The sequence below is a fragment of the Pseudotabrizicola sediminis genome (genome assembly GCF_004745575.1).
Classification (GTDB): Bacteria; Pseudomonadota; Alphaproteobacteria; order Rhodobacterales; family Rhodobacteraceae; genus Pseudotabrizicola; species Pseudotabrizicola sediminis.
In genome coordinates this window covers 112,999-169,140 of the sequence record NZ_RPEM01000008.1, presented here as the reverse complement: position 1 = coordinate 169,140, position 56,142 = coordinate 112,999, and the positions used below count along the sequence as shown (strand labels likewise).

Sequence of the window (56,142 nt, the reverse complement as noted above, 5' to 3'; positions counted from 1 at the left end):
GCTGGAGCGGATGAGCGCGCTGCGCGCGGCCTACCGTGACGAGAATGTGCTGGTGGTCGAGGCCGGGATGATCCTGGCCGATGTGCAGGCGGCGGCAGACGGGATCGGTCGGATCTTCCCGCTGTCACTGGCGTCGGAAGGCTCGGCCCGGATCGGTGGCAATCTGGCGGCGAATGCGGGCGGGGTGAATGTGCTGCGCTACGGCAACACGCGCGATCTGTGTCTGGGGCTGGAGGCGGTGCTGCCCGATGGCAGCATTTTCAACGGGCTAAAGCGGCTGCGCAAGGACAACACCGGCTATGACCTGCGCCATCTGCTGATCGGGTCCGAAGGCACGTTGGGCGTGATCACAGCCGCCAGCCTGCGGCTGTTCCCCAAACCCGCCGCCACGGTGGTGGCGCTGCTGGCGGTGCCTGACCCGCGCGCGGCGCTGGACCTGCTGGCGCTGGCCGAAGGAGAGCTGTCCGGGCTGATCTCGGCCTTTGAGCTGATCCACCGGATGGGCTATGACTTTCTGGCGCAGACCATGCCAGAGGTGGCGGTGCCGCTGCACCCCATCCCCGACTGGTCGGTGCTGATCGAACTGGGGCTGCCGCAGGGCGTGGCCCCGGAAGAGGCGATGGCCGGGCTTTATGCGCAGGCGGCAGAGGTCGGGTTGGTGCTCGACGGGGTGATCGCCACATCGGCGGCGCAGGCAGCAGGGCTGTGGCGCATCCGCGAAAGCATTCCCGAAGGCAACCGCCGCATTGGTGCTGTGTCGAGCCATGACATCAGCCTGCCCCTGTCGGAAATCCCCGGTTTCATACCGCGCGCGGGGGCTGCGCTGGCGGCCTTGGGCGACTGGCGGATCAACTGTTTTGGCCATCTGGGCGACGGCAACCTGCATTTCAACGTTTTCCCGGTGCCGGGCCGCAGCCGTAAGGCCCATGACCACCAGCGCGACGCGATCAAGGCCTGCGTGCATGACATCGTGCATGATCTGGGTGGCTCGGTCAGCGCCGAGCATGGCATCGGGCGGCTGAAGGTCGCTGATCTGGAACGCTACGGCGATCCGGCCAAGCTGGCGGCGATGCGCGCGATCAAAGCTGCCCTTGACCCGCTGGGCATCATGAATCCCGGCGCGGTGCTGCGCGGCTGAGGGGGGCAGCCCCCCACACCGCTCAGCAGTTGGGCACGTTCACCGCCAACCCGCCAAGCGAGGTTTCCTTGTATTTCTCGTGCATATCCCGCCCTGTCTGGCGCATCGTCTCGATACACGCATCCAGACTGACCAGATGCTGCCCGTCGCCGCGCATGGACAGCGAGGCGGCAGAGACTGCCTTGATCGCGCCAAGGCCGTTACGTTCGATGCAGGGCACCTGCACCAGCCCTCTGACCGGGTCGCAGGTCATGCCAAGGTGGTGTTCCAGCGCGATTTCTGCTGCGTTTTCCACCTGTTCCGGGCTGCCGCCCAGCACCGCGCACAGGCCCGCGGCGCCCATTGCGGCGGCGCTGCCCACTTCGGCCTGACAGCCGCATTCCGCGCCCGAGATGCTGGCATTGTGTTTGCACAACCCGCCGATGGCGGCGGCGGTCAGCAGGAAATCGGCGATGCGCGACGGCGCTGCCCCCGGCACATGGTCCAGCCAGTAGCGGATCACCGCAGGCACAACGCCTGCCGCGCCATTGGTGGGCGCGGTCACCACTTGGCCCCCGGCGGCGTTTTCCTCATTCACCGCCATGGCATACAGGCTCATCCAGTCGTTGATCGTGTGCGGGGCCTGCATGTTCAGCCCGCGTTCGGCCAGCAGCTGATCGTGAATGCCCTTGGCGCGGCGCCGCACTTTCAGCCCGCCGGGCAAGATGCCGCTGCCTTCCATGCCCCGGTCGATGCAGGCGCCCATCACCTCCCACAGCCGGGCGATGCCGCGATCCAGCTCGGCGGCGGTGCGAAAGCGCAGCTCATTGGCGCGTTTCATTGCGGCGATCGACAGGCCGCTGTCTTTGGCCATGGCCAGCATTTCGGCGGCGGTCTCAAAAGGGTAGGGCACATCGGCGCGGGTTTTTCCCTTGGCACCGGAGGTTTCCGCCAGTTCTTCTGCTGTCAGGACAAAGCCGCCGCCGATAGAGTAATAGGTTTCCTCCAGGATCACATCGCCCTGCGCATCGGTGGCACGCAGGATCATGCCGTTGGCATGGCCGGGCAGGGCGGGGCCGTAATCGAAGGCCAGATCCTTGCCGGGGTCGAAGTGTAGCGCCCTCAATCCGGGCGGGGTGATCTGGTGGGTCTGCTTGATCTCGTCCAACGCCGCATCGGCGCGCTCTGCGTCATAGCTTTCCGGCACAAATCCGGCGAGGCCGAGGATGGTGGCGCGGTCGGTCGCATGGCCCACGCCGGTAAAGGCAAGGCTGCCGTGCAGCGATGCCCGCAGCCCATGCGCCTGGAACGGCGAGGCGCGCAACAGGTCCAAAAACCGGGCGGCTGCCACCATCGGCCCCATGGTGTGGCTGGAGGACGGGCCGATCCCCACCTTGAACATATCAAAGACCGACAAGAACATGCGGCATCCCTTTGTATTGATGCCGCAGTGTGCGCCGGATTGACTGTGCTTCACCAGACGAAAGCGACATTGCACGGGCACCAGCGGCATCACTGTCCGGCAGGCATTTGGGCGGCTTGCGCCGGGTGTGCGGCAGTGTGGCGGTCAATTCACCCTCGCACGTGCGGGCCGCATTCCCTATAACGCGGGCAGTTGCACCGCATCATTCACGGGGAATCGCTCATGGCTGCCGACCTCTCGCCCATCGACAAGGCCAAATTTCTGGCCGCCAAGCGTGCGATCGACTTTGTCGAGGGCGGGATGAAGCTGGGTCTTGGCACCGGGTCCACCGCCGCCTGGATGGTGCGCTGTCTGGCCGAGCGTATCCGCGAAGAGGGTTTGCGGGTGGTCGGCGTGCCGACATCAAGCCGGACGGCGCAGCTGGCCACACAGCTGGGCGTGCCGATCACCACGCTGGACGAGGCGAAGTGGCTGGATCTGACCATTGACGGCGCAGATGAGTTTGACGGCAATCTGAACCTGATCAAGGGCGGCGGAGCCGCGCTGTTGCAGGAAAAGATCGTGGCCACCGCGTCGGACCAGATGATCGTCATCGCCGATGCCGCCAAGGATGTGACCCAGCTTGGCGCCTTTCCCCTGCCCGTCGAGGTGATCCCCTTTGGCTGGCAGACCACCAAGGCGCTGGTCGAAGAGACGTTGGTTTCCCTTGATGTGCTCAACCGCGATGTGACGTTGCGGATGAACGGGGCGGCGCCGCTGGTGACGGACGAGTCGAACTATATCCTTGATCTGCATTTGAAACGCATCGGCAACCCGCGCCAGCTGGCGCTGGTGCTGAACCAGATCCCGGGTGTGGTTGAAAACGGGCTGTTCATCGACATCTGCGACATCGTTGTGATCGGCCATGCCGATGGCCGGGTGACGGTGCGCGACATCAACTCGGGCGAGACCGAGGAAGATCGGGTGGAGTTCGTGCCGACATCCAACATATTCGCGGATCTGGACTGATGGGTTTTGATGTAGACTTGTTTGTCATCGGCGGCGGCTCGGGCGGGGTTCGGGCGGCGCGGATGGCAGCGGCCACCGGGGCCACGGTGGCACTGGCCGAAGACAGCCGGTTGGGTGGCACCTGTGTCATCCGGGGCTGCGTGCCGAAAAAGCTGATGGTCTTTGCCTCCGGGTTCCGTGAGATGCCGGCCGAGGCGCGGGCCTATGGCTGGGATATTGCAGACGGCACCTTTGACTGGGCCGCGTTCCGCACCACCCTGCATGCGGAACTGGACCGGCTGGAAGGCGTCTATCGCCGGTTGCTCGAAGGGTCGGGCGTGCGCGTGCATGACGCGCGGGCGCGCTTGTGTGACGCGCATACGGTGGTTTTGTCCAGCGGGGAAACGGTGACCGCAAAGCACATTCTGGTGGCGACAGGCGGCTGGCCGGAACGCCCCGATCTGCCGAATGCCCACCTTGGGCTGGTGTCGGATGACATATTCGAGCTCGACGCGCTGCCGAAATCCATGCTGATCGTGGGCGGCGGGTTCATCGCCTGCGAGATGGCCTGCATTCTGGCCGGCCTGGGCGTAAAGGTCACGCAATTCTATCGCGGGGCGCAGATCCTGCGCGGCTTTGACGATGAAGCGCGCGGGCTGATTGCCGAGTCGATGACGGCGCAGGGGATCGATCTGCATCTGGGAACCAACGTGGTCGAAATGGCCGAGGCCGCCGCGATGGTTGGAGGGGACGGCAACATGGGCGCGGGCGTGGACTCGGCGACGGATCTCTTGCCACAAACCGGAAAGCGCGGCTGCCCGGTCTGGGTCAAGGCCACGAACGGCATGGAACAGACCTTCGAGTCGGTGCTGTTTGCCACTGGCCGCCGTCCGAGCACGCAAGGCATCGGACTTGAAGACCTTGGCGTAAGCCTCGGGCGGCGCGGCGAAATCGTGGTGGACGACTACAGCCAGACCGCCGTGCCGTCGATCTACGCCATCGGCGATGTGACCAACCGCGTCAACCTGACCCCGGTGGCGATCCGCGAAGGCATGGCCTTTGTCCGCACCGTGTTCGAGGGGGAGCCGACGGCAGTCGACCATGACCTGATCCCCAGTGCGGTGTTCACCCAGCCGGAACTGGGCACGGTCGGGCTGACCGAAGAAGCCGCGCGCGAGAGCGAACCGATCGAGGTCTATTGCAGCAGCTTTCGCCCGATGCGCAGTGCCTTTGCCGGCAGCGATGCGCGGGTCTTGATGAAACTGATCGTCAGTCAGGCGAGCCGCAAAGTGCTGGGATGTCACATCGTCGCACCTGACGCTGGCGAAATGATCCAGCTTGCGGCGATTGCCGTCAAAATGGGGGCCACAAAGGAAGATTTTGACCGTACAGTGGCGGTTCACCCGACAATGGCCGAAGAATTGGTCACGATGCGAACAGCGACACGCAAGGCATGACCGGAATTGCTTGATTTTCGCGTCGGAATGACCAGTTAAAAGACACAAGCGAACAAGAAGGGTTTCAGCGAATGGCAAGTGGAGGTCCCTGGGGGGGCGGCGGCGGCTCGGGCGGCGATGATCGTGGCAATGGACGTGATGACGAACGCAAGACGCCAGGCCGCAGGCCGGAAAACGCGGGTCCGCAAATTCCCGAGATCGACGAGATCGTCAAGAAGGGCCAGGAACAGCTGCGCGTCCTGATGGGCGGGCGTGGCAAGGGCGGCAGCAATGGCGGCGGTGGCGGCGGGCGTGGACCGTCTTCGCCACGCATCACCAAACAGGGCATCGCGCTGGGGGCTTTGGCCGCTGTGGCGCTGTGGGGTTTTGTGTCTTTCTACACCGTTCGCCCGGAAGAACGCTCGGTCGAGCTGTTCCTGGGCGAGTTTTCCACCATCGGCAATCCGGGCCTGAACTTTGCGCCCTGGCCACTGGTCACGGCGGAAATTGTGCAGGTGACCAACGAACGGACCACCGATGTCGGCGTGGGTCGTACCGGTGAGGACGCCAGCCTGATGCTGACGCGCGATCAGAACATCGTGGACATCGGTTTTCAGGTGGTCTGGAACATCGAAGATCCGTCGAAGTTCTTGTTCAACCTTGCCGACCCGGCGGACACCATCCGTGCAGTATCGGAATCGGCGATGCGCGACATCATTGCCCGGTCGGAACTGTCGCCGATTTTGAACCGCGACCGGGGGGCGATTGCCACCGATCTGCGGGCGGCGGTGCAGGGCACGCTGGATACCTATGATGCGGGCCTGAACGTCATCCGCGTCAACTTCGAAAAAGCCGACCCGCCGCGTGAGGTGATTGATGCCTTCCGCGCCGTGCAGGCAGCACAGCAGGAACGCGACCGGCTGGAAAAAGAAGCCGATGCCTATGCCAACCGCGTCACCGCCGGGGCCCGCGGTGAAGCCGCGCGTCTGGTCGAGGAGGCCGAAGCCTACCGCGCGCAGGTCGTCAACGACGCCTCGGGTGAGGCGAGCCGGTTCCTGTCGGTCTATGAGGAATATGTGAAAGCGCCCGAAGTGACGCGCAAACGCATGTATCTTGAAACGATGGAACGGGTGCTGGGCAGCATGAACAAGGTCATTCTGGATGGCGTTCAGGGTGGCGAAAACGGTCAGGGTGTCGTGCCCTTCCTGCCGTTGAATGATCTGGGTCGTCAGACACCTGTTGCAGCCCCGGCTGCGGCATCGACCGGAGGAAACAACTGATGAAAGCTCAACTTATTCTGCCTGTCGTGGCAGTTATTGCCGTGGCAGCCTTCTCGTCGATCTTTATTGTGGACGAACGGGAAAAGGCGCTGGTCCTGCAATTCGGTCAGGTCAAGCAGGTCAAGGAAACGCCCGGACTGGGTTTCAAGATCCCGCTGATCCAAGAAGTTGTCACCTATGATGACCGGATTCTGGGCCTGCCGACGCAACCGCTGGAAGTGACCCCGCTGGATGACCGCCGGTTGATCGTCGATGCCTTTGCCCGTTGGCGGATTAGCAATTTGATCGAGTTCCGCGAAGCCGTGGGCGCGGGTGGGGTCGATTCCGCCCAGACCCGTCTGGACCGGATTCTGAACGCGGCAATCCGTGAAGTGCTGGGTTCGGTGCCGTCGGGTCGGGTGCTGTCGGAAGACCGGACCGCGCTGATGAACCAGATCCGCGACCGCGCGCGGGTTGAATCGGGGGCTTTGGGCATCGAGGTGATCGACGTGCGCCTGACCCGTACCGATCTGCCCGAACAGAACCTTGCCGCGACCTTTGCCCGGATGCGGGCCGAACGGGAACGCGAGGCGGCGGATGAAATCGCGCGCGGTGGTGAAGCTGCCCAGCGGGTGCGGGCGACCGCAGACCGGACCGTGGTGGAACTGACCTCCGACGCGCGCCGCATGGCCGAAGTCGCCCGCGGTGAGGCGGATGCCGAACGGAACGGCATCTATGCCGAAGCCTTTGGCCGCGACCCCGAATTCTTTGCCTTCACGCGCTCGCTGACGTCATACGAGCGGTCGTTGCAATCAGGGAATTCGTCGATCGTGATGCAGCCGGACTCTGAGTTCTTCACCTATCTGCGCAGCGATCTGGCTCCGTCTGACCGGGCGACCGTGCCAGAGGCCGTACAGGGGACAACGGCAGCGACGACGCCGTGATCTGGGTTCTGCTGGCCATCGGGCTGGTGGCTGTTGTCGAGGGGCTGGTGCTTGCACTGGCCCCTTCGCGTCTGGAACAGGTGCTGGCCATGATGGCCAGCCTGTCGATCGACAACCGGCGGCTGGTCGGGCTGGTTTCGGTGGCGGTGGGGGCAACGCTGATTGCGCTGGCCCGCTGGATCGGATTTTAGGGGCAGATCGAAAGGTCGGGTCCCTGCGCGGGCCAGGGGCCACTGTCGCGCGCCAGCACGCCGTCTGGGCCAAGCGTCACCGTCATCATCCGTGACCAGTCGGCCGAGGCGACAACCACCGCATCGCGCCCCTGACACCGGACGGTGCCACCGGCGATGCTGCTATCGCCGATCCGGTGATTGGTGAACCCGGGCGCGCGGGCGAGTTCGACAAGCCTGTCGCCCTCCAGCCGCACAAACACCAGCTCCCGCGCCAGATGCGGGCGGTCGACATAGGCGATCTCGACCCTGCCGTCGCCGTCAAAATCGCCCCATCCCGCAGGGGACAGCCAGCGGTTCGGCTGCCCGATGTAGGGCGTGGCCGCACGCCTGCCATCTGCGTCATAGATGGCGAGCGCGGCCCCTTGGGTGACCGAGGTTTCAACCACCAACACCTCTGGCCGGCCATCATCGTCAAAATCGGCCAGCCGGGCGGTGGTGTCTTCGAATACGTGGCTGTCTGGAAGGGTAAAGCGCAACCGCCTCGCATCTGACAGGGTCAGCTCCAGACCGCCCCATTCCAGCGCATCGCCCAGCACCGCATGCGCATAGCGGTCGGTCGGCGCAATCAGTCTGGCAGAGGCGATGTCCTGCGCCATGGCTGGGCCCGTCAGCCCCATCAGCACCGCAAGACCCAGACGCATCAGATCTGCTTTTCCGGCATCTGCACAACCAGACCGTCCAGCGCGTCAGAGACCTTGATCTGGCAGGTCAGGCGGGACCGGGCAGGATCTGGCTGATAGGCGAAATCGAGCATGTCTGCTTCCATGCTGTCTTTTTTGGGCAGGCGATCGACCCATTCGGGGGCGACATAGACATGGCAGGTCGAACAGGCGCAGGCCCCACCGCAATCGGCTTCGATTCCCGGAATGCCGTTGTCGCGGGCACCTTCCATCACGGTCAGGCCATTGGCCACATCCACGATATGTTCTTTGCCGCCGTGTTCCACATATTTGATTTTGGCCATCGTCTGTCCCGGTCCCTTTTCGCAAGCTGGTGCCATTGCTTGGACATAGGCCACAATCAGGGTCTTTGCCAGAGGCGGCGGTGGTCGAAATCCGCGTGATGGCGGGTTGCGGGTCGGGGTTGCCGGGCTGCAACGCCGCGCGCATCATCGCAGCCAGGCGGCTAGGCCGGGGCCTGGGGCTGTGCTAGGGTTTGGCCAACAGCCGGACCAACCGGCACAGGCAGGATAGTTCACGCGGATGATGCGCACTGCGCCTTTGGCTCTGTTCGGGGCCGTTTTCTGGCTTGCGGCCTGCCAGCCGGCCGGCACACCGCAGGCCCCCGGCCGCGCCGATCTGTCGATGGAGCTGGTGCGCCTGACCGTGCCCGGCCCGCCCGACAGCGCGCAAGGGGCGTGCTGGGCGTCGGACGTGACGCCGATGGTGATCGAGACTGTCACCGACCAAATCATGGTCGCGGACGAGCGGCGCGACAAGGCGGGCAAGCGGGTATCCCCCGCCGTGTTCCTGTCCGAGACCCGGCAAAAGATCGTGCAGGATCGCGAACAGGTCTGGTTCCGCAGTCCCTGCCCGCAAGAGATGACGGTTGAGTTCATTGCCAGCCTGCAACGTGCGCTGAAAGCGCGGGGGCTGTATGTCCTGCCGCTGACCGGCCAGATGGATGCGCCAACCCGCGCCGCCCTGCGCCGGTTTCAAGCCGAACGCGGGCTGGAAAGCGACCGGCTGTCGCTGGGCGCCGCGCGCGAACTGGGGCTGGTGACCACCGATCAGGGCAGAAGATGACCGATCTTGCACCAGCTGCCCGGGCGGAGCTGATCCGGCTGTGGGACGGCGCGCAGGATGCGGCGCATGATTTGGGCCATATCGACCGGGTTTGGGCCAATGCGAAAGCAATCATGAGCGATGAGCCGCGTGTGGATGCGCAGGCGTTGCAGATGGCGGTGATCTTTCACGATGCGGTCAACCTGGCCAAAGATGCACCGGACCGCGCCATGGCCTCCACCCTGTCGGCCCGCGCGGCGGGGGATTGGCTGGCGGGGCAGGGCTGGGGGGCGGACCGGATTGCGCTGGTGGTTCATGCCATCGAGGCGCACAGTTTTTCCGCCGCCATTGCCCCCCGCACCGCCGAAGCGCGTGTGCTGCAGGATGCCGACCGGCTGGAGGCTTTGGGGGCCATCGGACTGGCCCGCATGTTTGCTGTGACCGGGGCGATGGGGGGGACGCTGTTCCACGCGACGGACCCGCTGGGGCAGCACCGCCCGCTGGATGACCGCGCCTTTGCGCTGGATCATCTGGAGGTCAAGCTGTTCGGTCTGGCCCAGACCATGCAGACGCCTACGGGCCGCGCAATGGCCGAAGAACGCAGCGAATGGATGTTCAGCTTTCGCGCGCGGTTGCTGCGTGAAATCGGCGGGGCCACGACGTTTTTCTGATCTTTTCGGACCCTTGACGGGCACAAGCCCTGGACGGGCGTGTGGTGGCCTCCACCCCGGCCCTGCGCCACGCGGAGGAGAAATGCGCTTTTCCTGCCCGGGTCAGGTGCAAGTGTGCACGGTGGTCAAGGCGGCAAGCCGCGGGTGGTGGCGTGGCCATCCCGGGGTCCACCGGCCGAAACGCAAAACGCGCGACAGTCGGGCTGCCGCGCGTCTGGTTTGTTTGCCGGTGCCTTTACTCGATGGCAAGCGCCACAAAGCGTGGGTCACCGGCGCGGCGGACCAGAAGCAGGATGGACTTGCGCCCGGCGTCGCGCGCCTCAGAGATGCGGTCTTCCAGATCCTGCAGGCGGACCACTTTCTGCTGACCGGCTTCGGTGATGATGTCGCCATCGCGCAGCCCCTTGGCATAGGCCTCGGAGGTCTGGTCAACCGCGCCCACGACAAGCCCTTCGGCGTCATTGGGCAGGCTGAGCTGCTCTTTCATCTCGTCGGTCACCGGCGCCAGCGTCATGCCCAGGATTTCGGCTTCGACCGGATCTGCCGGGGTGGCGGCGGCTGGGCGGGTTTCGGCGGCTTCGGCCTCTTCCCGGCGGCCAAGGGTGACCTGCAGGGTTTCGGACTTGCCATCGCGCTGCACGATCACCGGAACCGCCTCGCCCACCGGGCTGTCTGCGACGCGGCGGGTCAGGTCGCGGGTGTCGCGCACCGGCTGACCATCAAACAGGGTGATGACATCGCCCGCGATGATGCCCGAGTCCTTGGCCGGACCATCCGGCACATCGGTGACCAGCGCGCCCGAGGCCTCGGTCAGGCCCATGGCTTCGGCAACATCGGGGGTAACGTCCTGAATACGCACGCCCAGCCAGCCACGACGGGTTTCGCCGAACTCCTTCAGTTGATCCACCACCTTGGTCACCACATTTGACGCCATCGAAAACCCGATGCCGATCGACCCGCCGTTGGGCGACAGGATGGCCGTGTTCACGCCAATCACCTGACCATCCATGTTGAACAGTGGACCACCCGAGTTGCCGCGGTTGATGGCGGCGTCGGTCTGGATGTAATCGTCATAGGTGCCCGACAGCGCCCGGTTGCGGGCAGAAACGATGCCCGCGCTGACCGAAAAGCCCTGGCCCAGCGGGTTGCCCATGGCCACGACCCAGTCGCCCACGCGGCTGAGGTCGGAATTGCCGAAGGCCACGAAAGGCAGGGGGATGTCGCTTTCAACTTTCAGCAGCGCAATGTCGGTCTTGGGGTCGGTGCCCACCAGTTCGGCCTTGAGCCGGGTGCCCGAGAAGAACTCGATCTCGATCTCGTCGGCGTTTTCGATGACGTGGTTGTTGGTGACGATATAGCCGTCTTCGGAAATCACGAAACCGGACCCCAGCGCCTCGGACCGGCGCGGCGCACGCTCGCCGCCGCGCGGGTTGTTGCGATCCATGAAATCGCGGAAGAAATCTTCAAACGGGCTGCCCTCAGGCACGATCGGGTCGCCCGAAGCCGGGCCAGACACCACGGCAGAGGTGGTGATGTTCACGACCGATGGGCTGATTTGCTGCGCCAGATCGGCAAAGCTGTCGGGCGCACGGGCGAAAGCCCCCTGCGCCTGACCCAGCGCAAGCGCGAGGCCAAGGCCGATGGCCAACAGCGTGGCCCGGCCCCGTGCCGCGACGGCCGGGTGTCTGGAATAGAATATGGCTTTGGACTGCACTCCCGAACTCCTCATTGTTTGGACGGCAGGCCCAAGGCGCGGATATACGCGCCGGGTCGCCAGCAGGCTCTAACATATCATCAGGTAAGCACGGCCGAATGCAATGCAAACCCTGTTACGATCCCTCAAAGCCTTGTGATGGCCGCGTGTGGCCCCGGCTTAGCGGTTGCCCTGTTGCGCGAACAGGCCCGCGTCTTCGGCGGCGCGGCGCAAAGCCTTGGATTTGTTGACAGTTTCCTGAAATTCCGCCTCAGGATCGCTGTCATAGACCACGCCGCCCCCGGCCTGCACATAAAGCGTTTCATCCTTCAGCACGGCGGTGCGCAGGGCGATGCAGAAATCCATTTCGCCATTGGCGGCAAAATATCCGACGCCGCCACCATAGACGCCGCGCTTTTCCGGCTCCAGCTCGTCGATGATTTCCATCGCCCGCACCTTGGGCGCGCCCGAGACCGTGCCCGCAGGCAGACCGGCCAGCAGGGCCGACAGCGCGTCCTCGCCCTCTTTGATCTGGCCCACCACGTTGCTGACGATATGCATGACGTGGCTGTAGCGTTCGATGGTGAATTTCTCGGTCGGGTGCACGGTGCCGACGCGGCTGACCCGGCCCACATCGTTGCGGCCAAGGTCCAGCAGCATCAGGTGCTCGGCCAGTTCCTTCTGGTCGGCCAGCAGGTCCAGCTCCAGCGCGCGGTCCTCTTCGGGTGTCTCGCCGCGTTTGCGGGTGCCGGCGATGGGGCGGATCGTCACCTCGCCGTCGCGCAGGCGCACAAGGATTTCGGGGCTGGCCCCGATGACCTGAAAGCCGCCGAAGTTGAAGAAGAACAGGAAAGGCGACGGGTTGGTACGGCGCAAGGACCGGTACAGCGCAAAGGGCGGCAGCTCGAACCGTTGCGCCCAGCGTTGGCTTGGCACCACCTGAAAGATATCGCCGGCGCGGATGTAATCCTTGGCCTTTTCGACCGCCTGTTTGTAGCCATCATGCGTGAAGTTCGACACCGGCTCGCCCACCGGGGCGGCTTGCCCCAGATCGCGCTGCGCCGGGGGCGCGCGGTCAAGATCGCGCAGGGCGTCCATCACCCGCTCTGCCGCCTGCGCATAGGCCGCGCGGGCCGATAACCCGCCCGCAGCCCAAGCGGGCGACACCAGCGTCACCTCACCCTTCACCCCGTCCAGCACCGCAATCACCGTGGGCCGCATCAGCACCGCATCGGGCAGGCCAATGGGGTCGGGGTTCACGTCCGGCAGGTTTTCCACCAGCCGGATCATGTCATAGCCCAGATAGCCGAAAAGCCCGGCCGACACGGCGGGCAGGCCATCGGGCATCTCGATCGCGCATTCGGCAATCAGATCGCGCAGGGTTTTCAGCGGATGGCCATCCAGCGGGTGAAACGCCCCCGCATCAAACCGCGCCTCGCGGTTGATCTCAGAGCGCGCGCCGTTGCAGCGCCAGATCAGATCAGGCTTCATCCCCACGATGGAGTAGCGGCCCCGCACCTCGCCCCCGGTAACCGATTCCAGCATGAAAGTGTCGGGCCGGGCCTCGCCAAGTTTCAGCATCAGGCTGACGGGTGTATCCAGATCGGCGGCCAGACGGGCCCAGACCAGTTGGTTCTTTCCCGCGCTCCAGTTGCGTTCGAAGTCTTCAAAACTGGGGGAGAGGATCATCGGTCAGGGCTTTCGGCCAGAGTTTTCGGGCAGGTTTGGGCGGTCAGTTGAACTGCGCGTTCACGGCGTTGATGGCGTTCTGGTCAAGGAAGATCCCGGCCTCGTCGGTCAGCGCGTTGGAAAACAGTTGTAGCGCGTCCTGCGACAGGGCCTGTTCGACCTGCGCGGCAATTGCGGCTTTCAGCGCGGCCACCTCGTCGCCCTCTTGTGCGGCGGGCAGCACCTCGTCCAGCCGCACCACGCCGACGAAGCCTCGCCCTTCGATCACCCGCACCTCGCCCGGTTCCATGGCAAAGACCGCTGTCAACAGCTCGGGCGGCGCGTCTTCGACAAACCCGTCACGCGAGATGTTGGCGGTGCGCTGCACGATGCCAAAGGCACCAAGCGACTGGCCCGCCTCGACTTCGGCCTTCACCTCGATCGCGCGGTCGGCCAGCGCTTTGGCGGTGGCATCGGCGGTATAGGCTGCGACCACATCTTCGCGGGCGGCGTCAAACGGGATCGGGGCAGCGGGCACCCGTTCGACAAATTCCATCGCCACGACACCGCCATCGGCCAACAAAACCGCCTCGGGAAAATCGCCTTCGGCCAATGCGTCCGCCGCCGTGCGGAAGGCTGGGTAGCCTGCAATGCCTTCGGGCGCGGTGTCAGCGGCGACATAATCCAGCGTATCAAGGGTCATGCCCTGATCCTGCGCCACTTCCTCCAGCGTCGATCCGCCCGCCAGCAGGTCATCAATCGCTTCGACCCGGTCGGCGATGGCGCGGCGGGCAGAGTCGGTCTGCATCTCGATCGCAAGGTCGGTGCGCGCATCTTCAAAGGTGATTTCCTGCGCGGACAGGATCGCATTCATGCGAAACAGGGCGGGGCCAAGCTCGCTGTCAAACGGACCCGCTACGCCGGGGCCTTCCAGTGCAAACACACCGTCACCGGCGGCACCCAGCGTTTCGCGCGACACATCGCCAAGATCGATGTCTTCCAGATCCAGCCCGCGCTCTGCCACCAGCGTCTCGAATGCCTCACCCGCATCCAGACGGGCCCTGGCATCAGCCGCGGCTTCGGCAGAGGGGTAGATCAGCCGTTCGACGAGCCGCCGTTCGGGCTGCACGAATTCGGCAATCCGGGCGTCATACATCCGGCGCAGTGTGTCTTCATCCACCGGCTGATCGGCCGCAATCTCATCAGGCAGCAGGGCTGCATAACGGATGCGCTTGGCCTCGGGCGCGGTGAAGCTGGCGATATTGGCGTCATAGAACGCCTGGAGCGCCGCATCATCAGGCGTGCCAAGCGGGGCAGCCAGCTCATCGCCAGTCAGTTGCAGCAGCGAAAAACCGCGCCGTTCGCTGACCCAGTTGTACAGCGTATCGGTCAGCGGGGCAGGGGCCACAAAGCCGCCCGCAATCGCCCCGGTCAGCAGCTGGCGCGCCACATCGGCCCGCAGCCCGGCTTCAAAGGCGTTTTCGGTCAGGTTGTTGCGGTCCAGCACGAAGCGATAGCTTTCGCGGTCAAACTGACCGGAGGTGCCCTGAAACGCCGGGGTTTCGGTAATGCGCTGCGCGATCACCGCATCGCCGACCGACAGGCGGACGCGGTCCGCCTCGTTGTCCAGCGCGGTCTGAGCGACGATGGATTGCAGAACCTGCCGGTCCACCCCGAGGCTCTGCGCCTGCGCCAAGGAGACGTTCTGGCCAAACTGCGCCGTCAGCGCCGCCAGTTCCTGCTGCAAGGCGCGGGCATAGGTGTTGGTCGCGATCTCACGCTCGCCCACCCGGCCGATACTGGTCAGACCACCGCCAAAGCTGGTTACGCCAAAGCCGCCAAGGCCGACGACCAGCATGGCCATCAGCGCCCAGACCACAATCTGGTTGCCCTTGCCCTTTTTGCGCGGGGTATCGTCGCTGTTTTTGGCCATCATCCGCCCCTTTGGAACCTGTTTGCGACTGTCTATGCGTTAAGGCAAAGCGGAACAAGAGGATGTCAGGCGCGAAAGGCTTTCAGCCGCGCGAACAGTTCGGCAATGCCGGTCGCATCGACATTGGCAAAGGCGATGCGGATCTGCCGCTTGCCTGCCTCCGAATCGCCGGGCTGAAACATGGTGCCGGGCAGCATCAGAAGCGACGCCTCGGACACCAGCCGTTTGCACAGTTGATCTGACGGCAGGTCGAACGGGTGTTCGACATAGGCGAAATAGGCACCGCAGCCCAGCAGGGTCCAGCCCTCAAGCTGCGCAAAGCCTTGGGTCATTGCGCGGCGGCGGCTCAGGATCTCGTCCCGTTCCCCCGCGACCCATTGGCCAAGGTTGCGCATGCCCCACAGCGCTGCGATCTGGCCCAGTTGGCCGGGGCAGATGGCGACGGTGTCGAGAAACTTTTCGACCTCGGCCAGCCGTGCTGTGCTGGCCACGACCGCGCCGACGCGGTGGCCGGTCAGCCGGTAGGCTTTGGAAAAACTGTAAAGGTGGATAAGGGTGTCCGACCAGTCAGGATCGGCAAAAAGGTCATGCGGGCGGCCACCCAGTTCCACCGAATGTCGACTGTCGAAATCGCGGTAGGTTTCGTCAACGATCAGGGCAAGGCCATGGCTGCGGCACAGATCGCGGAAGGCGGTCAGCGTCGGCGCCGGGTATTCCACACCGCCCGGATTGTTGGGCGATACCAGGATGATAGCGCGGGTTCTTGATGTGATCAGCGCGCGTGCAAGGTCGGCATCGGGGATCAGCGTCGGCCCGGTATCCAGCGGCACAGTGTGCACGCCCTGCATGTCGAACCACATTTTATGGTTGAAATACCAGGGGGTTGGCAGGATAACTTCATCCCCCGCACCGGCGAGGGTGGACATCACGGCGGTAAAGGCCTGATTGCACCCTTGGGTAATCGCCACCTCTTCCGCATCAATGTTGCCGCCATACAGTGCCGACCATTGCCCGGCAATCTCGGCCCGCAGCTCTGGCAGGCCCAGCACCGGGCCGTAAAGATGCGCCGCGTCATTGGTCAGCGCCGCCTCGGCGATTGCCTGCCGCAGCCCGAGCGGCGGCGGCTCGACCGGAGCCGCCTGAGACACGTTGATCAGCGGTCGGTCGGCGGGGAAGGTGACCCCCTGCAACCAGCGCCGCGCCTCCATCACCGGCGGGGATTCGGTCGCGGCCATGGCGGGGTTGAGCGGGTGGGTCATGATTGCGCCTTGTGCTGGCGGCAGGACCGGGGGTTTCACACCCCCGGACCCCCGTGGGATATTTAGGAACAGATGAAGACGGGGGCTGCGCGCAAAATCAGTCGGTGCCGCGGTAAGGCTGGACGTATTGCAGCGCCATGTCCCAGGGGAAGAAGATCCAGGTGTCCTGGCTGACCTCGGTGATATAGGTATCGACCTGCGGGCGGCCCGAGGGTTTGGCGTAGACGGTGGCGAAATGCGCGCGCGGATACAGGTTGCGCACCAGTTCCAGCGTCTTGCCGCTGTCGACCAGATCATCGACGATCAGGATGCCGGTGCCATCGCCCATCAAATCGGCCTGCGGCGATTTGATCACCCGCGCTTCGGTCTGGGCCTGATGGCTGTAGGATTTGACGCTGATCGTATCGACCACGCGGATATCCAGCTCGCGGCTGACGATCATGGCGGGCACAAGGCCGCCGCGGGTGATGCCGACCACGGCTTTCCAGGCGCCATTGTCCGGGCCCTTGCCGTCGAGCCGCCAGGCCAGCGCGCGGGCATCGCGGTGGATCTGGTCCCAGCTGACGTGGAAGCCTTTTTCATGCGGCAGGCGGTCGGTCATGGCAGGCTCCTTCAGGGGATGGCGATCTTGGCGCCGAGCAGGGCGAGAAGACCGCCAAAGCTGCGGTCCATGGTGGATTTCGCGCCGACATAGGCGCGGCGGGTGGCAGGCAGCGAAAAGATGCGGGCAACGAAGGTGTTCCACAGCGTTTCCACCGTGAACAGAAAGCTGAGCAGGGTGATCAGCACCCACAGCGGCGTGCCCGGTGGCACGGTGCCGATGAAGATGGCCGAAAGCACGATGGCGGGTTTGGGGTTGGACAGCTGTGTGAGCAGACCGAGCCGGAACGCCGAGAAGCCTGAGCGCGGCGGCAGGCCGGTGGTGTCGGGCAGCGGATCGGCGGCATGGCGCCACATCTGCACCGCCATCCAGATCAGATACAGCCCGCCCGCGAGCTTGAAGGCCCAAAGCAGCGCCGGGGCCACCTTGAACAGCGCCGCCAGACCCGACAGCGCCAGCGCCGCCCAGATCACGGCGCCAAGGCCGATGCCCATGGCGAGGAAAAATCCGGTGCGCAACCCTTCGGTCACCCCGGTGCGGGCTGACATCAGCACGGCGGGGCCGGGGCTGACCGCGCCCATGGTCAGCAAAGCCGCCACCGCAAGAAACGCCGCCAGTGTCATCGCGCCCGCCCTTCGCTCACCGCTTAGTCGCCACGACCTGTCACCACGTCGATATCGGGTGCGTCCACCGCCTTCATGCCTACGACATGATAGCCCGCATCGACATGCAGGTTTTCGCCGGTGGTGCCCGAGCCGAGGTCGGAAATCAAGTAAAGCGCGGCCTTGCCCACCTCTTCCTGCGTGACATTGCGGCGCAGCGGGCTGTTCAGCTCATTCCATTTCATGATGTAGCGGAAATCGCCGATTCCGCTGGCGGCCAGGGTCTTGATCGGCCCAGCTGAGATCGCGTTGACGCGGATGCCGTCCTTGCCAAGGTCTTCGGCGATGTATTTCACCGATGCCTCAAGGGCTGCCTTGCACAGGCCCATCACGTTGTAATGCGGCATGACCTTTTCGGCACCGTAGTAGGTGAGGGTCAGCAGGCTGCCGCCATTTGGCATCAGCTTTGCCGCACGCTGGCAGACGGCGGTGAAGGAATAGACGGAAATATCCATCGACATCAGGAAGTTGGCGCGGCTGGTTTCGACGTAACGACCGCGCAATTCATTTTTGTCGGAGAATCCGATGGCATGCACCACGAAGTCGATCGTGCCCCATTCCGCCTCCAGCCACGCAAAGAGCGCATCCATGCTGTCTTCGCTTGCGACATCGCATTCAAACAGCCGGGGCTCGCCCAGCGAGGCCGCAAGCGGGGCAACGCGCTTTTTGAGCTGTTCACCCTGATAGGAGAACGCCATCTCGGCCCCATGGTCGGCGAGGGTCTTGGCAATGCCCCATGCAATGGACTTGTCATTGGCAAGCCCCATGATCAGCCCGCGCTTGCCCGCCATAAGTCCTGTTGACATCTGTTGCCCCTCGCACATTTCTCGCTTTGAGATAGACGTGTAGGCGAAAGGCAAAGCGCGTTCAAGCCAGAGGCTGCGGGCGGCTTTCGCGTAGAACAAGGACAGATATCATGGACCGGGGCGGAATTTTTGCGGGCGATGACCCGTTTGCCATCGCGCGGCGCTGGATGGGCGAGGCGGAGGGCAGCGAGCCGAATGACCCAAATGCCATTGCATTGGCCACGGTGGATCAGGACGGTTTGCCCAATGTGCGCATGGTGCTGCTGAAGGACATAGAGGACGATGCCTTTGTGTTCTACACCAATTACCAGTCAAAGAAGGCGGTTGAAATCGAGGCCTCGGGCAAGGCGGCCTTTGTGCTGCACTGGAAATCGCTGCGCCGCCAGATCCGGGTGCGCGGCGTGACCGAGCGCGAAGAAGGTGCGAAGGCCGATGACTATTACGCCAGCCGCAGCCTGAAATCGCGGCTGGGGGCCTGGGCCAGCCAGCAGTCGCAACCGCTGTCCAGCCGCGAGCATCTGATGGCCGAGGTGGCAAAACTGACGGTGACCAAAGGCACAAATCCGCCGCGCCCATCCTTTTGGGGAGGTTTCCGCCTGCGCCCGGTTGAGATAGAGTTCTGGGCGGACGGGTCTTTCAGGCTGCATGATCGTTTCCGCTGGAAACGTCAGACAACGCTGGATCCGTGGGAGATTGTGCGTTTAAACCCTTGACCGTCGTATTTTTCGACACGAGGGGAGGCGCATTTGTTGCGGAAGTGTGCTTGAATCCTGTCCCGGAATAGCGTCAATCTGGCGCTTGGGGTCAATCTGGGGAACGACTCTGTTATGACTTTAGAAGAGCCGGCCACGCATATTGTGCATGGCCATGTGAAATGGTTTGATCCTGCGAAAGGATTTGGCTTCATCGTCTCGAACGAGGCGGAGAGCGATATCCTGCTGCATGCGAATGTGCTGCGGAATTACGGCCAGAATTCCGTGTCTGACGGGGCGATGATTACCGTACGCGTTCAGCAAAGTCCGCGTGGCGCGCAGGCGGTCGAGGTTGTGTCGGTGCAGGCACCGGCAGGGGCGGCCTTGCCGCTGGCCGATGAAGGCAATCTGATGTCGGCCGAAGATATAGCGGCGCTTGCCCTGGAACCCTCTCGGGTGAAATGGTTCGACAAGGCCAAGGGTTTTGGCTTTGCCAATGTATTTGGCCGCAACGATGATGTGTTCATTCACGTCGAAGTGTTGCGCATGTCGGGCTTTGCAGATCTACAAGCAGGGGAAGCGGTTTGCCTGCGGATCATCGAAGGCAAGCGCGGGCGCATGGCGGTACAGGTGGCATCATGGGAAGCAGCAGCGCGCACAGAGCGCGGATAAGGTGTCGGGCGCTGATCGGATCTGTCGCAGCACTGGTCCTGACGGTTGGGGCCGTGTCGGCCGGGTGTCGCGATGATCAGGTGGAACTGCGCTGGCCGGGGGGGCAGGCGCGGTTCGCGGTAGAGGTGGCGGATACCGATGCGGCACGCAGCCGCGGGCTGATGTTTGTCGAAGACATGCCCCGATCAGCGGGGATGCTGTTCGTGTATGAAAGCCCCCGTCGGGCGACCTTCTGGATGAAGAACACCCTGATTCCCCTCGACATGATCTTTGCCGATGCCTCGGGGCGGGTGACAAAGGTCCATGCCAATGCCCAGCCGCAGGATCTGACGACGATTGATGGCGGCGAGGGTGTCAAGCTGGTGCTGGAAATCAACGGCGGGCTGGCCGCACGCATGGGGATTGCGCCCGGTGCCGAGCTGCGCCACCCATCAATTGCAGATCCGGCATGGTCTTGTGCACAATAGCCCTTTTCATCCCCTGCGGCATTCGCTAAGACCCCCTCAGTCGGGGCGTAGCGCAGCCTGGTAGCGCGACGGTTTTGGGTACCGTAGGTCGAGAGTTCGAATCCCTCCGCCCCGACCATTTTTCCTTCCAAGCACACAGATGTGGGTCAGCGCTGTCTTAACGGGCAACGGGCCCACAGGACTTGCGTTCCACCAGCCGGCAGGCAAGCTCGATGCGGCGGGCGGGCATATGGGCCCCAAGGCCCAGGTCGCGCACCAGATCGACCGCCGCCGATCCGATGTGGCGCATCGGAATTTCAAGGACGGTCAGGGCGGGCGAGAAGAACGCACCCTGAGCCAGCCCATCCATGCCAAGCACCGACACCTGATCGGGCACCGCGATCCCCAGCGAGGCCAGTCCCTGCATCGCCCCGAGGGCCAGACTGTCGCCGGCGCAAAGCACGGCGGTGAAGTCGAGGCCGACGGCGCTTACCCTGTCGCGCAGCGCCTTTGCGGCCTGATCGGGCAGCTAGTCTGCGACATCCACCTGCAGGCCGGGATCGAACGGCGCCCCGCCCGCCGACATCCGGTCGCGCCAGCCTTCGGCCCGCCGTTCGATGGTGCGGCGGCCCCTGCGGCTGAGAAAAAGAATGCGGCGGTGCCCCAGCCGCATCAGGTAATCGGTGGCCATGCTGGCGGCGGCGCGGTTTGACGGCGCGACCGACGACAACTGCATCAGCGGATCATCCCCGTTGACCAGCACCACCGGCTTGCGAAAGCTGCGGGCAGCGGTCAGCATGTCTTCGTCATCCAGCGTCAGAAACAGCAGGCCCGCCACGCGCGGGTCGGTTGCGGCTGTTGCCAGGGCCTGCCGTTCCTGTTCGGTTGAGGTGATGGCTTCGGTGATCACCTCGGCCTGCAACAGGCGGGCGCGTTCTTCGATGCCTTGCATGACGTTCAGGGTGAACTGGCTGCGGGCGTAATCTTCCATTGCGGCGCGGCTGGCCAGGATCAGCAGCCGCTGACCGGCAAGGGTCGATGGCAGGGCATAGCGAAACTCCTGCGCCTTGCGCTGGATCTTTTCCACCAGTTCGGGCCGGACACCGGGCGCACCCGAAAGCGCGCGCGACACCGTGGCGATAGAGACATCGCAGGCCTTTGCAAGGTCATCCAGTCTGATGCGGCGGCTGGCTTTGCCACTTTTTCCGGGGGGAATCGCTGTCATGGGGGTCTTTCCGCTTTGCTGCGTGACTATGCAAAAAATTTTCAGGTTGTGCAAAAATTTTGCACTGCCATGTTTCAAAGACCGACCAAACGCCGATGCCCGGGGAGGGGACATGCGACCACAGGCTGATCAGATCAGGCGTAAACTGGGCCAGTTGGTGCGGGGGCTGACCGATCTGCGCCATGACGGTCAGTTTGACGAACCCAATCTTGACGGGACGGCGGGTGATTACATCAGCTTTGACAGTTGGGAATGGCCGCAGGGTGTGGGGCTTTATGGTCTGGCACAGTTGTGGCGGCGCCATCGTGACCCGGCGTTGCAGGAAGTGCTGGAAAGCTGGTATGCGCGGCATCTGGCGGCGGGGCTGCCCGATCTGAACATCAACACCACAGCGCCCATGCTGGCGCTGTCGCTGCTGTGGACCGAGACCCGCGATCCGCGCTGGCGGCCCGTGCTGGACGATTGGGCCAACCGGCTGATGGCGGAAGCGCCGCGCACGGCGGAGGGCGGGTTTCAGCACGATGTGTCGGACAAAGTGAACCCCGGCGAAATGTGGGATGACACGCTGTTCATGGCGGGGCTGTTTCTGGCGCGCTATGGCCATGCCTCGGGCCGGGCCGAGCTGGTGGATGAAGCGATCCGCCAGTTTCTGGTGCATGCGCGGTATCTGTCGGACCCTGCAACCGGGCTGTGGTTTCACGGCTGGACCTTTGACGGGCGGCACAATTTTGCCCGCGCCCGCTGGGCGCGCGGCAATGCCTGGATCACGGCCTGCATTCTGGATCTGTTCGAGGTGCCGGGCCTGCCGGGTTCGGTGCGGCTGTACCTGACCGAAGTGCTGAAGGCGCAGGTTCAGGCGCTGCTGCCGTTGCAGACGGATAGCGGGGCGTGGCGGACGCTGCTGGATGACCCGACAAGCTATGAGGAGATCAGCGCCACGGCGGGCTTTGCCTACGGTCTGCTGAAAGCAGCGCGGCAAGGGATTGGTGGGCCGGGTTGGGCCGAGGCCGGGTGGCGCGGCGTGGCGGCGGTGATGGCGAACATTGACGACGCGGGCACGGTGCAAAACGTGTCATACGGCACCCGCATGGGGCATGATCTGCAGTTTTACCGGGATATTCCGTTGCAGCCCACCGGCTACGGGCAGGCGCTGGCGATCCTGTGTCTGGTCGAGGCCGAAGGGCAACTTGAAGCACAAGGAGCGGCGGCATGATGGATGTGCGCTATGGCGGCAACCCCGCCGATGTGATGACCGCGACGACCGACCGGCTGCGCAGCGATTACATGGTGGAAGGGGCCTTTGCGCCGGGGGCCTTGCGGCTGACCTATACCCATGTCGACCGGATGATCCTTGGTGGCGCGGTGCCCACCGATACACCGCTGGTGTTCGGCGATGGGGCGGAACTGGGGACCGAGTTTTTCTTTTCTGCCCGTGAAGGCGGCCTTGCCAATCTGGGCGGCCCGGGGTTGGTGACCGTTGATGGCACCGATTATCCCATGGGCAACCGTGATATCCTGTATGTCGGGCGCGGGATGCGGCGGGTTGAGATGCGCAGCGAGGATGCGGCCAATCCGGCGTGGTTCTACCTCAACTCTGTACCAGCGGGCGCGGATCACCCGACCCGGTTGATCCGCCGCGATCAGGCCAAGCGCATCAGCTTGGGCGATCCGGCCAAGGCAAATGTGCGGTCATTGGCGATGTATATCCACCCCGAGGTGTCGCCGTCGTGCTTGCTGTTGATGGGCATTACCGATCCGGCCCCCGGCAGCATGTGGAACACCATGCCGCCGCATCTGCACGAACGCCGGATGGAGGCCTATTGCTATTTCGACCTGGGTAACGATGACCGGGTGATGCATTTCATGGGCCGCCCCGACCAGACCCGGCATCTGGTGATTGCAAATGGTGACATGGTGCTGTCGCCTGCGTGGTCGATCCACATGGGGGCGGGCACCGGACCCTACGCCTTTGTCTGGGGCATGACCGGCGAAAATCAGGCCTATACCGACTTTACCCCCGTTCCCGTTTCCTCCCTCAGGTAAGACCCCGATATGCAAGGCTTTCTGTCCCATCCCCTGACACCCGGCGCGGCCATCGGCTATTGGCGGCTTGGCCCGACCGTTGAGGCGCGGTTCGATCTGCCCGACATGCCGATGAAGGGTGAGATGGACCCGTTCTTTTTCCTGACCAAGGACAAGAACTTCATCCCGCACGAATACCCCTGCCGCACGCAGTTTGCGGCTGACCGCCGGGACCAGCGGCCCGATGCGCAGGGCGCGTTTGAGGCGGCGCGCAACTGGCTGCCGTTTGGTTCGCCCCGGCTGGATCTGTCGGGCTTCTGGTTCCGGCCCACGCATATTGCGACATGGGCTGAAACGGTGATCCGCGCAGGGGCAGCGGGCCGGGCGCGGCTGCGGCTGCGCACCTGTGGCGGCGCGGTGCTGGTTGTGAACGGGGCCGAGGTGGGCTGGATGGCCCCCTACAAGCGCAACGCCGAAACAGCGGCGGAGTTTGAGGTAGACGTGACCGCTGGCGATAACCGGGTCGAGGTGTTCTTCGACGATCTGGCCGAGCGCGATGCCCGCTATTACATCCAGCTGGACTGGCTCGATGGGCCTGAGGCACAGGCGGGCATCCCGACCGAGTGCAGCACCGACCGTGCCCGCGCGATGGAAACGGCGCTGGCCACCATGCACTTTGACCAGCCCGCTTATACCGGGGGCGAGGTGGCACTTGTTCTGCCGCAGCCAATGCCGCTGGCGGTGGATGTCGCGATCCGGATTGAGGGCGATTTCATGTCGCACCATCCGGCCGCCTTGCAACGCCACCTGCCTGCAGGTGCGGCGCGGCTTGTGATCGACCGCGCCGAAAACCTGCCCGGTGATTTCCGGCATTTCATCCCCACCCTGACCGCAGACGGCTTTGCCGCCACCCGCACCTTCGGGGTAGAGGTCTGCGATCTGGCCGCACAGGGCACGGTGCCCGCCACGCTGGAGGCGCGGATTGACGAGGCGCTGACCTGGGTTGCCACCCGCGCCGAACCTGACACCGTGGCGGCACTGGCACGACTGGCGCAGGGGCTGTCCGGCCCCGAGACCGAAGCAATGATCGACGCGACCCTCCCCGCGATCGAGGATTGCTGGGACTGCGCCGATTTCGCGCTGGTGCCGCTGTTGTGGGGGCGCACCCGGTTCGGACATCTTCTGTCCGACCGGGTGCGCGACCGCATCGACGCGGCCATCCTTGGCTACCGCTACTGGATGGATGAGCCGGGCAATGATGTGCAGTGGTATTTCAGCGAAAACCACGCGCTGCTGTTCCACACCTCGGCCTATCTGGCGGGCGCTCTGCTGCCTGATGCCACCTTCCGCCGGGCGGGGCGCAGCGGGGCGGAACAGTCGGCCACGGGGCGCGACCGGGTGCAGGCATGGCTGGACCATTTTGAGGAGTGGGAGATGGCAGAGTTCAACTCTGCCCCCTATTTCCCGATTGATCTCAAGGGCCTGACCGCGCTTTACGCCCTTGCCCCCGACGCCGATATCCGCGACCGGGCGGGCCGTGCCGTGGTGCGGCTGGTCGAGGTGGTGGCCAATTCGGCGCATCACGGCGTGATCACGGCGGCGCAGGGGCGCAGCTATGAACACACGCTGCGGGCGGGCCGCACGTTGGAACTGTCAGCGATTACCCGCATGCTCTGGGGCATGGGCCAGTTCGGCGCGCGGTTCCACTGCCTGCCGGGGCTGGCACTGGCGCTGCGGGACCATGGCTTGCAGCTGGATTCCGCGCTGTCCGCCCGCGCCAGTCTGGCGGCGGGCGAACAGGAATGGGTGTTTGCGCAAGGCGAGGGGCGGTTTGCAGCCCTGTACCACGCCAAAACCCCCGGCTGGGCGATGGGGTCAACGGCGGCCTATCGCTGGTTTGACTGGGGCTATCAGGAAACGCTGTTGCATGCGCGTCTGGGGGCCAACCCCGATGCGCAGATCTGGATCAACCATCCGGGCGAGGTGATCCATTCCGGCTATGGCCGCCCGTCCTATTGGGGCGGTTCGGCCTCGGTGCCGCGCGTGCAGCAGTATCGCGGGCTGGCGCTGGTGTGGTTTGATGGCCAGCCGGAACAGCCCGATTTCACCCATTGCTGGTTTCCGGCGATCGCTTTTGACCAGATCCACCTGCAAGACAATCTGGCAGCTGCCATCGCAGGCGAGGGCGCGATGCTGATCCGCGCCTCCGGCCCGTTGATGATGGTGGCCGACGGCCCCACCGCAGGCTGCGAACTGCGGCTGGCGGGGCGGCAGGGCTGGTGGCTGGTGCGGATGGGGGATGCGACCCCGGGGCTGGAAGCTTACGTGGCGACATTCTCGCAACTGGCCCTTGATACAGACGCAAATCCGCGTGCTACAGTCACGGTGGAGGACCCCGAATACGGCCCGGTGCAGTTCCATGCCGATGGCCGGATCGAGGCGGAGGGACGGATGGTCAATCCAAAGGACTGGACGGTCGTGGGGCACAGAACCCTGCACCGGTGACGACGACCCCGGCGGGAGGCCGGGATAACACAAGGAGGAGAACGCTATGAAAAACACGATGATCGCACTGGCCCTTGGGGCCAGCCTGATGGGCACCACGGCACTTGCAGGCGATGTGCGCCTGATGTGGTATTCTGACGGGGTGGAAGGCGAGGTGATGAAAGATCTTGTCGCCCGGTTCAATGCCGAAAACCCCGGCATCAACGTCATTCTGGACGAGGTGGCCTACAAGGTGGTGCAGGAACAGCTGCAGATTCAGCTGGAGGCAGGGTCCGGCCCGGATATTGCGCGGGTGACCAACATCAAGACGCTGGCGCCGCACTGGCTCGACCTGACGCCGCACCTGTCGGACGCCGAATACTGGCGCACCAATTTCGGCGCCCATGCCGACTGGATGCGTGAAGACGGCAGCGACGCCATCACCGGCTTCATGACTCAGCTGACCCTGACTGGCGGCTATGCCAATGCCACGCTGTTCGAACAGGCGGGTGTGGCGCTGCCGGGGGAGGGGGCCACCTGGGATGATTGGGTGAACGCCGCCGATCAGGTCGCGAAATCACAAGGCACCGCCGCCGCCTTTGCCATCGACCGGTCTGGCCACCGGATTTCTGGGCCGAACGTGTCATATGGCGCGAATTACATCGGGGCCGATGGCCTGCCCGCGCCGGTCGATGACGGCACCAAGGCTTTTGCCGCCAAGCTGGTGGCTTGGGTCGAGGGCGGGCAGATGCTGCGCGACACCTGGGTTGCGGCGTCGGGCTCCACCTACCGCGCGGCGGCGGATGACTTCATCAACGCAGCGATCCCGTTCTACTATTCGGGCAGCTGGCAGATCGCCAACCTGTCGACCAAGATCGGTGACGGGTTCGACTGGGTGGCAACGGGTTCTCCCTGCGGCACGGCGGGCTGTTCCGGTCTGGCTGGGGGTGCGGCTCTGGTTGCAGTGAAATACACGCAGAACGCCCCGGAAGTAGCGAAAGTCATGGAATATTTCGCGCGCGAAGACATCGTGAAAGAGTTCTCGGAGCGCACCCTGTTTCTGCCCGCCCATGCTGGCGTTGCTGCGGCTGGCGGCATGAACTGGCAGACCGAGGACAAGAACGTGGGGGCCGCGCTTGATGCCTATGTTGCGGCGGCGGGTGATATCCTGCCGGGTGCCGGTGCGCTGCCCGCGTGGAAATGGGCGACGCCCTACTATGGCGCGCTGGTCAACCGGATCAGCCAGGTGATGGCGGGGGAACTGACGCTGGACGACGCTTATGCCCGCATCGACCAGGACATCACCGAAGCGGTTGCGGCGGCGCAGTAAGCCATGACCGGGGTAAAGGGAGTGTTGGGGGCCGTCGTGGCGGCCCCCCTGGGCTGGCTGGCCCGCTTGCTGGATACGCCCTTGCGGCTCTGGCAGCGGCTGGCCGGGCAGAATGGGATGGTGGCCTTCTTTCTGCTGCCGAACATGGCGATCTTCACCGTGTTTGTCCTGTTGCCGCTGGTCATCAACATCGCCTATTCGATGACGACCGGGGCTGCTCTCTTTTTACCCGAACGCACCTACGTTGGTGCGGCGCAGTTTGAACGGCTGCTGCGCTGCACCGATTACACCGATCTGATGACCTGTCAGGAAGACCAGTTCTGGATCGCCCTGCGCAACACCGGCACGTTTGTGGTGCTGCAGGTGTCGCTGCTGATTGTGGCCGCGACCATCACCGCGCTGATCCTGAACCGGGCGCTGCGCGCGCTCAGCTTCTGGCGGGCGGTGTTCTTTTTCCCCGTGTTGCTGTCGCCGGTGGTGGTGGGCCTGATCTGGCGCTGGATCCTTGACCGTAACGGTGTGCTGAATGCGGCGCTGGTCGGCATGGGGATGGACCCGGTAAACTGGCTGCTGGAACGCAACTATGCGTTTTCCGCCGCGATCGGCGTCACGATCTGGGCGCATCTGGGGTTTTTCGCGCTGATCCTGCTGGCCGGTCTGCAAGCCATTCCGCGCGATCTGTACGAGGCGGCTGAGATGGACGGCACCCGGCCCGCCCGCGTGTTCTGGCGCATCACTTTGCCTTTGTTGATGCCCAACATGCTGGTGGTGATCGTGCTGGCGCTGATCCGCGCGGTGCAGGTGTTTGATGAGGCGTATGTGCTTACGGGGGGTGGTCCGGGCACGGCCACGCTGTTCCTGACGCAATATATCTATGAAGTCGGCTTTGCGTCCTTGCTGAAAAACCCCGGTCTGGCGGCGGCGGCGTCGATCCTGATGGGCGGGGTGCTGATCGTGCTGACATTGCTGCAACTTGCCTTGGGCAAGCGCAACGAGCGGAGAGGAAAGCTGAAATGAGCCGCGCCATCGGGTTTCTGACCCGCCGCAAGGGCGGCACCGGCTGGGACTGGACCGATGTGTTCACCTTTGTCTGGCTGGGCGCTGCCGTGTTCATCATGTTCGGGCCTGCGTTCTGGCTGGTGATGTCGTCGTTCAAATCGCCGGCGCAACTGTCGGAATTCCCGCCGACCCTGCTGCCATACGAGGCGCAGACAGTGGAAGTCGCGGGCTATGACCGGCCTTTGCCGCTGTTTTCCGTTACCGATGAGGCGGGCACCCGCACGTTGGCCGAGGTGCGCCGCGTGGGCACCGTGGCGCAGATGGTGGACCCGGAAAACCCGGCCGAGGTGCAGCGTATCAACATCGCCAACCGCACCCCGGTGCGCGCGGTGGGGTTTTCGTGGGGCAACTATCTGGACCCGTTCCTGCGGTTCGATTTCCTGACCTATACGAAGAATTCCATCTTCGTGACCGGGGTGGCGACGCTGATCACCCTGCTGACCAACTCCATGGCCGCCTTTGCGCTGTCGAAATACGAGTTTCGCGGGCGGGGCTTTGTGGTGGTCTTGATCATCGCGACACTGATGATCCCGCTGTCGGTGATCCTGGTGCCGCTTTACTCCATCGTGTCGGGGGTGGGGCTGATCAACTCGCTCTGGGGGGTGATCTTGCCCACGGTGGCCACACCCACAGGGGTTTTCCTTTTGCGGCAATATATGCTGACCATCCCGGATGAATTGCTGGAGGCGGCGCGCATGGACCATGCCAGCGAATGGCAGATTTACTGGCGGATCGTGCTGCCGTTGACCGCGCCCGCGCTGGCGGTGCTGGCGATCTTCTCGGTCGTGTGGCGCTGGAATGATTTCCTGTGGCCGCTGATCGTGTTGTCGCGGCAAGAGGTCTATACCCTGCAAGTCGGCCTGAACGCCTATGCCGGAGAGCTGAATGTGCAATGGCACTATCTGCTGGCGATGACCGTCATCACCATGATCCCGGTCGTTTTGGTCTTTATCTTCCTGCAACGGTTCATCACGGCGGGCATCGCCGGGACCGGGTTGAAATAGGATATTCCCATGGGTCGCATACAGTTGCACGACATCCGCAAAAGCTTTGGCGCCATTGACGTGCTCAAGGGCATTGATCTGACGATTGATGAGGGGGAGCTGGTGGTTTTTGTCGGCCCCTCGGGCTGCGGCAAATCCACGTTGCTGCGGATGATCGCCGGGCTGGACAAGCCTACCGCCGGGCGGATCGAGATTGACGGCACCGACGTGACGCCCCGGTCGGCGGCAGACCGGGGGCTGGCAATGGTGTTCCAGTCCTACGCCTTGTATCCGCACATGACCGTGCGGGCCAACATGGCCTTTGGCTTGCAGAACACCCGGATGCCCAAGGCCGAAATCGACACCCGCATTGCCGAGGCAGCAAAGATGCTGGAGATCGAGCCGTTGCTGGAACGGCGCCCCGGCCAGTTGTCGGGCGGGCAACGGCAGCGCGTGGCCATCGGCCGCGCCATCGTGCGCCGCCCCACCGCGTTTTTGCTGGATGAGCCTTTGTCGAACCTTGATGCCGAACTGCGTGTCAGCATGCGAGCGGAACTGTCGGCGCTGCACGACCGGCTGGGGGCCACGATGATCCATGTGACACATGATCAGGTCGAGGCGATGACGATGGCTGACCGGATCGTGGTATTGCGCGCCGGACAGGTGGAACAGGTGGATACGCCACTGAACCTGTTCAACCGCCCCGCCAATCTGTTCGTGGCAGGCTTTATCGGCGCGCCGGGGATGAACCTGTGGGCCGGGCAGGCCATGGGCGGGTCGGTGCAGCTGGACAATGGAGCCTTGCTGCCCTTGCCGCAGGGGCTGGTGGTGCCGGATGGCCCGGTGACCTTTGGCATCCGCCCGCAGCACCTGCGCCCGCAGCCCGGCGGGCCGTTGCAGGCCAGGGTCCGGCTGATCGAGGCGCTGGGTCCGGAAAGCGTGGTACACGCCGATGTCGGAATCGGGGGTGGCTTGCTGGCGGTCCTGCCCGGCCAGCCGGATCTGGCGCGCGGGGCGCTGATTGAACTGGGCTATGACCCTCAATCGGTGCATGTCTTTGGCGCAGACGGGCAGCGGCTGGGTTAGGCCAGAGCGCTTTGCATGAAGTCGAGCATGGCCGCGTGCATGGCGGGCGTCTCGATATGGCCCGAGTCCGGTTCGCGGTGAATCACCAACCGCCCGCCAGTGCGGGCATAGGCCGTTCGCACTTCGTCGAGGGCCGGGTCAACGGCGGCGGGGGGCGTCAGCGGGTCCTGATCCCCCAGACCGATGAACTGCGCGCGGGGTGCGATCATCCCGGCAATCTGGCCGTTTGAGGCATGGACCAGAAGCCCCGGCACGGTCAGGTAAATACCGTGCAGATCATGCTGGCCAAGGGCGATCAATGTACGGAAATCGGCAAAACAGCAGTCATGCGCCACCGCCCGCAGCCGCGGGTCGAGTGCGCCCAGCCAATAGGCCAGCGTCGCGCCCATCGACAGGCCGAACACCCCGATGCGGGCGGGGTCAACGTCGGGCTGCGCCGACAGCCAATCCAGCGCGGCAAGGTTTTCGGTCAGCATCTGTCCGGCCAGCGACCGACCCTCCCACAACAACGCCTTGGCCGCCGCGCTTTCGCTGTGCCCCGCGCGGCTGCCAAAGCAGGGCATGTCAAGGCAAAGCGAGGCGATGCCGCGCGCGGCCAGGGCGGGCCCGGTCGGTGCATGCAGCGCAGGCCGTCCGTGAACGACCTCGGCGGCCCCGATATCATAGCGGTTGCCATGCGCGTGGATGATCAGCACCGCCGGAATGGGACCGACCGGGCCACGCGGGCGGCACCAAAAGGCGCGGATGTCCACTCTACCGTCGTAGGTCAGGCACAGCTCATCGGCAGTGCAGTGTGCGTCCTCCAGCACCGTGGCGACCTTGCGGCCGGACAGGGGCGGGACCGGCGGGCGGATGCCAAAGGCCGCCAGAAGACTGTCCCGCGTTACCATCATGCGCCCCTTTGTTCCCCCCGATATACTGCAGTGTGACGCCTGGCGCAGGGCTGGTCCAGCCCCGGGTTCTGCGGACCGGCTGATCTGAACTGGACGCCGGGCATTTATCTGACTATAATAGTCAGGTTAATGGAGCAGACCCATGCAGGCAGTCCCGAAAACACCGTCAGTCCTCAGCCCCGCCGTGGAAATTCCGGTGGCAGTCTCTGCGCTGCGGCGGCTTGCCCCGCGCTGCCATGCCGGGGCGCGGCTGGATCTGTTCCGGGCCTGTGCGATGCTGTCGTCGCATGCCGATGTCGCCGCCCGGGCCTATGCCGAAGCGCTGTTGCGGGGGCTGGCGTCTATACTTGGCCGCCCGCCGGTTCTGCATCAGCCGGGCGCGGCGGAGTTGTCGTTTGATGAGGCATGGATCGCCAGCCTGCTGGCAGCCGCCCGGCGGGGCGATGCGGGCAGCGTGCAGTTCCTGCTGGCGTCGCGCCTGCCGCGCCACGCCTGGCGGCAGATCGGCTGGCTGGCCGCGCAACTGGCGCAGCGGCAAGAGCAGATCTGACGCCGGATGTGACAGACTGATCTTGTCGGATTTAGAATTATTCTAAAAAGGGGGTTGCCGTGGCCCGCACTTGCCCCTAATTTGTGAAAGCGGGTAGCCAGCCGACGTGCAAGCCAGTCCCGCCCCAGAATTCCGAACGTAATTTCAGGAGGTCAGGCATGGCGCAAGCTTCAGCCCAAATCAGTCCATCCGCGCGCGAAGCCGTGTGCGAAGCGCTCAATCAAGGCGTTGCCGAAACAGTTGTCGCCACGATGCTGGCGCAGAACTTCCACTGGAACGTGACCGGCATGGGCTTTGGCCCGCTGCATGCGCTGTTCCAGACCATGTATGAAGATCATTTTGTCGCGCAGGACGATCTGGCCGAACGGATCAAGGCACTGGACGGCCATGCCGAGGGACAGTTGTCGGCGATGCTGGCGCGGTCAAAGATCGCCGAGCATGACGGGCATGCCAAGGCCGAAGCCATGGTGTCAACCCTGCTGGCGGCCCAGGAAACGCTGGCCGCCACGATGGCAGGGATTTCTGCGGTAGCCGAAGAGAATGGCGACCTGCTGACGCAGGATCTGGCCATCGGCCGCGCGCGTACCCATGAGAAGTTCGCCTGGATTCTGCGCGCCCATCTGCGCTGACAGTTGTTCTCTGGCTTAAAGCGGGCTTTTGACATCCTGCTTTTCGCACCGCTTCTCGTAGGCGGGGGCCCAGTGGCGGTAGCGCCCCAGATCATTCTGCTGATGCACCAGCATGTCGATAAAGGCCTGCTGGTGTTTTTCTTTTTTGATTTTCTTGAACAGGTCTTTCTGGTCCTTGGTCATCGAGCAACCGATGCAATGGCCTTCGCGCTTGAACTTGCAGACGCTGATGCAGGGAGAGGGCAGTTTTGTCATGGCATCCTTGCAGGGCAGGCGGGCCCTTTGGCTGGGGTCATTTGGTCAGGATCAGTTTTCCGGCACGGGTGATCCGCAAGGTATACACCTGCCCATCCAGAACAATATGCGCAACCTGCCCGCCCTTGGTCAGCGCCATCGCCTCATGGGCGGGGGCCGGGGGGTGGTCTTGCGGCAGTGTCGGACTGGGGTGTGTCGGTGTGTCTTGCATAACGGCGCGGCCTGAAAGCTGTGGGATCAGGCCGGTGGCCAGAGCTTGAATGGGTGAGCGTTTTTATCGGGAAAGTCAATCCCGACTCTTTTACTAAGACGTATACGTTAGAAATCGGGCCGATGGCGCATCGCCTAACGACGGCCAACAAATTCAAATCTGAAATCGGTCTCTGCCCCGGCAGGCGGCGGCGGGAAGGGGGCGGCGCGGCGGATGTGGTCAAGCGCCGCATGTTCCAGCGACGGGTCGCCCGACGATCGCACCACCTGCGCCGAGGCCAGCCCGCCAGAGGGGGCCACGCGGAACGCAACCACGACGGTGCCGCGTGCCCGGCTTGCGGGTTTGCGCGTCCGCTCGATCTTGCGCAAGACCAGACCGGGATAGCTGGAGCGCGCGGCATTGCCTGCCTGCGCGGCCGGTGCCCCCGACCCGCCAGCGGCGGCGGCAGAGGCAGGGGCTTTTTCTTCCCCCGCCTGGGTGCCCTTGCGGGCGTTGCGGTCGGCGTTGCCTGCGGGGACCGGCGCAGATTGTGCCACGGCGCGCTTTTCGACCGGCTTTGCGGAGGCAGGGGCCTCGGCGCGCGCACGGGGCCGGGGGGAGGCCTCGGGGGCTGATGATGCGGGTTCGACCGGGGTTGCAGGCAGTGCCGGGGGCGCGACAGCAGCAGCCAGAGCGGGGGGCGCTTGGAGTGTTCGCTCAGGCTGCACCGCCGGGGCGCTGTCCACGGGGGGCAGGGCTGCCAGATCAGCTGTTTCAGACGGGGGCAGCAAAAGCGGCGGGGCCGGTGCTGCGGTTGGCGTCGCTGCGGTTGCGACCACTTGTGTTGTCACGGGCACGGCGGCCAGTGGCGGCGCTTCGATTGCAAAGACTGGCGTCGCGCCTTGCGCCAGATCTTCAAACGCCTCACCCAGCAAGGCCACGGTGGCGGCACCACCGCCTTCGACCTCAAGGTCATCCGGCTGCGGGGCAATGGCGATGGCGGCGGCTGCGTGCAGCGCGCCCGACAGGGCCAGGGCGATCACAAAGGGCAAGCGGGCCTGTTTCATGGCGCTGACCTGTCGGTGACCAGCCGCACTTCGGCGGCACCGGCCATGCGCAGGGCATTGGCTATTCGCAACAGATCCTGCGCGGGCAGGTCCCGGGCGGGCACAAGGCGCAGCACTTCGGCCCCGTCGGCGATTCGGGCGGCGGCAAAGGCCTCGGGCGTGGTTACCTCGCCACGCCACAGGGTGGTGCCGTCACTGCGCACGGCCAGTGCGTCGTCGGGCGCGCGGGTGGCCAGAGCGGCGGCGTCGATCAGCTGAATGTCGCGGTCGACCGGGGCGGCAACCTGCCCGGCCACCAGAAAGAAGATCAGCATCAGGAACACCACATTGATCAGGGTGATCGTGGGTTCCGAGGGGCGACGGGGCAGGGCGGCAAGGCGCATGGCTATCCTCCGATCACGCGCAGGGTCACACCCGGCAAATCGCGCAATTCGCCCAGCACATCGACCAGCCGCTGCGAGGTCACGCCTTCGGTCGGGGCCACGATGACCAGAACCGGCGCCCGTGCAAGCAGCGCTGCGGGCACGCCGGCAAGGTCTAGTGGTGCGGTATCCAGAGTCAGGCTGTCGGGCAGCAGCCGCAGGAAGGTGGGCGCATCGGTGCTGGCCGCCGCACCGCCCGAGGTGGTGGTCAACGGCAGATCGCCGAAGCGGGTAAAGGTCGATGACAGCATGAAAAACAGCAACAAGAGGAAGATCACGTCGATGAGCGAGGTCATCGACAAGGCCCGTCGCCGTGTGGGTTTCCTAAGCCGGGACATAGGCCCGGTCCGTTTGCACAACGGGTTTCGCTATGGCGGCCATTCCGGGGCAAAGGGCCGCCTCGATCACCATGCCCGCCATCCGCCGTTCGGACCCCATGCGCGATTCCAGCCATGACAGCAGGGCCGACACCGGCATCGCCACCGCAAGCCCGGCGGCCGTGGTCATCAGCGCCACCCAGATGCCGCCTGCCAGCACCGACGGGTCTACCGCCGCGCCCGCGCCTTGCATGGCGCGGAAGGCGTCGATCATGCCCAGAACAGTGCCGAACAGCCCCAGCAGGGGGGCAATCTGCGCCACGGTATCCAGCAGCCGAAAGCCGGATTCCAGCCGCGCCAGCCGGTCTTCGGCCAGCGTGTACAGCCGGTCGCGCACATCGGCGCTTTGCGCCTGCAATGCCTCAGAGAGCAGCGGGGCCAGATGGCTGGGGGCGGCTTCTGCCAGGGCGCGGGCGCGGTTGTGCTGGCCTGCGTCATGGGCCGCGATGGCCGCGTTCAGCCCGGCATGCCGCCCGACACCTGCGGCGCGGAACTGCCACAGCTTCCACAGCACCACCGCCCCTGCCAGCACCGATAGCGCAAGGATCAGCGCCACCACCGGCCCGCCGAGCGCGATCAGCGCGCGCAGGGCATCGCGTGCCACAATCAGATGAATCATCCTGCCACCTCTATGCCTTCAACCGCGCTTGCGGGGGTCAGGGCGGCGACGCAGGCGGCGGGGTCCGCGCCGTCGCAGGCAGTCACCCCATTCAGCAGCACCTGCCCCAGATCGTCACAGGCCAGCCCCGCGACATCGAACTGCCGCACCCTTTGACGCCCCGATGGCAGGGCGGCAAAGTCGAACAGGGTGAACTGCGCGACCTGTCCGGCCTTGGTGAACAGGACCGCCTCCAGCACCAGACGGGTGATGTCGGCATCCGTGCCGTTGTCGGCCACAAACGTCAGCCGGCAGGCCTCTGGCTGCGGGTCCAGCGTGTTGAGGCTGATCTGCAGATCCTGAGCCTGCGCGCCGCCTGCGGCGATGGCACATGCCACCGCCGCAAACGTCAGCCGGATCACCATGTCAGCGCCTTGGCGAAGCTGACCTTGAAGGTCCGCCCGCGCCCGTGGTCTGCCGACAGGTTGTTACGGAAATCGCGGTCCAGGACATTTTCGACCGCGAGCTGCACATCGAACCCGTCCAGCGCCCCCGATTGCGGTTTGAACGACACGAACAGGTCATGCGTGGCGTAGCCTGCGTAATCGGTGGCGGTGATGGCGCCCGTGGCGGTGCTGCGGCTGGCGGTTGTGATGCTGTCAACAAAAGTGCCGCGCCAGCCGTATTCGATGCCGCGTTCGTGCAGCCGCCCGCCAAGGGTCAACGCCAACTGATCCGCAGGAGTCGTGGCGACGGTATAGCCATAGTCGCGGTCCTTGCCCGACACATGTGAATAGGCAAGCCGACCGAAGACACGCTCTGCCTCATACCCGGCCTCGACCTCCACGCCCCGGAACTTTGCCCGTGCCACGTTGCGGTGGAACACGGTATCGGCGGTGGCGGTGGTGGTGATCAGGTCGTCAATGTTGTTGTGAAACAGCGTGGCCTTGATCTGAAGGCTGTCATCCGCCGCAATCAGCCCCTGCCGGGTCCAGGACAGCCCAAGTTCGATGTTGGTGGCCTCTTCCTTGTTCAGGTCCAGCGCCGGTGCTTTGGTTGCGGAGTAGGAATACAGCTCGTCCAACGTCGGCAGCCGTTCGGTCCGCGCGACCGAGCCGAAGACCGACAGGTCATCGGTGATCTTGTACAGGGCAGCGAAGGTCAGCGCGGTTGCATTTTCCTTGACCTGTTCGCCACCCGGCACCTCATCACCCGCATGGCGGTTGCCAAAGTCTACCCGGGCCCCGGTGATCAGCGTCAGACGATCGCCCAGCAGCAGTTCCGATTGCGCATAGACCCCGATCTTGCGGTCGCGGCCTTCGGGGTGAAAGCCCAGCGGGCCCGCGCTGTCGGCAATGCGCTTCTGATCGGTGGCCTGCATCCCGAAGGTCAGGAAATTCTCCCATCCGGCCCCTGGCATGGAGGCTGTGTTTTCAACCTTCAGCATCGCGGTGCGATAGGCGAAATCGACGTCACAGAACACGTTCTGGTTGGACAATGTCGGCAGACAGACCTGCGGCACACCGGCCAGATTGCGCGCGTCGCGTTGCGCCACCCGGGTATCGGACCAGGCCAGTTGCACACTCGGGTTCAGCCAGGCCAGATCGGTGGTCGCCTCCCATGCGGCACTGACGGTCGTATCGGTGGTGTCGCGGCTGACAATCCCGAAAGCATCTGCGATGGCATTGCCACCCCCGGTCTGCGACAGGGTGGCGTTGTCATTGTCGGATTGAAACCGCTGCATCGACAGGCGCAGCGTCTGCGTCTCGCCCAGACGGAAGGCGCCCTTGATCAGCGCCGAGGGGGCGTCATTCCCTGTCCCGCGCAAGGTGGTGCCGGCACCGTCCTTGTAATCGTCCGAAGTGCGATAACCCAAAGCCGCCAGAAACTCGGCCCCCGCTGCGGTGCGCATCGCCAGAATGCTGGACGCCATCAGCCCGTCGCCATTGCTGTCATAGCCGAATTTCAGCCGGGCGGCCCCGGTCTTGCCTTCGGGGATGAAATCAGCCGCGTCCTTGGTCTCAAAGTTCACCGTGCCGCCGATGGCTCCCGAACCATACAGAACCGCAGACCCCGGCCCGCGCAGCACTTCGACGCGGCGGTAAAGCTCGGGGTCGGTAAAGAACGACCCCATGCGGTACTGTTCATAGAACTTCGGCACGCCATCGACGTTCACGATGATGCGCGCCTCGCTCGCGGTCTGTTCGGTGGTGCCGATACCTCGGATGTTGAAGGCGGTGCCAAGCGGACGGTCTGACCCTGCGGTCTGCACGCCCGGTACGTTGCGAAAGATTTGGCCGATGGTGGCGGGCTGTTCGCGGTCGATGTCTTCCTGTTCCACCACCGTGACGGCCTGCGGCGTGTCAATCGCCACCTTCTGCTGGCCGGCGCCCAGAATCAGGCGGCCCAGAAACGTGCCGCCGCCCGCCGCATCCTGTGCGGTGGCCGGAGCGGCGATGGCAATGATGGCGGCGGTGGTCAGCAGGCGGGCGAGGCCCGGAATAATGGCTTGCCCCGGCTTTTGCGGTTGCATTCAGTGTCCCCTTGGTCACGACGGTTATGGTCGGCTGGCGGAACGCTGGCACCCTGCGGGATCGCTCTTGACCCCGTTCGACTCGGCTTCTAAATTGCCCGAGTAAATTCGTCAAGTATTGCGCCGCGCCATCCAGCCGTGGGGTCCGCCCCCGCCAGACATGCGACTGCCCCCGTGTCAAAGCCCCATGTCCAAGGATGACCCCGATGCTGCTTTCCCCCGATGTGATCGAACAGATCACCCATGCCCGCACCCAACATCCCAAATTGCGCGAGCGCGATCTTGCCGCCGCCATCGGCCTGTCAGAGGCGCAACTGGTCGCCGCCGAAGCCGGTGCTGCCGCCACCCGGATCATTGCCGACCCGGCCCGCCTGTTGCCGCATGTCGGCCAGATGGGCGATGTGATGGCGCTGACCCGCAACGAAAGTGCGGTGCATGAACGGCGCGGGGTCTACAAGAATTTCCACTCCGGTGCGCATGCCTCAATGGTGTTGGGCGACGAGATCGACCTGCGGATCTTTCCACGCCATTGGGTGCACGGCTTTGCCATCCGGCGCGAGACGGATCAGGGGGTAAAGCGCAGCCTGCAGGTGTTCGACGCGGCGGGCGATGCGGTGCACAAGGTGCATCTGGGGCCCGACTCTGACATCGCCGCCTTTGACGCCGTGGTGGCCGATCTGGCCCTGCCGCTTGATGCGCCGTTCGAGATGGTCGCGCGTGCCGCACCGGAAGGCGCCCGCATTGCCGAAGACCGGATCGACGCGCTGCGCAGCGAATGGGCGCAGCTGACCGACACGCATCAGTTTCTGGCCATGGTCCGCAAGCTCAAGATGAACCGCTTGGGGGCCAACCGCGCCGTTGGCACCGCGTTCGCCCGGCAACTGCCGGTGCAGGCGGTGTCATGGGCGCTGGAACGGTCGGCGGAAGAGGCTCTGAAGATCATGATCTTTGTTGGCAATGACGGCTGTATCCAGATCCACTCCGGCCCGGTAAAGCGCATCGAGCCGATGGGTCCGTGGCAGAACGTGCTGGACCCGCGCTTCAACCTGCACCTGCGCGCCGACCACATTGCCGAGGTCTGGCTGGTGTCCAAACCCACCAAACGCGGGCCCGCCATATCGGTGGAGGCGTTTGATGCCAAGGGGCAGCTGATCCTGCAGATGTTCGGCAAGCGGGCCGAGGCCGATACCGATACATCCGGCTGGGACCGGATGGCGCAGGGTCTGGCGGCAGAGGTGGCGGCATGAGGCGTGCGCGGTTCATGACGGTCGGCGGCGTTCATGCCGGGCTGACCGCGCTGATCTTGGTGCTGGCGGTGTCGACGGCCCGCGCCGAGGAAGGCCCGCGCCGGGTGATCGCAGCCGGCGGGTCTGCGGCGGAAATCGTGTTTGCGCTGGAGCAGGGCGACCGCCTGATCGCGCGCGACACCACGTCGAGCTTTCCAGAGGCGGTTTTGGCGTTGCCCGATATCGGCTATGTGCGGCGGCTTTCACCAGAAAACCTGATCGCGATGGAGCCGGATCTGATTCTGGCCGAGCATGATGCCGGCCCGCCCGAAACCATCGAACTGCTGACCCGGGCCGAGGTGCCGCTGGTGACCCTGCCAGAGGCGCAGACGCCGGCGGATGTGCTGGCCAAGATCCGGGTGACCGCCGAATCCTTGGGCGTGCGCCAAGCGGGCGAGGATCTGGCGGCCAGGACACAAGCCGATCTGGACCGCGCCGCAGCGGCAGCGGCGGCTTTGCCGTCGCACCCGCGCGTGATGTTCGTCCTGTCGATGCAGGGCGGGCGGATCATGGCTGCTGGTACGGACACCTCGGCGGCGGCGATGATCGCGCTGGCGGGTGGCGTCAATGCGGTTGATGGGATTTCCGGCTACAAGCTCCTGACCGACGAGGCGATCATCGCGGCAGCGCCCGATGTGATCCTTGCCATGGACCGTGGCGGCGATCTGGCGCTGGAGGTGGCCGATCTGGTGGCGCATCCGGCGCTTGCGCTGACTCCGGCCGGAGAGGCGGCACAAGTTGTCCGGATGGATGGACTTTATCTGCTGGGCTTTGGCCCGCGCACCGGCGAGGCGGCACTTGAGCTGAACACGGCACTGCAAGCCGTCATCGCGGCGGGGCGCGGCTGATGGTGGCGCTGGATGCCGGGTACCCCTTGGGGGACCGCGACGCACAGGCGCGGGTGGCGATGATCGCGCTGTCGGTGGCTTTGGTGCTGACGGCGGGGCTGAGTCTGTCGCATGGGGCTTCGGGCGTGTCGCTGGGGTCGGTCATCCAATCGCTGGCCACGGGGGAGCAGATGGCCGCGCGGGACCGGCTGATCCTGTGGGAAATCCGGCTGCCCCGGATGCTGACCGGCGTGCTGGTCGGCGCGTCACTGGCGGTGGCGGGGGCGGTGATGCAGGGACTGTTCCGCAACCCCCTCGCCGACCCCGGGCTGGTGGGCGTGGGGGCCGGGGCGGGGCTGGGCGCGGTGGTGGCCATCGTGCTGGGCGGTCTTGCACCCGTCTGGGTCACGCAGGCAGTCGGCTATCATCTGGTGCCGGTGGCGGCCTTCCTTGGCGGCTGGGTGTCGACCCTGCTGCTGTACCGCGTGGCCACGCGGTCGGGGCGCACGTCGGTGGCGACCATGCTGCTGGCGGGCATTGCCTTGGGCGCATTGGCCGGGGCGGCGACCGGGGTGCTGGTCTATATCGCCGATGACCGGCAGTTGCGCGATCTGACGTTCTGGGGGCTGGGCAGCCTTGGCGGCGCAAGCTGGCCCAAGCTGCTGGCTGCTGGCCCGGTGATGGCACTGGCGCTGGTCGCGGCACCCTTTCTGGCGCGCGGGTTGAACGGATTGGCTCTGGGAGAGGCGGCGGCGCATCACATTGGCCTGCCGGTGCAGCGCGTCAAGGCGGTGGCAATCCTGACCGTGGCCGCCGCGACCGGGGCGGCGGTGGCCGTGTCGGGTGGCATCGGGTTCATCGGTATCGTGGTGCCGCATCTGTTGCGGCTGGCGACCGGGCCGGACCATCGGTTCTTGCTGATCAACGCGGGACTGGCCGGGGCGGTGTTGCTGCTGCTGGCCGACCTGATCACGCGCAGCATCATTGCGCCTGCAGAGCTGCCGATCGGCATCGTCACCGCCACGCTTGGCGCGCCGGTGTTCCTGTGGATTTTGCTGCGCCGTCGCGGGATGGTGGATCTGTAGATGCTGAGTGCAAAAGATATCCGGGTGTCGCTGGGCAAAACGCTGGTCCTGCACGGCATTACCGCAGAGGCGCAGCCGGGCGAGGTGACGGTGATCGTCGGGCCGAACGGGTCTGGCAAGACCACGCTGCTGCGCGCGCTGACCGGCGATGTGCCCTTTGCCGGGCAGGTCCACCTTAACGGGCAGGACTGCGCGCGCCTGCGTCCGTGGGAACTGGCCGCCCTGCGCGGCGTGCTGCCACAGGCGTCCGTTTTGGCCTTTCCCTTTACCGTGGCCGAGGTTGTGCGGCTTGGCCTGACCGCCGCCCCCCATGCCGGGCGGCCGGATCTGGTGCCGCGCGCGCTTGCCGCGGTTGATATGGCCGGTCTTTCCACCCGGCTGTATCAGGAGCTGTCGGGCGGCCAGCAGGCGCGCGTGCAACTGGCCCGCGTGCTGGTGCAGGTCTGGGAGCCGGTGGTGGATGGCGTGCCGCGCTGGCTGTTTCTGGATGAACCGGTGGCCAGTCTGGACATCGCGCATCAGTTGGGGGTGGTGCGCCAGATGCGCGACTTTGCCCGGCGTGGTGGCGGCGTGGTGGCGGTTCTGCATGACCTCAACCTGACGGCCATGGCCGCCGACCGCGTCTGGCTGATGGATCAGGGGCGGCTGACCGGGCAGGGCGGGGTGGCCGGGGTTCTGACGGATGCCGCGCTGGAACGCGCCTATGGCTGCCCGTTGCGGGTCGGGCGCCTGCCGCCGCAGGGTGGCTGGTTCTCGCTGCCGCAGGCGGCAGGTGCGGCTTAGGCCCGGGGCAGCGCAGCGCTCCGCCGGTCCGGATGCATCGTGATAAACGCCTGCCCTCGATGCAGGATGACACTGTCACGGAAGGGCCGTGCTGAACGGCTTGGGGGCACAAAGGCAATCGAACAAACGCCACTCAACCGCCCGTTCGTACATGACGCCACGGTCCCTCAGTCTCTTGGTACAAGACTTTGCAGACCGCCTGTCAGTCCCATAAAACCGCCCCAGCACGAACGGATTACCTTGGGCGAAAGGTGGGAACCGGAATGCAACGGCGCGCGTTGATCTGCCAGCAACGGCGAGGATGCACAACGTGTCTGAAAGCCCTGCATAATCCCAAGGATTACCTTAATGTTTACCAAATCTCTTTTGATCGCCACAGCTGCAACACTGTTTTCTACGTCCGCTTACGCGGCCACCGAGGCCACTGCCTGGACCGATCTGAACCTGCGTGCCGGTCCCGGACCTGTGCACCAGATCATTGGTGTGATCCCCGCAAACGGCGTTGTTGCCGTTGATGGCTGCCTCGACAGCGCGAACTGGTGCAAGGTTTCGTTTGAAGGCACTGAAGGGTGGGCGTCGGGCGATTACCTGACCGCCATGGTCGATAATACCCCGGTTGTGGTCTATACCAATCGGGAACAGGTCGCTGTCGGTACCGTTACCTATGAAGACAATTCGGCCGAAGGCGCTGCCGTTGGCGGCGCAACCGGTGCCATCGCCGGTGCTATGGTCGCCGGACCCGTGGGTGCCCTCGTTGGGGTGATGCTGGGCGGAGGTCTGGGTGCAGCAGCCGCACCGGACACCACCGTCACAACTTATGTCACCGGAAATCCGGTCGAGCCGATCTACCTTGAAGGCGAAGTTGTGGTCGGCGCGGGCATTCCCGAAACGGTTACTTTGGTAGAAGTGCCGGACAGCGAATACTCCTACGCCTACGTCAATGGCGTTCCGGTGATTGTCGAGCGCGAGAAGCGTCAGATCGTTTATATCGTTCGCTAAGAACGCGCGCAGGTCAAAAGATCAGGCGGTCCCGGACAGGGGCCGCCTTTTTCATGCGTCTGCCCATTGAACGGCTGGTTCGGCAATAAGGGTGTGCTGGGTCGAAGGATAATTTCACCAAATAATTGCACATTGAATCATCCGCCAAAATGACGCTGCCGTGAAGAAGATTAAAATAGTCAGCGTTGATTCACACAGCATGGATTTTCACGTTTTGGTTACTGTTGGCCGAGATGCATTTTTGCCAGACCTATCGATCATCAAAGGACGCAAATGCAGGGTCATTGTCGATTTTTTCACGGTGCCCCATGCAATTTTTGTCGGGTTTCTTCGTGTAAATCCCTGCCATAGGTCAAATATAACGGTGGGTAAATCTACTGTCGCATCCCGGCTCAAAACTAAACGGCACGCAGACGGAAATGGAAGCGGGCGTGCGACACAAATTTTCGGATAGACCTTACTTTATTTAAGCAATTTCAACGGAATGGCTGATCAAACGGTCACGCTCGGAAGTTTCTGGTACGGAAACAAATCAACAATGTGTCGTGGCACATCTTTTGCTATCAGGGGATGGCTTTACCACCGAGGCGTCAACGACCATCTTTCTAAAGAAACGTGCATTACCTTTGCGTCACCTAAAAGCTCAGAATTAATTGTGCGCATGGTATTGACAGCTGTGTCGTTTTGGCAGCCTCCTAAATGTTCGGCGCAATATTCTTTGCCGAAGCGCATGTGATAATTATGATCATCCTGACAAGTGGGTAGCAAAGTGGCCAAAATTTTTATCTCAACCGTCTGCACTTTTTTTGTGGCGATTCCCTTGGGTGTCTTCTCTAGCACCCAGGGCAAAGCCCAGGACCTGCAAAGTTTCGGTGTTATTGCCGGTCAGACGGTGACCAACACCGGTCCGACAACCATCGTGGGGAACATCGCCATAAGTCCGGGCACAGCCTATACCGGGGATGGCAGCGTCACCCATACAGGATCAACGCATCTTGCCGATCCGGTGGCCATAAGGGTTCAGAACGACCTAACAACCCTATACGCGGTCCTGGCCGGCCGCCCAACGTCAAGCGGCGGTGATCTGACTGGAAAGGATCTGGGCGGAATGATCTTGATGGGAGGCGTCTATAATTTTGACGGTTCCGCAAGCATTGCGACCGGTCAGACGCTGACACTGGACGGAGGCGGCAACCCGGACACCGTTTTCATCTTCAACATCGGGTCGACGTTGATCACCGAAAGCGAGTCAAGCGTGCAGCTTGTGAAAGGGGCCCAAGGGGGCAATGTATTCTACCGGGTGGGCAGTTCGGCAACGCTGCATACGTCGTCGGTGCTTGAGGGTCAGATCGTCGCCCTGACAAGCATTACGATGAACACATCGGCGTCGGTCAATTGCGGCGCTGTTTTTGCCCGCAACGGGTCAGTTACGCTGGACACCAACACGATCCGGATTTGTACCCTTGCTGCGCCGGTGTTCAATGACGTGATCACCGATTCCACATTGACCGGCAATGAGAGGGCAGTGTTTGATGGTCTGCGAAAGTTTGTCGCAGGGGGCGGCACCCTGCCGCTCGGGTTTTTAATCCTTGGGGTAACACAAACTCCCGCAGAACTGGCCATCAGCCTTTCACAACTGTCGGGCCAGGTGTCGACGGGTGTGGCCCCGATGGGGATACAGGCAACGGATGACTTTCTTGATGCGTTCCTGCGCAGCGGCCGCACGTCATATTCCACACCCAAACCCTTGCGCAACGACGGGGTTCCGGTCGGGCTTGTGCGTGAAAAGATCAACACGGCCTATACCGGGAAATACGGCCTGGACCCGACAAGTGGGGCGGCAACGCTTTACGATGCCGACAGCATGGCGGCCCCGTCTCCTGATTGGACCATGTGGGTTTCGGGCTATGGGTCCCGCAGCACAACCGATGGTGACCTGAGTCTGGGTCAAGCAGCGCGAACAACCACCAACAAGGGGGTCGCTGTCGGCCTGACCTTCGCGCCCAGCGATGCGACGAATTTTGGCGTTGCCCTGGCTTGGAGCAAGGCAGACTTCCTGCTGAACGATGCCATGGGCTCTGGCACCAGTGACACGCTTTTTCTGGGCCTTCGGGGACGCACCGTTTCAGAGCTTGGATATCTGGAGGGTGCCATCGCCTTCGGGCGGGGTGACATCCGCACGGATCGCACCGTCACCATCGCGGCCTTCGACCGGTTGGGGGCCGAGACGACGGGCAATGCCTTGGCCGCGCATGTCGAGGCTGGCTATCAAATGGGGGTTTTCACCCCCTTCGTCGGCTTGAGGGCGCAGTCTTTTAAGACCGCTGCCTATGCCGAGAGTGCAGTGTCGGGCAGTGACAGCTACGCTTTGGCATATGAAGCAGCCACGACGACGTCGGTGCGGTCCGAGTTGGGGGTGGACATGCAGTGGTCACAAGCCCTTGGCCGAAACAGCGCGACATCTTTTGGGATCCGGGCCGCCTGGGGCCACGAATTCGCCTCTGACCCCACAAACAGGCCGTCTTTCGCATCTGTGTCGGGTGCATCGTTTGCCGTAACGGGCGCAACCCAAAGCCGGGACTCGGTTACGCTCTCAGCAAACATGGGTGTTGCCACTGCAAATGGCCTCACGATCGACGGCGGCCTGACTGCAGAATACGCCAGCAATGCGCGCGACTATGGCGGGTCAATTAAGATGGGCTACCGCTGGTAGGGGTCCGCAATCTGATCAGGGCCTCTGCCGCTTGGACGGCAGAGGCCCTGCAAGACCACAGAAGCCCGAAGCAGCTCACCCAAAAGCCATAGTAGGAATACACTTTCCTGCAAGGCCTTGGCAGTGACCCAGACCCGTTAGGTTCAAATGCCGGACTATCTGAAACCCCCGCCTGCGAACTGGCCCGAGGCGGAATCCCTCATCGGCAACCCACCTTCTATCGGCCTTGGAACTGTCCGACAGGCGTATGGCGATGGTTGCTCAGAGGCACCAAGCGCGGTTTATCCCAAAGGGCCCGAGAACGCAGATTACGTGATGCAATGGGGTGGAATACCCGGCACAGAGAAAGGCGCGCAACGGTTGCGCAGCGAATGCAATGGGTGCCGTCACCTGCGACGTACCGAGTTGCCACCTGCAAGGATGCCGTCAATGAGGTCCGCAACGGCAGTGTGAAGCTCTGACTTGCCATCATCGCCTGCATCGTTCGCATGCGCCGCAGCGGCATCACGCAATATCCCGACGATTTCCTTTTCTGGCAGAACGTTGCGGTCGTTCAGCGCGAGTAGCAGCGACTCGCAAATCGCCAGAGCTGCCGTTCCGGCAATGTCTGGAACCTCGGGCATCGGGCATTCCTTCTGCAAGCGGGTGAAAGAGCAGCCGGAATGTCTCCGGCTGAAGATCAGTATAGCAGGACTGCAGTAGTCTGAACTGAGGCAGATCAGCGTTTTGGCCGCGACAGGAACGAAACGTCGTTTGGGCGCTTCTCTAGTCGACACTATGTCTCAACACGCATGCATTCTCAGGAGCTACAGCATTGACAGCTCTTCAAAGCCCATTTGCGCGCAAACTCGGGGCTTTCGTGGCGCTGTCTGAAGAAGAGTTGTCAGCGCTGGACAGTCTTTATGGGCGTCGAAAGGCGTTCCCCGCCGGTCGCGACATGGTGCATCAAGGACAGACCGATCAGTCGGCCTATATTCTCGCGTCGGGATGGGTCTGCTCTTACAAACTGCTTTCGGGCGGGTCACGGCAGATCGTTGATTTCCAGATACCAGGTGATTTTCTGGGCCTGCGGTCTGTTCTGTTCCGCACCTCGGACCACAACGTCGAGCCCGTGACGCGCGTCGAAGCGTCGGAGGTTCTGGCCAAGGACCTTCTGGAAACATTTAGCAAAACGCCGCGCCTCGCGACCGCCGTCCTCTGGGCGGCGTCTCGGGACGAGGCAATGGTGGTCGAGCATCTGGTCGGCATCGGACGACGGAATGCGAAAGAACGCATGGCGCATTTCCTGCTGGAACTGGGCGCAAGGTTGAAGCTGGTCGGTTTGGGGTCCACATCGGGATATGCATGTCCGCTGTCGCAATACCTGCTGGCAGACGCGATGGGCCTCAGCGCTATCCATGTGAACCGAGTATTGCGGGAACTGCGTGAGGAGGGTCTGGTCACATTTCAGCATGGGCAGGTTGAGTTCGATGACCTTGATGGCCTGGTGCTGTTGGCAGATTTCGACAAGACCTATCTTGATCACGACGGACCGCTGCTCAAGTGATCTGGCGGCCGTCATACCGCAAGCGACGGTATAGGCGGCCCCGTTGACCCGGGCGGCATCATCGGATGCCAGAAACGAGACGACTCCGGCCACCTCGTCCGGGGTGCCGGAACGCTTCATCGGGATCGTGACGGCACAACTGTCATGCACGGCGGACGCGGCAGCGGAGCTCCTTTCTTGATCGATGTCATCATTCGGCTCTCGGTCGGGCCGGGCTTGACGCCGTTCACACGGATGCCCTTCTCCCCCCAATTCACCGCCGTTGCCCGCGTCAGGCCAAGAACGGCGTGCTTGCTGGTGACTTAGGCGCACAGGCACCCCTCATCCGCGATGACCTCGCACAACGGGCGGACTCCGCGCCAACGATATCTGCAGCGGCGATGGCTTCACCCCCGGGAGGCCAGCAGTCTGGCGGTGGCTGTGGCGATCGCACCAGCCGCGCTGGTCATGAGGGCGATCTTGCAGGTCATGAAGTGGGTGATCTTCCAGCCTTGTTCTGCCAACCGTCGTCTGCATCACAGCGCAGAGTGTAGGGCCGTCCACCCGATGCACGGAACGAGGGGAAGAGGCGCATCGGATGGAACGGGTCGTGTCCCGGCGGCGGCATCGGGGGGGGGAGGTCCGCCGCCAGGTCGTTCCTTACCATGGACCGTCAGGATAAACCCTGCACTGCTTCAGGTTGGTGTTTCGCCACACGGGCGGAATTTTTCTCGCCCGACAAGCGATTTTCGGCTGCCATTGCGTCCATGCGCACCTGCGTGCCGGCGCGCCCTTCGACGATTGCGCGCGCGTCCTGCAACCGCCCGATACCCGCCATCGTGCCGCCTGCCCGCACAAAATCGCAGGCGGCAGTGATCTTTGGCCCCATGGAGCCTGCCGCGAAGCTCATGGCGTCCAGCGCATCCGGCGTGACACATCCGATCGCGGCCTGATCCGGCCCGCCCCAATCGCGGAACACCGCTTCCACGTCGGTCAGCATCAGCAGCACGTCAGCCTGCAAGGCCTCAGCCAGCAAGGCCGAGGTGCGATCCTTGTCGATCACCGCCTCGACGCCCTCCATGTTGCCGTCTGCCCCGCGCACCACCGGGATGCCGCCGCCGCCTGCGCAGACCACACAGACGCCGGCCTCCACAAGCAGGCGGATCGGCTTGATACCCAAAATGGCGATCGGCAATGGGGACGGGACGACACGTCGCAGACCGCCTTTGGTTTCTTCGACCATTGACCAATTGTTTTTGGTGCGAGCCTGTTCCGCCTCTTCGGCCGAGTATACCGGACCGATGGGTTTTGTCGGGCGATCAAAGGCAGGGTCTTGGGGATCAACCTCCACCCGCGTCAGCAGCGTGGCACAATCGGTGCCCTTCGGCAGGGCGTTCATCAGTTCTTGCTCGATAAGATAGCCGATCATGCCTTCGGTCTCGGCGCCTAGGATATCCAGCGGCCAGGGATTGTCGGGGGCATAGGCGGCAGAGCGCAGCGCCATCAGCCCAACCTGAGGGCCGTTGCCATGCGCCACGATGATCTGATGATCGCGCGCCAGGTCGGCCAAGGCGGCGGCTGCGATGCGGACGTTGGTGTGCTGCGCCTCGGCCGTCATCGGCTCTCCGCGTTTCAGCAAGGCATTGCCGCCCAGAGCGACCACGATCCGCATCTTACGCCCCCATCGTGGCGACAAGAACCGCCTTGATGGAATGCAGCCGGTTCTCAGCCTGCTCGAACACCACCGAAGCGGGGGATTCGAACACCTCGTCCGTTACCTCCATGCAGTCGATGCCATAGGTCTGAAAGATCTTCTCACCTGTCTTGGTTTCACGGTTGTGGAAGGCGGGGAGGCAGTGCAGAAACTTGGTGTGCGGGTTGCCGGTCAGATCCATCACTTCTTGCGTTACGGAATAGGGCGAGAGCAGCGCAATGCGCTCGGCCCAGACGTCTTCCGGCTCGCCCATCGACACCCAGACATCGGTGTAGATGTAGTCGCAGCCCTCCATGCCCTCAGCAAGTTCTTCGGTCCGGGTGATCTGCGCGCCGCTGGCTTCAGCAAGTTTGCGGCATTGATCGACCAGCGCCGTTTCTGGCCACAGGCTTTGCGGCCCGCAAAGCCGGATATCCATCCCGATCAATGCCGCGCCAACCATTAGGGACGATCCCATGTTGCTGCCAGTATCGCCAACGAAACAGAAAGCGATGTCTGACAGGTGTTTGTGGGTGTATTCGCGCATTGTCATGAGATCGGCGAGGATTTGCGTCGGATGAAATTCGTCCGTTAGCCCGTTGTAAACCGGCACCCCGGCAAACTTCGCCAACACTTCCGCCTCGGCCTGACCAAAACCGCGGTATTCGATGGCGTCATAAAATCTGCCCAGAACGCGGGCAGTGTCTTTCATTGTTTCTTTGGTGCCAATATGGCTGCCCGACGGCCCCAGATAAGTGACATGCGCGCCCTGATCGAAGGCCGCGACCTCAAAGGCGCTGCGCGTGCGTGTGCTGTCTTTTTCAAAGATGAGGGCGATGTTCTTGCCCTTCAGAAGCTGTTTTTCGGTGCCGTTGGCTTTCGCCTCTTTCAGGCTGGCCCCGAGGCGAAGGAGAAACCTCACCTCGTCCGACGAAAAGTCCAGCAGCTTCAGAAAACTGCGACCGTGTAGGTTTTGCGGCATGGGGTGGTCCTTTCAGAAATGTCGGGCGTGTCAGATGGCATCGCGGATCAGCGGACAGGACATGCAATGCGATCCGCCGCGCCCGCGCCCCAGTTCAGCGCCTGAAATGGTGATGACCTCGACCCCCGCCTTGCGCAGCAGGGTGTTGGAGTGTTCGTTGCGCTCATATCCCACCACCACGCCGGGGCTGATGCATAAAAGGTTGTTGGCGTCATCCCATTGCTCGCGCTGGCTTTGATACGCATTACCGCCGGTCGGCACCGTGCGCAGTTTTTTCAGACCCATCGCCTGCGCCACCACATCAAGGAAGGGCGCAGTTTCCGTGGTTACCGTCACACCGCCCTTGTCATCGGGGCGCAGCGAATAGGTGACGATGGCTTCGGCCACCTCGGCAAAGACAGTCACCAGATCGCGGTCGCAAAAGGTGAAGACGGTATCGAGGTGCATCGACGACCGGGCACGCGGGAACTGGCCGGCGATCACCCGTGTCGCACCGCCCCCCGCGAACAGCGCGCGGGCCAACTGGCCAACCGCCTGCGGAGAGGTGCGTTCGCCCATGCCGACCAGGACAACACCATTGCCGATGGGGGCGACATCGCCACCTTCCAGCGCTGCCATCCCGTGATCGACCATCGGGTCGCCGAACCAGATCGGGAAACCGGCATCCTTGAAATCGGGGTGGAACTTGTAAATTGCGGCAAGGTTCAGGGTTTCCAACCGCCGCGCGGGCCAGAACATCGGGTTCAGGGTGACACCGCCGTAAATCCAGGCCGACGAGTCGCGGGTGAAGATCTGGTTGGGCATGGGGGGCAGCAGGAAATCCTCGTCCCGCAGCATCGGCGCGACGACGCCCGCCACGGGGATCGGCAATTCCGCCCGGCTCATCCCGCCGATCAGGATATGGGTCAGCGCCTCGGCAGGGATTTCCATCAAGCAGGCGTGCAGGTCAGCGGCAAGGCCGACCCCCACCGAGTTTTCGTTGATGCGGGCATCCAGCAGCCAGCGGCGTGCCTCGGGGTTGGTGACAACCTCCTCCAGCATCTCGCGCAAGAGCACCACCTCGACGCCGCGTTCGCGCAGCACATCGACAAAGGCCATGTGATCGACGCGCGCCTGTTTGACCCACAGCACATCATCGAACAGCAGGCTTTCGGCATTGTCCGGCGTCAGCCGCGCCATTTCCGGCCCGGGCCGGTGCAGCATCACGCGGCGTAACTGGCCCGCTTCGGAATGAACGCCATAGGTGAGGGTCATGTCGGGGTGCCTTCCAGCATTGTGGCCAAGGCAAGCGCTGCCATGACGATAAGGGTAAGGATGACCAGAAGCGGCCAGACAAAGCGCAGCCAGCGCTCATAAGGGACGCGGCCGATGGCGAGGCCGCCCATCACGACGGCGGACGTGGGGGTGATCAGATTGACCATGCCGCTGGCAGTGGCAAAGGCAGTAACAACCAGTTCGCGCTTTACGTTCGCAAAATCGGCGACGGGGGCGAGGATCGGCATCGACAGGACGGCCAGCCCCGACGTGGAGGGCACGAAGAACGACAACCCGACCTGAACCCAGTAGACCACGAGGATGAAGGCCGTCTGCGACAGGCCCGTCACACTGGTTTCCGCCGCGTGCAGGATGGTGTCGGTAATCATCCCGGCATCCATGATCACGACGATCCCGCGCGCCAGGCCGATGATCAGCGCCACGCCCAGCAGATCGCGCGCGCCGTTCACGAAGCTTTCAACCAGCTTGCCCTCGCCCAGTCGGGCGATGATGCCGATGACGATGGCGGCGGCCAGAAACAGCCCGCTCATTTCCGCCATCCACCAGCCGCCGATCGATACACCCCAGATCATCGCGCCGAAGGTCAGCGCGAACAGAATCAGAACTATCTTGTGCAAACCGGTAAATTCGACATTCTCGGATGGGGTCTCGGCCAGAAAATGCGCCTCATTTGCGGCCTGCATGTCAAAGACCAGCGATTTCGTCGGATCGGCCCTGACCTTTGCGGCATAGCGCATCACGAAAGCTACCGTGACCACCCAAGCTACCGCCAGAATGGCCAGCCGCAGCACAAGGCCATCGGCAAAACTGATCCCCGCGGCGTCCGAGGCGATGACGGTTGAAAACGCGTTGACCGTAGACCCGAGAACGCCCACGCCTGCACCCAGCAGGATCACGGCTACCGCAGTCAGCGCATCATATTTGGCCGCGATCATCACCGGGATCAGAAGGACATAGAAGGCCAGTGTTTCCTCGGCCATGCCGTAGGTGGTGCCGCCGAGGGCAAACAGCGCCATCAGGATCGGGATCATCCAGTTCTCGCGCCCCTTAAGGCGGACCATGGCGCGGGCGATTCCGGCATCAATGGCGCCCGAGGCGGTTACGACCCCGATGAACCCGCCGATGATCAGTACGAACAGCGACACGTCGATGGCGCGGGCCACATAGTCCACGGGATCGTAGAACCCGGCGATCGGGGCGAGGATGACATCGAAGACGCCCTGCGGGGTAGCTTCCGTGGGCGCATAGGTGCCTGCGATGGGCACGTCCTTGCCAAGCGCCTCGGAGGCCACGCGTTCGTACTGTCCTGCGGGGATAATCCAGGTCAGGATCGCGACAAGGATGATTAGAGCAAAGAGGATCGTAAAGGCCGAAGGGAATCGGAACCCACGTTTCGCATCCGGTTTTTCGGTGGCTGGCATGAGGCTGCTCCCGGAGGTGAGGTGACGAGATCAGGCTAGCTGGTATGGGACGCGCCCGAACTAATGCAGATCAGGACATCACGGCAAAGCGCAGAATAGGCTGCCGCACGGGGAACGCAGTGTTTGACCGGGTCGGGAGACAGCGATGAAGGACCGGACTGAACAAACCCAAGCTTGGCACGCGCAGGCTGTCGATGGTGTGCTCCAGGCGCTTTCGGCAACGGCCGACGGCCTGTCGTCAGCCGAAGCGGAGGTAAGGCTGAAAGCGCACGGCCCCAACCGGTTGCCCGAGGAGCCTAGGCAATGGGCGGTGCTGCGTTTTTTGGCGCATTTCCACAATGTCTTGATCTATGTCCTGATCGGGGCTGCCGTGGTGACGGCGGCGCTGTCGCATTGGGTCGATACCGGCGTGATCATTGCCGTTGTCCTGGTCAACGCAACGATCGGTTTCGTGCAGGAAGGTCGCGCTGAAACGGCGATGGCGGCGATCCGCTCGATGCTGGCGCCGAATGCCTCGGTGATGCGCGACGGACGACGCATCGATGTTGAAGCCGCCGATCTGGTTCCGGGCGACCTTGTGCTGCTTGAGCCGGGGGACAAGGTGCCCGCAGACCTGCGCCTGACAGAGGTCAGGGGCTTGCAGGTGCAGGAGGCAATCCTCACCGGCGAGTCGATGGCGGTGGAAAAGACGACAGATGCGGTGGCGACCGATGCCGCACTGGGCGATCAAACCGGCGTGGCCTTCAGTGGCACCCTGATTGCCGCCGGAACCGGGCGCGGCGTGGTGATTGCCACCGGGGCCGCAACCCAGATTGGCCAGATCAGTGACATGCTTGGCACGGTCGAGGTTTTGACAACGCCTATGGTCGAACAGATGGACCGCTTTGCCCGGTGGCTGACGGTGCTGATCGTGCTGATTGCAGCGATCCTGCTGCTGTACGGCTATTTCGTCCGGGGTATCGATTTCGCCGATCAGTTCATGGCCGTCGTTGGTCTGGCGGTCGCGGCAATTCCCGAAGGCTTGCCCGCTGTAATGACCATCACGCTTTCGGTCGGCGTTCAGGCCATGGCGCGCCGCAACGCGATCGTGCGCCGCTTGCCCGCGATCGAAACGATCGGCGCGGTTTCGGTGATCTGCACCGACAAGACCGGCACGCTGACCCGCAACGAAATGATGGTGGCCAGCGCCGTACTGTCTTCGGGCAGCGTGACCATCGACGGGATCGGCTATGCCCCCGAGGGCGAAATCAGCCCTAACGACGGCGTGGGCTCGCTGGGTGACGCGGGACTGGTGGCGCTTTTGTGCAACGATGCAGAGCTGTCGCAAAAGGATGATGGCTGGCAGGTTGCGGGCGACCCGATGGAAGGCGCGCTCTTGGCGTTTGCCGCAAAGGCTGGGGCCGATGCCGCGGGCTGGACCCGGCAGGACGAGATACCCTTCGACGCAGCTCATCGGTTCATGGCGGTATTGGTCGAAGGGCCGGAAGGCCAGCGTCTGGTTCTGGTCAAGGGCGCGCCGGAGCGCGTTCTTGCCATGTGCCGCGATCAGAAAGGGCCGGAAGGGCCTGAGCCGCTCGATACCGCATTCTGGAACGACGAGGCCGAGCGCGTGGCTGCGGAAGGCCAGCGGCTGTTGGGGCTGGCCCTGTGCGAGGCCCCGGAGGGAGAGTTGAACGCCGCCAATCTTGACGGAAAACTGACTTTGGCTGCTTTGGTCGGATTGATCGATCCGCCGCGTCAGGAGGCCATCGAAGCGGTGGCCGACTGTCACGCTGCCGGTATCGCGGTCAAGATGATCACCGGCGATCATGCCGGAACCGCCGCAGCGATCGGGCGCAAAATCGGGCTGCGAAACCCTGGATCGGTGCTGACCGGTGCCGACATCGAAAAACTGGGCGATGCCGATCTGACGTTCGCGGTGACCAAGACCAACATTTTCGCCCGCACGTCGCCCGCGCACAAGCTGCGCCTTGTCATGGCATTGCAGGCCAAAGGGTTGACCGTTGCGATGACTGGCGACGGAGTGAATGATGCCCCCGCGTTGAAGCGCGCCGATGTCGGCATTGCCATGGGGGTAAAGGGCTCCGAAGCGGCCAAGGAGGCCGCAGATCTGGTCTTGGCTGACGATAATTTCGCGTCAATTGCGGCCGCCGTACGTGAAGGCCGCACAGTCTACGACAACATTCGCAAGGTCATTTCCTGGACATTGCCCACCAACGCAGGCGAAGCCGGTACGATCATCATCGCGCTGCTGCTTGGCATGACACTGCCGATCTCGCCGATCCAGATACTTTGGGTCAATTTGATCACCGGCACGACGCTTGGGCTGGCGCTGGCTTTTGAGCCGACCGAAGCCAATACGATGCGCCGTCCCCCCCGTGCGCGCCCGTCGCCGTTGCTGACCGGAGCCCTGCTGTGGCAGGTGGCTTTCATTTCCGTCCTGTTCGTTGCGGCAATTTTCGGGATTTTTTCCTATGCTTTCAATAAGGGGCATGACCTCGCGCTTGCCCAGACGCTCGCCATGAACATGATCGTGGTGCTGCAGATCATCTATCTTTTTTTCGTTCGCAATCTCCGCAGCACGTCGCTGACATGGGCCGCGACCCGCGGTACCAAAGCGGTGTGGATCAGCCTCGCCATTGTCGTACCGGCGCAAGTTGTCGTGACCTACCTGCCGCTGGCTCAGGGAATTCTTGGGACAAATTCGGTATCATTGTCCGATGGTCTCTTGATTGTCGGGATCGGTGCCGTGTTCTTTGCGATAGTCGAGGTCGAAAAACAGATCCGCCTCGGTCTTGCTCCTCCGGAAGACCTGTCGGCAATCACCGACGACAATGGATGATCGAACCCTGGCGACAAAGCCGGTGAGGAGCGAGGCAATCTGAACCGGCCCGGGTTTACCCGAGGGCAGAACTCTCGGGGAATTGCCCGTTATGGAGCCGACATCAAAGAAGATGACCGCGAAGCCGTATTCCCCTGCCGTGCCACGCCCGGGCACCTTTGTCAGTGCCAGCATCCTGTGAATGGGGTCATGCGCAAATGCACGCGATGCGCGTGACCCCGGGCAGTGTCGGGATGGATTCAGGCCATCAGGCGTAGGGCATAAGTGGCACGGGCGAAGACCCGGACCAGTTCACATAGACGGTCTTCTTGCGCAGATAGGATTCCAGACCGTGAATGCCGTCATCGCCGCCGGGACCGGAATTGCGATAGCCGGTGTGATAGCCCTGCAGCGCCTCTGGCCCGATGCGGTTCACATAGATCTCGCCAAAGCGGATGTCGGCCACCGCCTGCATGATGCGCCGGTAATCTTGCGTAAACAGATAGGCGGACAGGCCATAGCGGCTGTCGTTTGCCACAGCCATCGCCTCGTCGAAGCCCGATACTTTCATCACCGGAATGACAGGGCCAAAAATTTCGTCCTGCATGATGGCCATATCGGCAGTCACCCCGCCCAGAACCGTGGGGGTCATCCAATACCCCCCGGCAACCGGCGGGGTGTCTGGACGCCCGCCAAGCAGCAGCGGTTCCGCACCGGAGGTCAGAGCGGCGGCAAGAATGGCCTCTACCTTCTCCAGTTCCGGCTGCGAGACTTTGGGGCCAAGATCGGTGGTGTCCAGCATC

53 protein-coding genes, 1 tRNA gene and 3 pseudogenes (2 of these 57 cut by a window edge) are annotated in these 56,142 nt (G+C 63.7%); 29 read left to right on the top strand and 28 right to left on the bottom strand.

Annotation, left to right across the window (positions count from 1 at the left end; genetic code table 11):
- Positions 1–1,138 carry the 3' portion of an FAD-binding oxidoreductase gene (locus EEB11_RS13185; RefSeq protein ID WP_135432066.1) on the top strand. The gene continues 272 nt to the left of window position 1, outside the view, so 1,138 of the gene's 1,410 nt are visible here — the last part of the coding sequence; its start codon lies off the left edge, out of view; it ends in the stop codon at positions 1,136–1,138.
- Positions 1,139–1,160: 22 nt separating this feature from the next.
- On the opposite strand, the gene EEB11_RS13180 is transcribed toward EEB11_RS13185, so the two are convergent.
- Entirely contained in the window at positions 1,161–2,540 is a 1,380-nt protein-coding gene (locus tag EEB11_RS13180) for an L-serine ammonia-lyase (protein WP_135432065.1), read from the bottom strand.
- A gap of 222 nt (positions 2,541–2,762) precedes the next feature.
- Here EEB11_RS13180 and rpiA point away from each other — a divergent pair, with 222 nt between their 5' ends.
- The 5 genes from rpiA to EEB11_RS13155 all read left to right on the top strand — a co-directional run bounded on the left by rpiA (position 2,763) and on the right by EEB11_RS13155 (position 7,357).
- Entirely contained in the window at positions 2,763–3,548 is a 786-nt protein-coding gene (gene rpiA / locus EEB11_RS13175) for a ribose-5-phosphate isomerase RpiA (protein ID WP_135432064.1), read from the top strand.
- Positions 3,548–4,984, top strand: a complete 1,437-nt coding sequence (locus EEB11_RS13170) for an FAD-dependent oxidoreductase (RefSeq protein WP_210134423.1) — start codon at positions 3,548–3,550, stop codon at positions 4,982–4,984. The genes rpiA and EEB11_RS13170 overlap by 1 nt, the downstream gene beginning before the upstream one ends.
- A gap of 71 nt (positions 4,985–5,055) precedes the next feature.
- Positions 5,056–6,243, top strand: a complete 1,188-nt coding sequence (gene hflK / locus EEB11_RS13165) for an FtsH protease activity modulator HflK (RefSeq protein WP_135432062.1) — start codon at positions 5,056–5,058, stop codon at positions 6,241–6,243.
- On the top strand, positions 6,240–7,166 hold the full coding sequence (hflC, locus tag EEB11_RS13160) for a protease modulator HflC (protein WP_135432061.1): 927 nt from the start codon (positions 6,240–6,242) through the stop codon (positions 7,164–7,166). Before hflK ends, hflC begins: the two co-directional genes overlap by 4 nt.
- Positions 7,163–7,357: a DUF2065 domain-containing protein gene (locus EEB11_RS13155; protein WP_135432060.1), complete on the top strand. Its 195-nt coding sequence runs from the start codon at positions 7,163–7,165 to the stop codon at positions 7,355–7,357. The genes hflC and EEB11_RS13155 overlap by 4 nt, the downstream gene beginning before the upstream one ends.
- On the opposite strand, the gene EEB11_RS13150 is transcribed toward EEB11_RS13155, so the two are convergent.
- Positions 7,354–8,040: an FG-GAP repeat domain-containing protein gene (locus tag EEB11_RS13150; RefSeq protein WP_135432059.1), complete on the bottom strand. Its 687-nt coding sequence runs from the start codon at positions 8,038–8,040 to the stop codon at positions 7,354–7,356. The genes EEB11_RS13155 and EEB11_RS13150 overlap by 4 nt on opposite strands.
- Entirely contained in the window at positions 8,040–8,363 is a 324-nt protein-coding gene (locus EEB11_RS13145) for a 2Fe-2S iron-sulfur cluster-binding protein (RefSeq protein WP_135432058.1), read from the bottom strand. The genes EEB11_RS13150 and EEB11_RS13145 overlap by 1 nt, the downstream gene beginning before the upstream one ends.
- A 238-nt stretch (positions 8,364–8,601) precedes the next feature.
- Here EEB11_RS13145 and EEB11_RS13140 point away from each other — a divergent pair, with 238 nt between their 5' ends.
- Complete coding sequence (locus EEB11_RS13140; protein WP_245298901.1) at positions 8,602–9,144, top strand: peptidoglycan-binding domain-containing protein; 543 nt, start codon at positions 8,602–8,604, stop codon at positions 9,142–9,144.
- Entirely contained in the window at positions 9,141–9,794 is a 654-nt protein-coding gene (locus tag EEB11_RS13135; protein ID WP_135432057.1) for an HD domain-containing protein, read from the top strand. Before EEB11_RS13140 ends, EEB11_RS13135 begins: the two co-directional genes overlap by 4 nt.
- A 235-nt stretch (positions 9,795–10,029) precedes the next feature.
- Here EEB11_RS13135 and EEB11_RS13130 read toward each other — a convergent pair whose 3' ends face one another.
- The 7 genes from EEB11_RS13130 to fabI all read right to left on the bottom strand — a co-directional run bounded on the left by EEB11_RS13130 (position 10,030) and on the right by fabI (position 18,416).
- Complete coding sequence (locus EEB11_RS13130) at positions 10,030–11,508, bottom strand: DegQ family serine endoprotease (protein WP_167852740.1); 1,479 nt, start codon at positions 11,506–11,508, stop codon at positions 10,030–10,032.
- 159 nt (positions 11,509–11,667) lie between these two features.
- On the bottom strand, positions 11,668–13,176 hold the full coding sequence (trpE, locus tag EEB11_RS13125; RefSeq protein WP_135432055.1) for an anthranilate synthase component I: 1,509 nt from the start codon (positions 13,174–13,176) through the stop codon (positions 11,668–11,670).
- Between the two features lie 43 nt (positions 13,177–13,219).
- Positions 13,220–15,088 (bottom strand): peptidylprolyl isomerase, encoded by a 1,869-nt coding sequence (locus EEB11_RS13120; RefSeq protein ID WP_135432054.1) that lies wholly within the window; start codon positions 15,086–15,088, stop codon positions 13,220–13,222.
- 65 nt (positions 15,089–15,153) lie between these two features.
- Entirely contained in the window at positions 15,154–16,347 is a 1,194-nt protein-coding gene (locus EEB11_RS13115; RefSeq protein WP_135432053.1) for an aminotransferase, read from the bottom strand.
- Between the two features lie 97 nt (positions 16,348–16,444).
- Entirely contained in the window at positions 16,445–16,948 is a 504-nt protein-coding gene (gpt, locus tag EEB11_RS13110; protein WP_135432052.1) for a xanthine phosphoribosyltransferase, read from the bottom strand.
- An 11-nt stretch (positions 16,949–16,959) separates the two neighbouring features.
- Positions 16,960–17,571, bottom strand: a complete 612-nt coding sequence (locus tag EEB11_RS13105; protein ID WP_135432051.1) for a LysE family translocator — start codon at positions 17,569–17,571, stop codon at positions 16,960–16,962.
- Positions 17,572–17,594: 23 nt separating this feature from the next.
- A complete protein-coding gene (gene fabI / locus EEB11_RS13100) occupies positions 17,595–18,416 on the bottom strand; it encodes an enoyl-ACP reductase FabI (protein WP_135432050.1) in 822 nt (273 codons plus the stop codon).
- 110 nt (positions 18,417–18,526) lie between these two features.
- Between fabI and pdxH the strand changes: the two genes are divergently transcribed.
- From pdxH to EEB11_RS13080, 4 genes are all read left to right on the top strand, one after another.
- Positions 18,527–19,129: a pyridoxamine 5'-phosphate oxidase gene (gene pdxH / locus EEB11_RS13095; protein WP_135432049.1), complete on the top strand. Its 603-nt coding sequence runs from the start codon at positions 18,527–18,529 to the stop codon at positions 19,127–19,129.
- A gap of 114 nt (positions 19,130–19,243) precedes the next feature.
- On the top strand, positions 19,244–19,780 hold the full coding sequence (locus EEB11_RS13090; protein ID WP_135432048.1) for a cold-shock protein: 537 nt from the start codon (positions 19,244–19,246) through the stop codon (positions 19,778–19,780).
- Positions 19,747–20,247, top strand: a complete 501-nt coding sequence (locus EEB11_RS13085) for a DUF192 domain-containing protein (protein ID WP_135432047.1) — start codon at positions 19,747–19,749, stop codon at positions 20,245–20,247. The genes EEB11_RS13090 and EEB11_RS13085 overlap by 34 nt, the downstream gene beginning before the upstream one ends.
- A 41-nt stretch (positions 20,248–20,288) precedes the next feature.
- Positions 20,289–20,365 (top strand) — tRNA-Pro (locus tag EEB11_RS13080).
- A gap of 39 nt (positions 20,366–20,404) precedes the next feature.
- On the opposite strand, the pseudogene EEB11_RS13075 reads toward EEB11_RS13080, so the two are convergent.
- Positions 20,405–21,451 (bottom strand): annotated as a pseudogene (locus EEB11_RS13075) (LacI family DNA-binding transcriptional regulator).
- Between the two features lie 112 nt (positions 21,452–21,563).
- Between EEB11_RS13075 and bglB the strand changes: the two are divergent.
- Genes bglB through EEB11_RS13040 form a run of 7 tightly spaced genes read left to right on the top strand, consistent with a single transcriptional unit; the run spans position 21,564 to position 30,415 of the window.
- Entirely contained in the window at positions 21,564–22,664 is a 1,101-nt protein-coding gene (gene bglB, locus EEB11_RS13070) for a beta-galactosidase BglB (protein ID WP_135432046.1), read from the top strand.
- A complete protein-coding gene (kduI, locus tag EEB11_RS13065; protein ID WP_135432045.1) occupies positions 22,661–23,494 on the top strand; it encodes a 5-dehydro-4-deoxy-D-glucuronate isomerase in 834 nt (277 codons plus the stop codon). Before bglB ends, kduI begins: the two co-directional genes overlap by 4 nt.
- A gap of 9 nt (positions 23,495–23,503) precedes the next feature.
- Positions 23,504–25,978: a hypothetical protein gene (locus tag EEB11_RS13060; protein ID WP_135432044.1), complete on the top strand. Its 2,475-nt coding sequence runs from the start codon at positions 23,504–23,506 to the stop codon at positions 25,976–25,978.
- A 46-nt stretch (positions 25,979–26,024) separates the two neighbouring features.
- The gene (locus EEB11_RS13055) at positions 26,025–27,287 is read left to right on the top strand and encodes an ABC transporter substrate-binding protein (protein ID WP_135432043.1); all 1,263 of its coding nucleotides are present in this window, start codon (positions 26,025–26,027) and stop codon (positions 27,285–27,287) included.
- 3 nt (positions 27,288–27,290) lie between these two features.
- A complete protein-coding gene (locus tag EEB11_RS13050; protein ID WP_135432042.1) occupies positions 27,291–28,304 on the top strand; it encodes a carbohydrate ABC transporter permease in 1,014 nt (337 codons plus the stop codon).
- Complete coding sequence (locus EEB11_RS13045; protein WP_135432041.1) at positions 28,301–29,350, top strand: carbohydrate ABC transporter permease; 1,050 nt, start codon at positions 28,301–28,303, stop codon at positions 29,348–29,350. Before EEB11_RS13050 ends, EEB11_RS13045 begins: the two co-directional genes overlap by 4 nt.
- Positions 29,351–29,359: 9 nt before the next feature.
- Positions 29,360–30,415, top strand: a complete 1,056-nt coding sequence (locus EEB11_RS13040) for an ABC transporter ATP-binding protein (RefSeq protein ID WP_135432040.1) — start codon at positions 29,360–29,362, stop codon at positions 30,413–30,415.
- On the opposite strand, the gene EEB11_RS13035 is transcribed toward EEB11_RS13040, so the two are convergent.
- Positions 30,412–31,305 carry an alpha/beta hydrolase family protein gene (locus EEB11_RS13035; RefSeq protein WP_135432148.1) on the bottom strand — a complete coding sequence of 298 codons (894 nt, stop codon included), beginning with the start codon at positions 31,303–31,305 and terminating at the stop codon, positions 30,412–30,414. The two genes, EEB11_RS13040 and EEB11_RS13035, sit on opposite strands and share 4 nt — an antisense overlap.
- Before the next feature lie 145 nt (positions 31,306–31,450).
- On the opposite strand from EEB11_RS13035, the gene EEB11_RS13030 reads away from it, so the two are divergent.
- Entirely contained in the window at positions 31,451–31,858 is a 408-nt protein-coding gene (locus EEB11_RS13030; protein WP_135432039.1) for a hypothetical protein, read from the top strand.
- A gap of 158 nt (positions 31,859–32,016) precedes the next feature.
- On the top strand, positions 32,017–32,487 hold the full coding sequence (locus tag EEB11_RS13025) for a Dps family protein (RefSeq protein ID WP_135432038.1): 471 nt from the start codon (positions 32,017–32,019) through the stop codon (positions 32,485–32,487).
- Positions 32,488–32,502: 15 nt separating this feature from the next.
- Here the strand turns inward: EEB11_RS13025 and EEB11_RS13020 are convergent, their stop codons facing one another.
- From EEB11_RS13020 to EEB11_RS12985, 8 genes are all read right to left on the bottom strand, one after another.
- Positions 32,503–32,742: a DUF1289 domain-containing protein gene (locus EEB11_RS13020; protein ID WP_135432037.1), complete on the bottom strand. Its 240-nt coding sequence runs from the start codon at positions 32,740–32,742 to the stop codon at positions 32,503–32,505.
- Between the two features lie 37 nt (positions 32,743–32,779).
- On the bottom strand, positions 32,780–32,953 hold the full coding sequence (gene hemP / locus EEB11_RS13015) for a hemin uptake protein HemP (protein WP_135432036.1): 174 nt from the start codon (positions 32,951–32,953) through the stop codon (positions 32,780–32,782).
- Between the two features lie 134 nt (positions 32,954–33,087).
- Entirely contained in the window at positions 33,088–33,999 is a 912-nt protein-coding gene (locus EEB11_RS13010; protein ID WP_135432035.1) for an energy transducer TonB family protein, read from the bottom strand.
- Positions 33,996–34,382, bottom strand: coding sequence for an ExbD/TolR family protein (locus EEB11_RS13005; RefSeq protein WP_135432034.1), 387 nt, complete (start codon positions 34,380–34,382; stop codon positions 33,996–33,998). The genes EEB11_RS13010 and EEB11_RS13005 overlap by 4 nt, the downstream gene beginning before the upstream one ends.
- A 2-nt stretch (positions 34,383–34,384) precedes the next feature.
- A complete protein-coding gene (locus EEB11_RS13000) occupies positions 34,385–34,717 on the bottom strand; it encodes a biopolymer transporter ExbD (protein ID WP_135432033.1) in 333 nt (110 codons plus the stop codon).
- Positions 34,718–34,745: 28 nt separating this feature from the next.
- The gene (locus EEB11_RS12995) at positions 34,746–35,417 is read right to left on the bottom strand and encodes a MotA/TolQ/ExbB proton channel family protein (RefSeq protein ID WP_135432032.1); all 672 of its coding nucleotides are present in this window, start codon (positions 35,415–35,417) and stop codon (positions 34,746–34,748) included.
- Complete coding sequence (locus EEB11_RS12990; RefSeq protein WP_245298900.1) at positions 35,414–35,821, bottom strand: hypothetical protein; 408 nt, start codon at positions 35,819–35,821, stop codon at positions 35,414–35,416. Before EEB11_RS12990 ends, EEB11_RS12995 begins: the two co-directional genes overlap by 4 nt.
- Positions 35,815–37,929: a TonB-dependent receptor domain-containing protein gene (locus EEB11_RS12985; RefSeq protein ID WP_135432031.1), complete on the bottom strand. Its 2,115-nt coding sequence runs from the start codon at positions 37,927–37,929 to the stop codon at positions 35,815–35,817. Before EEB11_RS12985 ends, EEB11_RS12990 begins: the two co-directional genes overlap by 7 nt.
- 206 nt (positions 37,930–38,135) lie before the next feature.
- On the opposite strand from EEB11_RS12985, the gene EEB11_RS12980 reads away from it, so the two are divergent.
- The 6 genes from EEB11_RS12980 (at position 38,136) to EEB11_RS12955 (ending at position 45,622) form a co-directional block, all read left to right on the top strand.
- Entirely contained in the window at positions 38,136–39,176 is a 1,041-nt protein-coding gene (locus tag EEB11_RS12980; protein WP_135432029.1) for a hemin-degrading factor, read from the top strand.
- Positions 39,173–40,063 carry a heme/hemin ABC transporter substrate-binding protein gene (locus tag EEB11_RS12975; RefSeq protein ID WP_245298899.1) on the top strand — a complete coding sequence of 297 codons (891 nt, stop codon included), beginning with the start codon at positions 39,173–39,175 and terminating at the stop codon, positions 40,061–40,063. Before EEB11_RS12980 ends, EEB11_RS12975 begins: the two co-directional genes overlap by 4 nt.
- Positions 40,063–41,127: a FecCD family ABC transporter permease gene (locus tag EEB11_RS12970; RefSeq protein ID WP_135432027.1), complete on the top strand. Its 1,065-nt coding sequence runs from the start codon at positions 40,063–40,065 to the stop codon at positions 41,125–41,127. Before EEB11_RS12975 ends, EEB11_RS12970 begins: the two co-directional genes overlap by 1 nt.
- Positions 41,128–41,910: a heme ABC transporter ATP-binding protein gene (locus EEB11_RS12965; protein ID WP_135432025.1), complete on the top strand. Its 783-nt coding sequence runs from the start codon at positions 41,128–41,130 to the stop codon at positions 41,908–41,910.
- 348 nt (positions 41,911–42,258) lie between these two features.
- Positions 42,259–42,909 (top strand): DUF1236 domain-containing protein, encoded by a 651-nt coding sequence (locus tag EEB11_RS12960; RefSeq protein WP_135432023.1) that lies wholly within the window; start codon positions 42,259–42,261, stop codon positions 42,907–42,909.
- A 757-nt stretch (positions 42,910–43,666) separates the two neighbouring features.
- Positions 43,667–45,622 (top strand): ice-binding family protein, encoded by a 1,956-nt coding sequence (locus EEB11_RS12955; protein WP_135432021.1) that lies wholly within the window; start codon positions 43,667–43,669, stop codon positions 45,620–45,622.
- 386 nt (positions 45,623–46,008) lie between these two features.
- On the opposite strand, the gene EEB11_RS12950 is transcribed toward EEB11_RS12955, so the two are convergent.
- Positions 46,009–46,245: a hypothetical protein gene (locus tag EEB11_RS12950; protein WP_135432019.1), complete on the bottom strand. Its 237-nt coding sequence runs from the start codon at positions 46,243–46,245 to the stop codon at positions 46,009–46,011.
- Positions 46,246–46,436: 191 nt separating this feature from the next.
- Between EEB11_RS12950 and EEB11_RS12945 the strand changes: the two genes are divergently transcribed.
- Positions 46,437–47,168: a Crp/Fnr family transcriptional regulator gene (locus EEB11_RS12945; protein ID WP_135432017.1), complete on the top strand. Its 732-nt coding sequence runs from the start codon at positions 46,437–46,439 to the stop codon at positions 47,166–47,168.
- Positions 47,169–47,189: 21 nt separating this feature from the next.
- On the opposite strand, the pseudogene EEB11_RS20330 reads toward EEB11_RS12945, so the two are convergent.
- The 6 genes and pseudogenes from EEB11_RS20330 to EEB11_RS12915 form a co-directional block, all read right to left on the bottom strand.
- Positions 47,190–47,318: pseudogene (locus tag EEB11_RS20330) on the bottom strand (SDR family oxidoreductase); the annotation flags it as partial.
- A pseudogene (locus EEB11_RS20325) lies at positions 47,285–47,455 on the bottom strand (SDR family oxidoreductase); the annotation flags it as partial. The pseudogenes EEB11_RS20330 and EEB11_RS20325, both read right to left, overlap by 34 nt.
- Positions 47,456–47,820: 365 nt before the next feature.
- Positions 47,821–48,819 carry a carbamate kinase gene (arcC, locus tag EEB11_RS12930; protein ID WP_135432015.1) on the bottom strand — a complete coding sequence of 333 codons (999 nt, stop codon included), beginning with the start codon at positions 48,817–48,819 and terminating at the stop codon, positions 47,821–47,823.
- Between the two features lies 1 nt (position 48,820).
- Positions 48,821–49,822: an ornithine carbamoyltransferase gene (gene argF, locus EEB11_RS12925; protein WP_135432013.1), complete on the bottom strand. Its 1,002-nt coding sequence runs from the start codon at positions 49,820–49,822 to the stop codon at positions 48,821–48,823.
- Positions 49,823–49,852: 30 nt separating this feature from the next.
- Positions 49,853–51,076, bottom strand: coding sequence for an arginine deiminase (arcA, locus tag EEB11_RS12920; protein ID WP_135432011.1), 1,224 nt, complete (start codon positions 51,074–51,076; stop codon positions 49,853–49,855).
- Complete coding sequence (locus EEB11_RS12915; RefSeq protein ID WP_135432009.1) at positions 51,073–52,518, bottom strand: YfcC family protein; 1,446 nt, start codon at positions 52,516–52,518, stop codon at positions 51,073–51,075. The genes arcA and EEB11_RS12915 overlap by 4 nt, the downstream gene beginning before the upstream one ends.
- A gap of 145 nt (positions 52,519–52,663) precedes the next feature.
- Between EEB11_RS12915 and EEB11_RS12910 the strand changes: the two genes are divergently transcribed.
- Entirely contained in the window at positions 52,664–55,360 is a 2,697-nt protein-coding gene (locus EEB11_RS12910; RefSeq protein WP_135432007.1) for an HAD-IC family P-type ATPase, read from the top strand.
- Between the two features lie 247 nt (positions 55,361–55,607).
- Here EEB11_RS12910 and aldA read toward each other — a convergent pair whose 3' ends face one another.
- On the bottom strand, positions 55,608–56,142 hold the end of the coding sequence (aldA, locus tag EEB11_RS12905) for an aldehyde dehydrogenase (protein ID WP_135432005.1). Its footprint extends 947 nt past the window's final position; the window shows 535 of its 1,482 coding nt (coding positions 948–1,482); its start codon lies beyond the right edge, outside the window; the stop codon is at positions 55,608–55,610.

Bases quoted from the DNA above. Each gene is read 5' to 3' on its own strand.
- EEB11_RS13040 (WP_135432040.1), top strand. From the start codon at position 29,360: ATGGGTCGCATACAGTTGCACGACATCCGCAAAAGCTTTGGCGCCATT.
- EEB11_RS13150 (WP_135432059.1), bottom strand. From the start codon at position 8,040: ATGCGTCTGGGTCTTGCGGTGCTGATGGGGCTGACGGGCCCAGCCATG.
- EEB11_RS12965 (WP_135432025.1), top strand. From the start codon at position 41,128: ATGCTGAGTGCAAAAGATATCCGGGTGTCGCTGGGCAAAACGCTGGTC.
- EEB11_RS13105 (WP_135432051.1), bottom strand. From the start codon at position 17,571: ATGACACTGGCGGCGTTTCTTGCGGTGGCGGCTTTGCTGACCATGGGC.
- EEB11_RS13050 (WP_135432042.1), top strand. From the start codon at position 27,291: ATGACCGGGGTAAAGGGAGTGTTGGGGGCCGTCGTGGCGGCCCCCCTG.
- EEB11_RS12990 (WP_245298900.1), bottom strand. From the start codon at position 35,821: ATGGTGATCCGGCTGACGTTTGCGGCGGTGGCATGTGCCATCGCCGCA.
- EEB11_RS13030 (WP_135432039.1), top strand. From the start codon at position 31,451: ATGCAGGCAGTCCCGAAAACACCGTCAGTCCTCAGCCCCGCCGTGGAA.
- EEB11_RS12995 (WP_135432032.1), bottom strand. From the start codon at position 35,417: ATGATTCATCTGATTGTGGCACGCGATGCCCTGCGCGCGCTGATCGCG.
- EEB11_RS13020 (WP_135432037.1), bottom strand. From the start codon at position 32,742: ATGACAAAACTGCCCTCTCCCTGCATCAGCGTCTGCAAGTTCAAGCGC.
- EEB11_RS13090 (WP_135432048.1), top strand. From the start codon at position 19,244: ATGACTTTAGAAGAGCCGGCCACGCATATTGTGCATGGCCATGTGAAA.
- trpE (WP_135432055.1), bottom strand. From the start codon at position 13,176: ATGATCCTCTCCCCCAGTTTTGAAGACTTCGAACGCAACTGGAGCGCG.
- EEB11_RS13140 (WP_245298901.1), top strand. From the start codon at position 8,602: ATGATGCGCACTGCGCCTTTGGCTCTGTTCGGGGCCGTTTTCTGGCTT.
- fabI (WP_135432050.1), bottom strand. From the start codon at position 18,416: ATGTCAACAGGACTTATGGCGGGCAAGCGCGGGCTGATCATGGGGCTT.
- EEB11_RS13085 (WP_135432047.1), top strand. From the start codon at position 19,747: ATGGGAAGCAGCAGCGCGCACAGAGCGCGGATAAGGTGTCGGGCGCTG.
- EEB11_RS12915 (WP_135432009.1), bottom strand. From the start codon at position 52,518: ATGCCAGCCACCGAAAAACCGGATGCGAAACGTGGGTTCCGATTCCCT.
- EEB11_RS13045 (WP_135432041.1), top strand. From the start codon at position 28,301: ATGAGCCGCGCCATCGGGTTTCTGACCCGCCGCAAGGGCGGCACCGGC.
- EEB11_RS13180 (WP_135432065.1), bottom strand. From the start codon at position 2,540: ATGTTCTTGTCGGTCTTTGATATGTTCAAGGTGGGGATCGGCCCGTCC.
- hemP (WP_135432036.1), bottom strand. From the start codon at position 32,953: ATGCAAGACACACCGACACACCCCAGTCCGACACTGCCGCAAGACCAC.
- EEB11_RS13145 (WP_135432058.1), bottom strand. From the start codon at position 8,363: ATGGCCAAAATCAAATATGTGGAACACGGCGGCAAAGAACATATCGTG.
- EEB11_RS12985 (WP_135432031.1), bottom strand. From the start codon at position 37,929: ATGCAACCGCAAAAGCCGGGGCAAGCCATTATTCCGGGCCTCGCCCGC.
- EEB11_RS13035 (WP_135432148.1), bottom strand. From the start codon at position 31,305: ATGGTAACGCGGGACAGTCTTCTGGCGGCCTTTGGCATCCGCCCGCCG.
- arcA (WP_135432011.1), bottom strand. From the start codon at position 51,076: ATGACCCTCACCTATGGCGTTCATTCCGAAGCGGGCCAGTTACGCCGC.
- hflK (WP_135432062.1), top strand. From the start codon at position 5,056: ATGGCAAGTGGAGGTCCCTGGGGGGGCGGCGGCGGCTCGGGCGGCGAT.
- EEB11_RS12980 (WP_135432029.1), top strand. From the start codon at position 38,136: ATGCTGCTTTCCCCCGATGTGATCGAACAGATCACCCATGCCCGCACC.
- bglB (WP_135432046.1), top strand. From the start codon at position 21,564: ATGCGACCACAGGCTGATCAGATCAGGCGTAAACTGGGCCAGTTGGTG.
- gpt (WP_135432052.1), bottom strand. From the start codon at position 16,948: ATGACCGACCGCCTGCCGCATGAAAAAGGCTTCCACGTCAGCTGGGAC.
- EEB11_RS12975 (WP_245298899.1), top strand. From the start codon at position 39,173: ATGAGGCGTGCGCGGTTCATGACGGTCGGCGGCGTTCATGCCGGGCTG.
- rpiA (WP_135432064.1), top strand. From the start codon at position 2,763: ATGGCTGCCGACCTCTCGCCCATCGACAAGGCCAAATTTCTGGCCGCC.
- EEB11_RS13000 (WP_135432033.1), bottom strand. From the start codon at position 34,717: ATGACCTCGCTCATCGACGTGATCTTCCTCTTGTTGCTGTTTTTCATG.
- EEB11_RS13120 (WP_135432054.1), bottom strand. From the start codon at position 15,088: ATGGCCAAAAACAGCGACGATACCCCGCGCAAAAAGGGCAAGGGCAAC.
- EEB11_RS13115 (WP_135432053.1), bottom strand. From the start codon at position 16,347: ATGACCCACCCGCTCAACCCCGCCATGGCCGCGACCGAATCCCCGCCG.
- EEB11_RS13060 (WP_135432044.1), top strand. From the start codon at position 23,504: ATGCAAGGCTTTCTGTCCCATCCCCTGACACCCGGCGCGGCCATCGGC.
- pdxH (WP_135432049.1), top strand. From the start codon at position 18,527: ATGGACCGGGGCGGAATTTTTGCGGGCGATGACCCGTTTGCCATCGCG.
- EEB11_RS13005 (WP_135432034.1), bottom strand. From the start codon at position 34,382: ATGCGCCTTGCCGCCCTGCCCCGTCGCCCCTCGGAACCCACGATCACC.
- EEB11_RS13055 (WP_135432043.1), top strand. From the start codon at position 26,025: ATGAAAAACACGATGATCGCACTGGCCCTTGGGGCCAGCCTGATGGGC.
- EEB11_RS13135 (WP_135432057.1), top strand. From the start codon at position 9,141: ATGACCGATCTTGCACCAGCTGCCCGGGCGGAGCTGATCCGGCTGTGG.
- argF (WP_135432013.1), bottom strand. From the start codon at position 49,822: ATGCCGCAAAACCTACACGGTCGCAGTTTTCTGAAGCTGCTGGACTTT.
- EEB11_RS12910 (WP_135432007.1), top strand. From the start codon at position 52,664: ATGAAGGACCGGACTGAACAAACCCAAGCTTGGCACGCGCAGGCTGTC.
- arcC (WP_135432015.1), bottom strand. From the start codon at position 48,819: ATGCGGATCGTGGTCGCTCTGGGCGGCAATGCCTTGCTGAAACGCGGA.
- EEB11_RS13170 (WP_210134423.1), top strand. From the start codon at position 3,548: ATGGGTTTTGATGTAGACTTGTTTGTCATCGGCGGCGGCTCGGGCGGG.
- EEB11_RS12970 (WP_135432027.1), top strand. From the start codon at position 40,063: ATGGTGGCGCTGGATGCCGGGTACCCCTTGGGGGACCGCGACGCACAG.
- EEB11_RS12960 (WP_135432023.1), top strand. From the start codon at position 42,259: ATGTTTACCAAATCTCTTTTGATCGCCACAGCTGCAACACTGTTTTCT.
- EEB11_RS13010 (WP_135432035.1), bottom strand. From the start codon at position 33,999: ATGAAACAGGCCCGCTTGCCCTTTGTGATCGCCCTGGCCCTGTCGGGC.
- EEB11_RS12950 (WP_135432019.1), bottom strand. From the start codon at position 46,245: ATGCCCGAGGTTCCAGACATTGCCGGAACGGCAGCTCTGGCGATTTGC.
- EEB11_RS13025 (WP_135432038.1), top strand. From the start codon at position 32,017: ATGGCGCAAGCTTCAGCCCAAATCAGTCCATCCGCGCGCGAAGCCGTG.
- kduI (WP_135432045.1), top strand. From the start codon at position 22,661: ATGATGGATGTGCGCTATGGCGGCAACCCCGCCGATGTGATGACCGCG.